The following is a 49,186-nucleotide window of genomic DNA, read 5'->3' as shown; positions in this document are numbered from 1 at the left end:
GCTCTGCTCCATCCGTCTACGCCCCGTGATGCCGCTTGACAGGCGCGGCACGGAGGATTGGCATGACAAGCCACCGCGAGGATCGGGCTTTGCCGCAACTGTCGCTGCACACGCCGATCGGCGCGATCACCCTTTCCGAAGAGGATGGTGCCATCGTCGCGCTCGATTGGGGCTGGGGCAGAGACCAAACGGCAACGCCACTGCTGCTGACGGCGCGGGACTGGCTGCAGCGTTATTTCGATGGCGAAAGGCTCAAGATGAGCCTGCCGGTCGCGCCCCATGGCACGCCTTATCGCCGCCGCGTCTGGGAAGAGTTGCGCCGCCTCGCATGGGGTGAGACCTTGAGCTACCGGGAGTTGGCAATACGGTCCGGCGGCTCCGCGCGATCGATCGGTGGCGCCATGGCCAATAACCCTATCCCGATCCTCATCCCCTGCCACCGCGTGCTCTCGGCGGTCGCCGGCCGCGTCGCGATCGGTGGCTACAGTGCCGGCGAGGGGCTTGAGACGAAGCGCCATCTTCTGGCGCTGGAGGGGGTGGCGGTGCCGGCGCCGCGTATTTCCGCCCAGCTTGCGGCGGCTACTAGGATGCCTACATGAGCTATGCCATCCGTATGCACGAGGCCGGTGGCCCCGAAGTGCTGGTCTGGGAACAGGTGCCCACGCCGGAGGCGGGACCCGGCCAGGTTCTGATCAAACACGTCGCCATCGGTCTCAACTTCATCGACGTCTATTTTCGCAGCGGCCTCTACAAGATGCCCTTGCCTGCCACGCCCGGCATCGAGGCGGCTGGTACCGTTCTTGCGGTGGGCGCGGGCGTCACGTCTCTCGCCGCCGGGGATCGCGTCGCCTATTCGTCGCCCCCGCTTGGCGCCTACGCTGAGCGGCGGGTCATGCCGGCGGACCGCCTGGTTCGGCTACCGGACGACATCAGCTTCGACGATGGCGCAGCCATGATGATGGCGGGCATGACCTCCTACTACCTGATCCATCGCACCTTTCGCGTGACCCCGGGGGTCACGATCCTGGTGCATGCCGCGGCGGGCGGCGTCGGGCTCGTTCTTTGCGAATGGGCGCGCTATCTCGGCGCGAATGTCATCGGCGTCGTCTCGACGGCCGAGAAAGGCGAACTTGCTCGAGCGCATGGCGCGACCGATATCATCCTGACCACTGAGGACCTGCCCGCCCGCGTCAAGGCGATGACGGAAGGCGCGATGGTGCCCGTGGTCTATGACAGCGTGGGGCGGGACACCTTTCTCGCGAGCCTCGACTGTCTGGCGCCGCTCGGCATGATGGTGAGCTATGGCAGCGCCTCCGGCCCGGTTCCGCCGCTGGAAATCGCGACTCTGGGCGCCAAGGGCAGCCTTTTTCTCACCCGACCGAGCCTGGCGACCTATACCGCGAAGCGGGAGGACCTCGACCAAGCCGCGACCGCCGTTTTCGGGGCGATCCGTAGTGGCGCGGTCAAGGTGCGGATCGGCCAGCGCTTCGCCCTTAAGGACGCGGCCGACGCCCATCGCGCCCTCGAATCCCGCAGCACGACAGGCAGCACCATCCTGCTGCCTTGAGCGGCCGCGCCGGCTTGCCCCTGAACAGCCAGCCACCGCCTGCCCCGGGGCGCGACACCGACAGCGATAGCTTAGTCTCAGGACCAGGGATGCGGATGGTGGCACTCATCGTCGCCAGCGCGCTGTTCATGCAGAACCTCGACTCGACGGTCGTAACGACGGCACTGCCGGCGATGGCGCGGTCTTTCGATGTCTCGCCCGTCAGCATGAATATCGTCGTGACTTCGTATCTCGTCAGCCTCGCCGCCTTCATCCCGGCAAGCGGGTGGATCGCCGACCGCCTCGGCGCGCGCGAGGTCTTCCGGGCGGCGATCGTCGTCTTCACCCTTGCCTCGGTTCTCTGCGGTGCCGCGAGCGGGCTCGGTGAGTTGGTGGCCGCGCGGGTGCTGCAAGGTATCGGCGGGGCGATGATGGTGCCGGTCGGCCGGCTGCTGCTGCTGCGATCGGTGCGGAAATCGGAGCTGCTACAGGCAATGTCCTGGCTGACGGTTCCGGCCTTGCTGGGTCCCGTGATCGGCCCTCCGCTAGGCGGGCTCCTCGTCACCACGCTGTCCTGGCATTGGATTTTCGGCATCAATGTGCCGATTGGAATTGCCGGCGTGACCATGGTGTCGCTGTTCATCCGAGCCGACGGTCCGGGCGCGCCGGGCCATTTCGACCTTTGGGGGCAGGTGCTGGCCAGCGCCACGATGGTCGGGCTGATCATCGGCGGTTCCTCGTTCGGGAAAGGCGCCCTGCCACCGCTGCCGGCCGCGGGCCTGATGGCGATGGGGCTGATCGCCGGCCTCGGCTATCTGCTGCATGCGCGGAGCCATCCGCATCCGTTGCTCGATCTCGGCCTGTTGCGGATTCCGACTTTCGCGCTCTCCGTGCTGTCCGGCTCGCTGTTCCGCATCGGGATCGGCGCGCTGCCCTTCCTGCTGCCGCTCATGCTGCAACTTGGCTTCGGGCTGTCGCCGCTGCGGAGCGGGCTGATCACCTTCGTCAGCGCGGCGGGCGCGCTGATCATGAAGCCGGTCGCGCGGCCACTGCTGCATCGCTACGGGTTTCGCACGGTTCTCGCGGCGAATGGCGGGATCGCGGTGGTCTTTGTGGCGCTGGTCGCGGCGTTCCGGCCGGCCTGGCCGGCGCCCGCACTCTATGCCGCGCTGCTGGCGGGTGGGTTTTTCCGGTCGTTGCAGTTCACCGCCTACAACACCATCGCCTATGCCGATATCCCGGCTGCCCGCATGAGCCAGGCGACCAGCCTCTATAGCACTCTGCAGCAGCTTTCCTTGACCCTGGGCGTTACGGTCGGCGCGGCGGTTCTTGCAGGGGCAGCAGCACTCGGCGGGCGCGCCCATCCCGGCCTCGCCGACTATTCGGTGGCGTTCCTCTTTGTTGCGGCCATCATGCTGCCGGCTGCGCCGCTGGCTTTGCGCCTGCCACGCTCAGCCGGCAGCGAGATGTCAGGCCATCATGCGACCGGGCCGCGGTAGCGCCGCGCGCTAACTCGCCGAAACGCCCAGAAGCTCATCCAGGCCGCCGCGACGGTCCAGGGCGACGAGATCGTCACAGCCGCCGATATGCCGGCCGTCGATGAAGATCTGCGGCATGGTGGTGCGGCCGCCGGAGCGACGGCTCGCCTCTTCACGCTCGCGGGTGCCGTGGGCTGCGTCAATCTCGCGGAACGAGACCTTCTTCGAGGTCAGGAGAGCCACGGCGCGACTGCAAAACGGGCAATAGGGCTGGGTGTAGATTTCGACGTCGGCCATGGTCGCCTCTCGCTGTGAGAGATGGACATCGGATAACCGGCGGAAATCGGCAAGAGGGACGCGTCGGCAACGGAAGCGGGTCAGCCCCCGCGCGGATCGGGGACCCGGGCCGCCACGAGAACATCAACCCGCGCCGCACCCGCCGCCAGCAGCGCCGTGGCGCAGGCGGACGCGGTCGCCCCGGAGGTCATGACATCGTCGATGAGGAGAACCTTTCGGCCGCCGAAGACCATTCGTCCAGGTGCGCCGGTGAAGGCGCCGGCCACCGCCTCGGCCCGCGCGGCCGCGCCCAATTCGCCGAGCGCGGGTGTCGGCCGCTGGCGCCTCAGGGCATCGGCGAGCCAGGGCCTGCCGCAGCGCCGCGCGAGGGCGACGGCGAGCAGGGCCGACTGGTTGTAGCGCCGATGGCGCAATCGGGTGCGGTGGAGCGGCACCGGCACCAGCACGTCGGTTTCGGCCAGCAGCTCCGCTCCCGCGCGCGCCATCATGGCGGCAAGGACGGGGGCGAGTTCTGTCCGATCCGCATGCTTGAACGGCAGGATGAGGCGGCGCGCCTGTTCGTCGTAACTCAGCGCCGCGCGGGCGCTGCGGAAAGCGGGGGGATGCGATAGGCAGCCTGGGCAGAGAGCGAGCGCGCCGCCTTCGCCGGCGGTCGCGAAGGGAACGCCGCAGCAACTGCAAAACGGCGCGGAAATAAAATGCGTCTGCCCGAAGCAGTTCGCGCATAGCCGGCCCATCCCATCGACGAGCTTGCCGCAGATCGGACATTGCGGCGGCAGCAAAAGGTCGAGCCCCGCGGTGGCCGCATGACGTAGGCCGCCTAGAACGCGGCTGGGGAGGTATTGCGACTGATTGATGCCCATCCGTACGGTATAATACGATCCCGCAACGAAATCACCGGCGATCTTAAGATTCTCTGATATATTCCTCAGATTTCGTATCGCGCTTACGCGGGGCGCCCGGCGGCGGCACGGCGTAGAGCAGAGCCGTCTCGAAAACGAAGGTCGCCACCAGGGTGCAGCCCAGGCTGATGAGCAACAGCTTGCCCATGCTCGCCGTTCCAGGGTGATGCGAAAAAGCGAGCGATCCGAAAGCCGTGCCGGTCGTGAGGGCCGAGAACAGGATCGCCCGCGCGGTGGAGGAGGCGAGGAAACTCCGGTCCCCACGCGCCCAGTTCATCACGAAATAAAGGTTGAAGGAAACACCGACGCCCTGCAGCAGAGGCAAGGCGATGACATTGGCGAAGTTCAGCGGCAGCGGCAGCAGCACGATGACGATCACCGTCATCAGCGACGACAGCACCAGCGGCGCCAGGATCATCAGCACGTCGACCGGGCGCCGCAGCATGATGAACAGGATCGCCGCGATCGCAAACAGCGCCAGCACTGCCGCCTCTCGGAAGGCGCCGACAATGGTTTGAGCGCTGCGGATCACCGTGACCGCAGCACCGCCGGCGCCCGGCGCCACGGCCGTCACTTGCTGGACGAAGGCACGCAGCCCGGCGCTGTTGCGCGCGTTAGGCTGCGGCAGAATCTGGATGCGCGCCTGGCCGTCCGGCGTCACCCAGTCCTGCTTGAGGTCCTGCGGCAGGGTCGCGAAGGTGACCGGCTGCGCCGAGAGCGCGGTGCGCAGGCTGTCGAGTTCGGTCGGCAGGAAGCGGATGAGAGCCGTATTCGTCGCCATGAGCTGGGCATCCGACTCGCCGGCGAGCTTGGTCAGGTCGTCGCCGATCCGCAGCAGCGGACTGGTCGGCGGCAGATGGCTGCGGGCCGCCTCGATTTCCTTCTGGGCGGTTCGCGCCGCGATGCGGATATCGCCCGGCGTCACCGGCGCGGCGGGACCGGGGCTCAGGGTGGGCGCCAGGATCTGCGCGGTGTCGGCGATGGTTTCGAGCTTGGCCTGCTGATCCGAGGGCACGAAGCTCGTCACGCTGATCGCCTCGTGAACCAGCGGGAGCTTGCCGAGCCGGTCGGTGAGCGGGGCGGCGGCGGCGACCGAGGGCGCGATGACGTCAATCGAATAAGGGTTGGTGACAGGGTTGTTGATGAGTTCCCGCAGCGTGCGCATCGCCTCGCTATGCGGGTCCTGGGTGTCGAGCGGATCGCTATCGAAGTTCAACCGCGGCAGCAGGATGACGGCGATCACCGCCAGGGCCGCGAAGACGCCGAGGACCACGCGATGGTGGCGCCGCAGCAGGGTGTCCGCTGGGGCGAGGGAGCCAAAACCGACCTCGCCGGATTCCGCGGGCAGGCGCAGCAGGGTGATCATCGCAGGCAGGAACGTCACCGAACAGGCGAAGGCGATCAGCATGCCGACGCCGGCGATGAGACCGAGTTCGGCGACGCCGATGAAATTGGTCGGCACGAAGGCGAGGAAGCCAGCCGAGGTCGCGAGTGCCGCGAGTAGCACCGAGGTTCCCGCCTTGGTCATGGTCACCGCGAGCGCGGTGGCGGTATCGACGTCGGTCCGGCGCTCATCGCGGTAGCGCACGCAAATCTGGATCGCGAAGTCGATCGCGAGGCCGACGAACAGCACGGCAAAGGCGACGGAGATCAGGTTGAGCGTGCCGATAGCTAGCGCCGCGAAGCCGGTGGTGACGAAAAGTCCCAGCACCAGCGTGAGCAGAATTGCCACGATGTAGCGGACGCGGCGCACCGCGAGCACCAACCACAGTATGATGAGGATGAGCGTCACCACGCTGTCGATGACGATGCCCTGGGTCAGGGAGGCGAATTGCTGGTCGGCGAGGGCGATCTGGCCGGTGAGCTGGAGGGAGGCGCGGCCGTCGCGGATATCGGGCACGGACGCGGCGATGCGGCGGAGCGCGTCGGTGGCGGCGGCGCCGGGCTCGATATTGTTATAATCCTGCACCGGCTGGATGAGCACGAAGCGATAGGGCCCGGCGCGATCACTGAGGCCGCCGCCGAGCAGCCGCTGCCAGGACAGCGGCTCCGGCTTGCCGCCTGAGGCCGCGACGAGGCCGTTATGGAAGCCATTCAAGGCGGTGTCATAGGGCGAGATATTGACCTGCCCCGCCGCCGCGCCCTGGCCGATCAGGCCAATCGCGGTGAGAAGGCCGCGCATCGAAGGGTCGGCCGCGAGTTGCCCGATGAAGGGCTGCGCCTGGATGAGATTGTTCAGCAAGGCGTTGAGGTCAGCGAGCGACAGAAACAGCAGCCCCTCGGTCTTGAAAAAGGGCAACGCATCCGGCCGGCGCACGGTCCTGAAATGTGCGGGGTCGGCGGCGGCCGCCTTGGCGATGGCGCTGGCGGCCGCATCCGCCTCCTCGGGGGTGGCACCCTGCACCACGCCGACGATCAGGTCGTTATATTGCGGGAAGAGCTTGTCCATCGCGATCTGCGCATGGCGCCACGGCAGGCGAGGCGAGAAGAGGTTATCCGTGTCGGTGTCGATCCTGAGGTGCCGCGCGGTGAACATCGCGCAGCCGATCGCCACGAGCAGGGCGAGGAGAACCACCAAAGGTGCGCGGCGGCTGCTGAATCGCGCGGTCGCCGCAAGCTTCGTCTGCACCCACATAATCGACCCAATCCTCGCCCGGCGTAGTGCCGGCGCCGATCACGCCGACGTCAATGGTAAGCGGCGCCCGCAATACTGGATCGCACCAGAGGCGTGAAGCCTTTAGAAATCGTTTCCAGTTGGACGCGCGGAATCGGCCTGGTTCGCTGCCGCTATCGTCATGCCCGGCTTTCGCGAAGATGACGTGACGCCGGTCTCTGCTCGCCAACTCAACCCGCCGGCGCAACGCGAATGCCAGCGGGAGCTGCTTCCCGCTCCGGAGCCGCTGGCGTCGCCTCGACCGGGCGGCGGGGGGCCGACATTTCTACGCCCATCGCGGCGAAGCGGATCTGGATGCGGCGGTTGAATTCGCGCGCCACGGCGCCTCGGCTGAACGGGCCGGTGCGGATGCGGCAGTTGATGGTGAGGCCGCGCTCGCCGAAATTATCGACGCCCTGCATCTCGATATCCGTGAGGATCAGCGGCTGCCAGGTCGGCTCGCGGCGCATCTCAGCCACGATGTCGCGCAGCGCGCCCATCACCTCGTCGGGGTCCTCGCTGTAGGACACCGTGAGCTTGGCGACCGCATAGGCGAAGTCCCGCGTCATGTTGGTGACGCTGCTGACGGCGCTGAAGGGCACCAGATGGACCGACCCGTCCTCCGACCGCAGCCGGATACTGCGGATCGAGAGATGCTCCACGACGCCGGTCAGCCCGGCGAGGGAGACGACATCCCCGACCTGCACCGCATCCTCAAGCAGCAGGAAGAGGCCGTTGATGAGGTCCTGCACCAGTTTCTGCGAACCGAAACCGACCGCGATGCCGATCACCCCGGCGCCGGCCAGCAGCGGCGCGATATTCACCCCGATCTCGCTGAGCGCCACAAGGAACAGGACGATGGCGAAGACCACGATGAGAGCGGTGCGCAGCATCGGCAGCAGGGTGCGGAGACGCGCCGCGCGGCTGCGCTTGCCCTCCCGCTCCAGCCGGTCGATGCGGTGGCCGAGACCCGCATTGGCCAGTTCCCAGGCGACCAGGGCGGCGATGAAAGTGGCGATAACATTGACCAAGGCGCTGACGATGCGGCCGCCGAGCGGCCCGCTGGTCAGCCAGCCCCAGGGGTCGAGGCCCCAGCCTTGCAACAAAGCAAAGACGGCGAAGACCAGGATGATGGCGGCGACACCGCCGCGCAGCAGCGCCTCGTAGCGGCGGAGCCGGATGCGGAAGGTGGAGCGCGGCGGCTCGTCCTCCTCCGCCGGGCTCGCCAGCCGTCCGACGAGACCTTGGCCGGATAAAGTGAGGAAGCGAGCGACGCCGAGCACGACGGCGGTCACGACAATGAAGCGAATCACTTCCTCGAAGGCATTTGGGATGTCTAGCACCCGGACGATCCAGACCGCGACGAGGTAGAAGACCGCGACGAGATACCAGCTCCGGGCGAAGGCACCGCGTAGCCTGGCGCCCTTTGCGCCCGGTAGAGGCCGCAGCCAGGCGGTGATGGCGGCGCGTTCCTGGATGATCATGGCAAGTGCCAGAAGATGCACCACCAGCACGACGAGCTTGACGAGCGCCGCCTGCGCCGAAAGCGACAGGCCGAAGACGAGGCAGACGCGAATGATGGCGTGGCCCACCGTCACCGTCGCTACCAGCCGCAGCAGCCATTGCAGCACGGAAACAGCCTGCGGGCTGGTGAGGCGGAAGGAGCGCAGCGCGTCGCTATCGGGCGTCAGCAGAACCCGGAGCCCGGACATGATGAGGCGCGTGACGAGATAGGCATTGGCGATTGCGCCGATTGTCAGGCGGTCGACCTGGTTATTCGGGATGATGAGGCTGAACAGAATGAAGACCACCAGGGCGAAAGCCTGGGTCGGCAGGAACTCCAGCACGAAATAGCCGGCGAGCGCCGGGAGGCGCCTGAGGAACAGCCGCTGAGCCACACGCTGCCGCCGGGTTTCGAGATCGACCCCGGCCTCGGCCCGCGACGCGCGGGCGATGCGCAGCCGGGCTTCCGCCCAGCTCAGCAGGGCACGGCGCGGACGGCGCAGCGCCCAGCCGAGGAGGTAATCGGCCGCTATGCCGCAGCCGAGAATGAGCGCGATTTCCCACAACAGGCGCGGGATCTGCGCCCGCACCCAGGAATCGCGCCAGGTGATCCCGACCCAGGCGCCAAGGGCGCGCGCTTGCTCCTGAAAATCTAGGCCGTGCCGCATGCCATTGGCGACGGCGGCAACCTTCGACGAGGCATCCGCCAGCAGCTCGGCCCCGAGGCTATCCGCTTGCAGGGGGATCTTGAGGTGGTCGGCGAGCGAGGTGTTCTTGGCGGGCGCCGGCGGCGCGGCGGCCGGTGGCGTGCCAGGCTTTGCCGGTGGTGCGGGGGTCGCCACATTGGCGGCAGGCGGCCCCGGCGCGGCCGAATTTGCAGCGGGCGGAGCCTCGGGTGGTTTCGCCGCAGCGGGAACCGGGGGAGCAGAGGCCACGGCAGCGCTTGGCGGCAAGCCAGCCGCGATCGCTTGCAGCGTATCGATGAAGTCACGCCGCCGCGCCGGATCCTGGAGCACGGAGAGAACGTGGCGGGCCTGGTCGGCGCTGATCGCAGGCGGTGCGGCGCTGTCAGCTGCCCCAGCGGACCGCCCCGGCAGTGCCGCTAGGCAGAGGATGAGGGACAGCAGCGCCAGACGCGGAACGAACGGGAGGCGGGGCGCGAAACGGGCAAGCGACAGGGTCAAGAGCGTAATGTTCCCAAGGACGATGGCGGACAGACGCGCCGCGACTGCGGCAGTATTTTGGCCGCGCGGGTGTGACGCTCGTTACGGCAGGCGTGACCGGGCTGCCAGCCCCCTGGCTTTATGCTTTAAGCTCCGGCCGTGAAGACATTTCTGACGGTCCTGCTGATCCTCACCATGATGGGCGTCGTCGCGACGCTGGTCGCGGGTGTCGGCGGCATGATCAAGGGCAGCGGCAATCCGCGCCGGTCCAACCGGCTCATGCAGCTCCGCGTTCTGCTGCAAGGCCTGGCGATCGCGATCGTCGCCATCCTCCTCATGATGCGCTGAACGGGAGCACGCGATGACGGCAAAGGCGATCGAGACCATCGGCGTCATTGGCGCGGGCCAGATGGGGCAGGGCATCGCGCAAGTCTCGGCGGTGGCCGGGCTCGGCGTCACGCTGCTGGATGTGGCACCGGAGGTGCTGGAGCGCGCCCTGGCGGCGATCGACCGCAATCTCGGGCGGCAGGAGCAGAAGGGCATACTGACGGCGGAGGCGCGGGGCGCGGCCCGCGCGCGCATCCGGACGGCGACGGAGAATGCCGGGCTCAGCGGCTGCGATCTGGTGATCGAGGCGGCGACGGAGCGCGAGGAGGTCAAGCTCGCGATCCTCAAGGGGCTCGTGCCGCATCTCAAGCCGGCGGCGCTGATCGCGTCCAACACCTCCTCGATCTCGATCACCCGGCTGGCCGCCGCGACGGACCGGCCCGAGCGGGTGATCGGCATGCATTTCATGAACCCCGTGCCGGTGATGAAGCTGGTCGAGGTCATCCGGGGCATCGCCACCAGCGACGCGACCTTCGAGACGGTGAAGGCGCTGGCCGAACGCATGGGCAAAACGGTGGCGGTGGCGCAGGACCACCCGGCTTTCCTGGTCAACCGCATCCTGGTGCCGATGATCAACGAGGCGGTGTTCGCGCTGGCGGATGGTGTGGGATCCGTGGCGGCGATCGACACGGCGATGAAGCTCGGCACCAATCAGCCGATGGGGCCGCTGGAACTAGGCGATTTCATCGGGCTCGACACCTGCCTCTCGATCATGCGGGTGCTGCATAGCGAGCTAGGGGAGGATAAGTATCGCCCCTGCCCGCTGCTGGTGAAATATGTCGAGGCGGGCTGGGTCGGCCGTAAAGCGAAGCGCGGCTTCTATGATTACGCCGAGAATCCGCCCCGCCCGACGCGCTGACGATCCGTCATGGCACGCCTTCGCCGAGCATGACGTGGTGGGGCGAGCATAGTTCAGATTGAATACGTGCTGATCTACGCGGAAAGGTTAAAACCCGATCGCCCTGTAGAGACCGGCAAGCGCCGGGAGCGCGGTCACGATCTGTTCCTTGCACAGGATGACGGCGGCGAAGGCCGCGAGGATGACGGCAAGTAGCAAAACCACCGGCACCCAGCCGCCGCTCGACCGGCTCGGAGAACGATAGTCCAGTTCGGCGGAGAGCAGGCGCTCCTCGGCGTCCGGGCCGCGCGGGTTCCCGCTTTCAGCCACCTCCGAGAAAAGCCGCCGCGTCGAGGGTCCTGCCGCCGGGGTGGCCAAGCGAGGTGCCGCGGCTGCCGCGCGGAGGCCGGAGGGCGCGGGTTCTCGCCGATCCGTCACCACCCGCTCGGGCGACCCCTCAGCAATCTGCGGCCGAAGCGAGGGGCCGGCGGTTCGCTGATCGGCCTTCGCGGAGGATTTGCGCGCCCGTTCGCGCGCCAGATCCTCGGGGCGCATCTTGGCGATCTCGATCTGCGCAAGCGCCACCCCACCGCCCGTAATATCTCCGGTCTTGATGTCCCCGGCTTTGATGACGCCGGCCTTGATGACGCCGCTCCTCACCGGCTCGGTCTTTGCGGGCTCCGTCCTGACCGGTTCGGCCTTGACGAGATCGGCACTAACAGGCGCGGCCTCGACCCGAACGGGGGCGGGCGGAACGACAACGCGTTCAACCTGTGCGGGTGCCGGTTCGGTCGCCTGCTTGGGCGGGGCGACCTCGGATGTTAGTTCCATGACCGCCGGGGCCGCAGCTGGAGAAGCCATCACGGTCCATTGAAAACCGCAGCGGTTGCACCGGACGTCCCGTGACTGGCTGAACAGCGTGTCCGGCGCGTCATAGGCTGCGCTGCATTCCGGGCAGACAAGGCGCATCAGCTGCGACACATCTTCATTATAAGGCGCTCCCTGGGCGAGGGGGCGGATTGTGGCCAAGTGACGCTCCGCGTGCAATCCTGATCGCAACCTGGGTTACCGGGTCGTTCTGCAACCTTTCGCTGAAAGTGGCCGCGCCGCGCCATGCCTAGGCCGCCCCGATGATACGGCTCGAAGACGTTGGGCTGCGATACGGGCGCGGGCAAACCCCGGTCGAGGTTCTGCACGACCTCACCTTTCAGGTGCCCGAAGGGGGCTTTCGCTGGTTGATGGGACCTTCCGGCGCGGGCAAGACCAGCCTGCTCCGGCTGATCTACCTGGCCGTGCGGCCAAGCCGTGGCCGGCTCTTTGTCCAGGGTGTCGATATCGGCCGGGCGGAGCGTCGCGTGCTGCCGCGCCTGCGCCGCCGCATCGGTGTGGTCTTTCAGGATTTCCGCTTGCTGCCCCATCTCACCGCCTTCGAGAATGTCGCCCTGCCATTGCGCATCGCCGGCCGGCCCGAGGGCCAGATCCGGGCCGATGTCACGGAGATGCTGCGCTGGGTGGGGCTTGCCGGCAAGCTCGATTCGAGGCCGCATCAATTATCGGGCGGCGAGCAGCAGCGCGTAGCGATCGCCCGTGCGGTGATCGGCCGGCCCCGGCTTCTGCTGGCCGACGAACCGACCGGCAACCTTGACGACGCGCAGGCGGAGCGGCTGATGCAGCTCTTCCATGAGCTCAACCGCCTCGGCACCACGGCAATCGTCGCGACCCATAATGATGCGCTGGTCGCCCGGCATCCCGAGCGGGCCCTGCGGCTCGATCACGGCCGGCTGGTCTCGGATGGCTAAGGCGCCGCGCGGTTCCGCCAGGCGCCAAGCGGCGCAGGATCGCCGGCTGCGGCCTTCGGGCTTCGACGATCTCGGGCTCCGCCGCGCGATCTCGGACCGGCTGCTGCCGCTGCTGGTCGCCGCCATGGCCTTCCTGGCCGCCCTCGCCTTCGCCGGCGCCCTGGCGACGGCAACGCTCGCCGAGCATTGGCGCCAGGGTGCCGCCGCCGAACTCACGGTGCAGGTACCCAGCCCGACGGAACCGGCCCAAGGCGGCAAGGGCACGCGGCTAGACGCCGTCCTCGCCATTCTCCGCGCGGATGCCGGGGTGAGCAACGCCACGCCGATGAGCGCTTCGGATCTCGGCGATTTGCTGCGGCCATGGCTCGGCGCGCAGGGCGATAGCCTGGCGCTGCCCTTGCCGGCGGTGGTCACTGTGCAGCTGGTCGCGGCGGGCGCGACGCCGCCCGCCTTGAACGAGCGCCTCGCCGCCGTCGCGCCCGATACGGCGGTGGAAAGCGCCGATGTCTGGGCGACGCGGCTTTCCGCCCTGGCGCGCAGCCTCCAGGCTTGCGCGGCGGTGGCTCTGATGGTGGTGGTGGCCGTCGCCATCGCGGTCGTCGCGGTCGCGACGCGGGCGGGGCTGTCGGCGCGGCGGGAGGCGATCGAGATCGTCCATGGCCTCGGCGCCACCGATTCCTATATCGCGCGCAGCTTTGCCCGGCGGGCGATGCGGCTGGCGGGACTGGGAGGCGCGGGCGGCGCCGCCGCCGCGCTGCCCGTTCTGCTGTGGCTCGCCTTCCTCGCGGCACCCTTCGCGGAGGGCGGCAGCGTGCCGACGGCCGACCAGCCGCTGATTGCCTTGCCTTTGCCGCTCTGGATCGCGCTGCCGGCCCTGCCTTTCGCCGCGGCGGCGATCGGATTCGTGACGGCCGAGGGCACGGTGCGGCGCTGGTTGAGGCGGCTGCCTTGACGATGCCACACCGTCAGGCAGCCACGCGTGCCTCGGCCAAACCGCCCAGCCGCGCGAAGGCCGCCAGGCCGCCACCCGTAAAGCCCGCGAAACCCGCGACCCCCCGGCGGCGGAACCTGCTGTGGCGGGCGATCGGCGTTCTGCTCGGCGCCATCGTGCTGTGCTGGTGCGGCGGCTTCCTGTGGTTCCTGCTCAATACCTACTCGCCCTCGGTGCCGCCGGTGCATGCCGACGGCATCGTCGTGCTGACCGGCGGCGGGGAGCGGCTGAAGACCGCGTTTCAGCTTCTGTCGGAGCAACGCGCGGACCGGCTGCTGATTTCCGGCGTGCCGGAGGGCGTCGGTTTGAACGATGTCGCGCGGTCCACCCATCTGGCGCCGCCGCCCGAGGGAACCCACGTCACGGTCGGCCATCAGGCGCTGACGACACTCGGCAATGCCGAGGAAACGGCGGCCTGGGCTCAGCGCCACAGCATCCATTCGTTGATCGTGGTGACCGCCGGCTATCACATGCCGCGCGCGCTGCTCGAGTTGTCACGCGTCATGCCGGGGGTCAGGCTCTACCCGATGCGCGTGCAGCCGCCGGCGATCTATGACGGCGCGAAAGTCCAGATCTGGCGGCTGCTGCTCGGCGAATACACCAAGTGGCTGCTGGCGCAGCTCGATGCGTCGCGCGGGGTTGAGATCCTGCGGCAGGCCGGAAACGCATGAGGCAGGTGCGCCTCTGGGCGGCGTCGTTGCTGTTCAACTTCCTGTTCTTCCTGGTCACCGCCGCCTTCACGGTGCAGGGCATCTGGCTGCTAAGGCGCGGGCATCCCGACCGGCTGGTCGGCGTCGGCGCCGCCTGGGCGCGCAGTGTCCTGCTGCTGCTCCGCGGTCTCTGCGACATCCGCGTTGTGGTCTCCGGCATCGAGCACATCCCGAAGGACGGCCCGGCGGTCATCGCATCAATCCACCAATCCGCCTTCGATACCTGTGTCTGGATGCTGTTGCCGCGCCCGAGCTACGTGCTGAAGCGCGAGTTGCTGAGCCTGCCCGGTTTCGGCGCCCTTATGGCACCAGCCGGCATGATCGTGGTGGACCGCACGGGCGGCGGCGCCGCCATCCGGCATCTCATGCGCGCCGGCGCCGCGGCAGCAGCCGAGGGACGGCGGATCATCATCTTCCCGGAAGGCACGCGGGGCCGTCCGGGCGAAGCAAGGGTGCTGCATCCGGGCGTGGCCGCGCTGGCCGCGGCGACGAAAGCGCCGATCATTCCGGTCGCGACCAACTCGGGCAGCCATTGGGGCCGCCGGTCTTTCCTCAAGCGCCCTGGCGTGATCCGGCTCGAGATCGGCGCGCCGATTGCCCCGGATCTGGGTCGCTCCGCCCTTCTCACTGCCATCGAAGAGGCTTGGGAGAGGCTGGAAACGAAACTCGCCGAAGCTGTGGATAAGCCTGTGGAGCACAGCCGCGAGATTTTCTGATTCGAGTCTAGGCTGGCACGCTACATAGCTGATTTGTTTGAGGAAATTTCCTCCCCAATGTGGTCCATTTCACTGCTTGAGACGATGGGGATGAAACGCGGTGCGAACGCCAAGTCTTTGGCAGTCCGGGCTTTTCACTTCACAACCGAAGCCGAAGCCGTCACATTCAGTAACTAATGCTGATGCATGCCAGTTGTGCCGGGCGCGAGGATAAGGGGATCTTGCTCACAGGACCCTCTGGCTCGGGCAAGTCGGACCTCCTCCTCCGTCTCCTCGACCGTGGATTCATGCTCGTTGCTGACGATCAGGTTGATATTGGTGCTGATGGTCTGGCCCGCGCACCCGATACACTTGCGGGACTTCTCGAGGTCGCGGGGCTTGGCCTGATGCGCCTGCCCTTTCTCAAGGAAATTCGCCCGGTTCTGGTCGCTGAACTCGGGCCGTCTGTCCCCCGGCTGCCCGGACCGGAACGCGACACTATGCTCGGCCTGCCGCGCCTCCGGCTCGATCCGCGCGGCGCTTCGGCAGCGGCCCGGCTCGCGCTCGCCTTCGATTGCCTGCTCGGCCGTGCGAGCATGACAGTCGGCGCCTTCGCCGCATGACCGGACGTCGCATCGTCGTGGTGACCGGTCTTTCGGGCGCCGGCAAATCCTCGATCCTCCATGCCTTTGAGGACCTTGGCTACGAGACGATCGACAATCCCCCGGTTTCGCTGCTCGACGAACTGCTGTCCCAGACCGACCGGCCGCTGGCCATCGGCATCGACGCCCGCACCAGGGGTTTCGTGGCGGAAACGATCCTCGCCGCGCTCGACCGGCTGCGGGCGAATCCCGAGCTTGCCCCCGAACTGGTATTCGCTACCGCCAACGAGGGCGCGCTGCTGCGCCGCTATACCGAGACGCGGCGGCGGCATCCGCTGGCCCCACGCGGCCAGGTCCGAGATGGCATCGCGGCGGAAAGTGCGCTGACCGAGCCGTTGCGGATCGGCGCGGACCTGATGCTGGACACCTCCAACCTGGCGCCGCAGGCGTTGCGGCAGATCATCGGCGAGCGTTTCGGGGTGGCTGCCTCCGAGGGCCTTAACCTGACGTTGATGTCCTTCGCCTATCGTGGCGGCTTGCCGGCCGAGGCCGATATGGTCTTCGACGCCCGCTTCCTGCGCAATCCTCACTATGACCCGACGCTGCGCGCTTCCACTGGTCTTGAGGCAGCGGTCGGAGCATATGTAGCCTCGGATCCTGACTGTGCAGCCTTTCAGGAAGCGATTAACGGCATGGCTTCACTGCTGCTGCCGCGTTTTGTGCAGGAAGGCAAAAAATACGTGACTTTGGCCATTGGCTGCTCCGGCGGCCGCCATCGTTCCGTATTCCTTATAGAAGCGCTTGCTAGGGTTCTGAGGGAGAGCGGCTGGAAGCCCATCATTGTGCATCGCGAGCTTGATCGCCTTGAACAAAAGTCAGAGATGGCCGGATCAGCCGCCGCATGACCGCCGCTGGAGAAGCATTCGCTTATCCATTTCGCATTTACGGAGAGCATGACCATATTGGTCACGCTCTAGGGGCCAAGGGAGGCCACTGAAACCATCATGATCGGGCTCGTGCTCGTCACTCACGGCCATCTTGCCGAGGAGTTGCGTTTGGCCATGGAGCATGTCGTCGGCCCCCAAAGGGGCGTGGAGACCGTGTGTATCGGTCCCGACGACAACATGGAGGACCGGCGCCGCGACATAAGGGCGTCGATCGACAGGGTGGATGCCGGGGATGGCGTCGTGTTGCTGACCGACATGTTCGGCGGCACTCCGAGTAACCTTGCGATCTCTCTTATGGACCGCCGAGATGTCGAAGTTATTGCAGGCGTGAATCTGCCGATGTTGGTCAAGCTCGCCAAGGTTCGCGGTGAGCGGAACCTCGCCAGCGCCGTCGTCTGTGCCCAGGACGCGGGACGAAAATACATCGCTTGCGCCTCGAATGTGCTGCAGGGCTTGCGGGCCGGCAGCGGCAAATGAGCGAGGCCGGCGCGCCGGAGACGAGCCCAAGTGGCGAGCCGATCCTGCGCCGCCAGATACGCATTCCCAACCGCCGTGGACTACATGCCCGAGCCGCCGCCAAGCTGGTGACGACGGCCGAGCAGTTCGGCGCCGTGGTCGAGGTGTCGCGCGACGGCCAGACTGTCGCGGCCCGCTCGATCATGGGTCTCATGATGCTCGGTGCCGGACATGGCAGCATCATCGAGGTGACCGCCGAGGGTTGGGACGCCAAGGAAGCACTGGATGCCGTGGCCTCGTTGATCGAGGCCGGCTTCCATGAGCAAGACTGACAGCCGGCGCCCGGCCGGTTCCGGGACCGCCGAACCCAGCCCCCCTCATCATGGCGCGCCTCATAGCGAGCGGTCGTCGGTCGAGCATCGCCTGACCGGCATCGCGGTCGGATCAGGCATCGCCATCGGCCCCGCTTATCTCTTCGAGGATCACACCCCCGACCTGCCGCCCCGGATGGTGGCGGAGGATGAGACAGCCGGCGAAATCGCGCGGCTGGACGATGCGGTCAGCCGGTCGCGCCGCCAGCTCGGCAAGCTTCGCGCTCAGCTTACGGTCTTGCCCGATGAGGGCAGGACGGAGCTGGAGCCGCTGATCGACGCCTATCTCCGCATGATCGGCCCCTCCCGCCTGCTGCGGGCCGTGCGCCGCCTGATCCAGGAACATCTCTTTTCCGCGGAAACCGCCGTCGCCGCCGAGACTGAGTCATTGGCGGAGGCCGTGCTGCAAGGCACCGACGAAGACCGCGACGGGCTGCGGCGCCGGGCGGACGAAATTCGCGAAATCGGTCGCCGCCTCATCCGCAACCTCACCGAGACGCCCTTCCAGAGTTTCGCGAAACTCGCCCAGGGCACGGTTCTGGTGGTGGACCACCTGCGCCCCGCCGATGCCGCTCTGCTCAGCCCGGCCCGGATGGCGGGAGTGGTGACGGCGGAGGGCGGTGCTGACGGCCATACGGGGGTGATGCTGCGAGCGCTTGGTATTCCCGCGGTGCTCGGCGCGGCCGGTGTCACGGCGATGGTGCATATCGGCGATACCCTCGTGGTAGACGGCAATAACGGGGAGGTGGTGATCCATCCGTCGGCCGCGACGATGGCGGCGGCGCGGCGGACCTCGGCGGCTTTCGCGCGGGAACGGCAGAAGCTGGCACAACTGCGCCGCCTGCCGGCCGAGACCACGGACGGCCAGATCATCGACCTGCACGCCAATCTCGAAGTGCCGCTGGAACTGCCGCTCATCGCCCAAGCGGGAGTCGATGGCATCGGGCTGCTGCGGACCGAGTTCCTGTTCATGAACCGGCAGAAGATCCCCAGCGAGGACGAGCAGACCGAAGCCTATGTCGCGGTAATCGAGGCGATGGGTGGCGATCCGGTGACCATCCGTGTGCTCGACTGGGGTGGCGAGAAGGAGATCGAGGCGCTGGCCGCCATCGGCATTGGCGACGGGCCGCCTCGGCTGAACCCGGCGCTGGGCCTGCGCGGGTTGCGCATGCTGCTGCGCCATCCTGAGCTGCTGGAGACCCAACTCGCCGCCATCATCCGCGCGGCGGCTGTCGGACCGGTACGTATACTGTTGCCGATGGTCACCAATATCGCCGAGGTCCGCGCGACCCGCGAAATCTATACGCGCGTGCTGAAGCGGCTGCGGCGCCGCAAGGTTGATCTGCCGGAGCGGCAGCCGCCCCTCGGGATTATGATCGAGACGCCGGCGGCGGCGCTTTCGGCCGATGCCCTGGCGCTGGAGGCGGATTTCTTCGCGATCGGCACCAACGACCTTACCATGTATGCGATGGCGGCCGACCGCGCCGGGGCGGAGGTGGCGTCGCTCTACGATCCGCTGCATCCGGGCGTATTGCGCCTGGTGCAGTTCACCGCGGAGGCAGGGCTGCGGCTGCGCAAGCCGGTCTCGGTCTGCGGCGAGATGGCGGGGAACCCCAAGCTCGCACCGCTGCTCATGGGCCTGGGTCTCCGCTGCCTCAGCATGAATGCGAGTTCGGTGCCGAAGGTGAAGCTGGTCGTGCGCACGGTCTCGATCGACGATTGTGTCCGCCTGGCGCGGAAGGTGATGGAGCAGACCGAGGCCGCCGAGATCCGCGCGCTGGTGGAGGCTTTTGCGGAGCGTTCGGCTTAGCGGGCCTCAGCCTAGCTGCCCGGCGCCCCCGAGCGCCTCGTCATGCTCGGCGAAGGCGGGATTGCGGTGGAACGTGCATGGCTGCTCACCTGCGTTCGTCAAGAGGTGTCGCTGGACTCGCGCGGGGCGATCCTCTATCAGCCGCGTCTCATCGGAACGCGGGAGAAGCTCGGGCGACCGGCTTCGCATGTACCGCGGTCCTTAATCCGTCCCACAGACAGGATCGAGGGTCATGGCGAAAAAAGTCGTCGGCTACGTCAAGCTGCAGATACCGGCCGGGAAGGCCAATCCGTCTCCGCCCGTCGGCCCAGCGCTCGGTCAGCGCGGCCTGAACATTATGCAGTTCTGCAAGGAATTCAACGCCGCGACGCAGGGCATGGAGCCCGGCATGCCGATCCCCGTCGTCATCACGGCCTATGGCGACCGCACCTTCACCTTCATCCTCAAGACCCCGCCCAATACCTATTTCCTGATGAAGGCTGCGGGCATCAAGAAGGGCTCGACGACCACCGGCAAGGGCGCGACCGTCGGCCGCGTGACCATGAGCCAGCTGCGCGAGATCGCGGCCACGAAGATGATCCATATGAATGCCAACGATGTGGAAGGCGCCGTGAGCATGCTCGCCGGTTCCGCCCGATCGATGGGCCTTGCGGTGGTGGAGGGCTGATCCGATGGCCAAGAACAAGCGCCTCGCCGCCGGTTACGCCGCTTTCGACCGCGAGAAGACCTATTCCCTCGCCGAGGCCGTCAAGCTGGTGAAGGGCAATGCCCGCGCCAAGTTCGACGAGACGGTTGAATTCTCGATGAACCTCGGCATCGATCCGCGCCATGCGGACCAGATGGTGCGCGGTCTCATCAGCCTGCCGAACGGCACCGGCAAAACCCTGCGCATCGGCGTCTTCGCGCGCGGCCCCAAGGCCGAGGAAGCACTGGCCGCTGGTGCCGATGTCGTCGGCGCCGAGGATCTGGCCGAGAAGGTCCAGGCCGGCGAGATCGCCTTCGATCGCTGCATCGCGACGCCGGACATGATGGCCCTCGTCGGCCGCCTCGGTAAGATCCTCGGGCCGCGTGGCCTGATGCCGAACCCGAAGCTCGGCACCGTGACGATGGACGTTAAGGGCGCCGTTTCAGCCGCCAAGGCTGGCCAGGTTGAGTTCCGCGCCGAGAAGGCGGGCATCATCCATGCCGGCATCGGCAAGGCGAGCTTCGACGAGCAAAAGCTGCTGGAGAATATCCGGGCGCTGGCCGATGCCGTGACGCGCGCGAAGCCTGCGGGCGCCAAGGGCACCTATGTCCAGAAGGCCGCGCTGAGCTCCTCGATGGGGCCCGGCATAAGCGTGGACGTGGCAAGCCTCACCGCCAGCTAGCGGCAAGAAATTCGTCCGGGTCGCGAGGCCCGGACGGGCAGGAGGGGGGGACCCCTCCGAACCTGTCCAAGACCAGACGTGCTCGCTGCCCGGTGACGGGACGGCGCGCTTAAGGAGCCGCCAGGGCTCGCGGATGGGAGACGGGGAAGCCAGGGATCACAACGGGCGGCGCGAGGCGCGGCGCCCGAGGCGAGGCTTTGGCGGTTCCGGCTGATCGGACAGGCGAACCGGGCAGGTGCGGAGTTTCGGCTCCGTCTGCCCATGGGTAACCCGGCCCTCGGGAAGTTCCTGAGGGATTTTGTGGCGGAGTTAGTATGGACCGTACGGAGAAGCAGGAGTTCGTCGCTTCCCTCGCGGCGGTCTTCGCGGAAACGTCGATGGTGGTCGTTACCCGGAATAATGGGCTGACGGTTGCTGAAGTGACGGATCTGCGTCGGCGCATGCGGGCGGAAGGGGTGACCTTCAGGGTAACCAAAAACCGTCTGGCCAACCTCGCCCTGGATGGGACCCGATTCGATAGCATCAAGACCCTGCTGAAGGGACCGATCGCGCTTGCGTGGTCAAAGGACCCTGTGGCGGCGGCGAAGGTGTCTGTCGAGTTCGCCAAGACCAACGAGAAGTTCGTCGTCATCGGCGGCGCGCTCGGAACCCAGGCGCTTGATGCGACTGGGGTGAAGGCGCTCGCTGAACTGCCGTCGCTTGATGCGCTACGTGCTTCGCTGGTGGGTCTGATTCAGACCCCTGCCACGCGGATCGCGAGCGTCGTTCAGGCGCCGGCCGGCAATCTCGCGCGGGTCTTCGGGGCCTATGCCAGGAAGGACGAGGCGGCCTGACAACAGGCGTGCCGATCCTCTGGAATGCCAGGCCGGTAAAGAACCGGCTTGCATTGAACCGACCGAAGTTTACATAATAGGAACACATAAACATGGCCGATCTGACCAAGCTGGTGGACGAGCTCTCCAGCCTCACTGTGCTTGAGGCTGCCGAACTGTCGAAGCTGCTCGAGGAGAAGTGGGGCGTTTCCGCCGCCGCGCCGGTGGCCGCCGCCGCCGCTGCCCCTGCCGCCGCTGCCGCGGTGGTCGAGGAGCAGACCGAGTTCACCGTGATCCTCGCCAAGGTCGGCGAGAAGAAGATCAACGTGATTAAGGAAGTTCGCACCATCACGGGCCTTGGCCTGAAGGAGGCGAAGGATCTCGTCGAGGCCGCGCCGAAGCCCGTCAAGGAAGGCGTGACCAAGGACGAAGCCGAGAAGATCCGCAAGGTTCTGGAAGAGAATGGGGCTTCTGTCGAGGTCAAGTAATCGACCCATCCGGGGTCCTCACGGGCGCCGGGTGGCACAAGACTGAGCGTGAGGGGTGGGAATCAACGTGATTTCCACCCCGTCCGCGGTTCTAGGACCGCGTAGCTGAGAGAGAGACGGCAGGGTGCGCCAGGCGATGGGGCACGCGGCCGGTCGTGGCGCCCGCGAGACCGAAACTGGGCGCCGCAGGACTACGGACACCGCACGGCACTTGTCCGGGGCGGTTGGGAAATCGAGGGCTAAGGGCAGGCATGAACGCGATTTCAGGTGGCTTGAACAACTCCTTCACCGGACGCAAGCGGATTCGCAAGAGCTTCGGGCGGATTCCCGAAGTCGCTCCGATGCCGAATCTCATCGACGTGCAGCGTTCGAGCTACGAAGCTTTTCTCCAGATGAACGTGCCGCCCGACAGCCGCACCCTGACCGGGTTGCAGGAGGTCTTCAAGTCCGTCTTTCCGATAGACGACTTCGCGGGGCGCGGCCGGCTGGAATTCGTCTATTACGAGCTGGAAGAGCCGAAATACGACGTCGAGGAATGCATTCAGCGCGGCATGACCTTTGCCGCGCCGCTGAAGGTGGTGCTGCGCCTCATCGTCTGGGATGTGGACGAGGACACCGGCAGCCGCTCGATCCGCGATATCAAGGAGCAGCCCGTCTATATGGGCGACCTGCCCCTGATGACGGATAACGGCACCTTCGTGATCAACGGCACGGAGCGCGTCATCGTCAGCCAGATGCATCGCAGCCCGGGCGTGTTCTTCGACCACGACAAGGGTAAGACGCATTCCAGCGGCAAGTTCCTGTTCGCCTCGCGCGTCATCCCCTATCGCGGCTCCTGGCTCGACTTCGAGTTCGACAGCAAGGACCTCGTCTACGTCCGCATCGACCGCAAGCGGAAGCTGCCGGTCAGCACGCTGCTCTATGCGCTCGACAGCGAGAAGACCGTGGCGCTGCGCGCCGCCCGCGCCGCCAAGGGCGAGACCGTGGATATCGGCGAGATCGAGGGCATGGGCGCCGAGGAGATCCTCAGCACCTTCTACGGCCAGGTCGTCTATACGCATGGCGCCAAGGGCTGGGCGCGTCCCTTCGACCCCGATGCGTTTCGCGGCATGAAGCTGTTCGAGAACCTGGTCGATGCCGAGACCGGCGAGATCGTCGCCAAGCCTGAAGAGAAGATGACGCAGCGGCTCGCCCGCCGTATCGGCGAGAAGACCAAGGAGGTTCTGGCCAGCCGGCTCGACCTGCTCGGCCGCTACATGGCGATCGACCTGGTGAATGACGACACCGGCGAGATTTTCGTCGAGGCCGGCGAGGAGCTGACCGAGGCGAAGCTTACGGCGCTCGAGGAGGCCGGGGTCAAAAGCCTGCCGACCCTCGCGATCGATCAGAGCAAGGGTCCCTGGATCCGCAACACGCTCTCGGTGGACAAGAACAGCAACCGCGACGACGCGCTGATCGACATCTACCGCGTCATGCGCCCCGGTGAGCCGCCGACCAGCGAGACGGCGGAAGCGCTGTTCCGTGGCTTGTTCTTCGATCCCGACCGCTACGACCTATCGGCCGTCGGCCGCGTGAAGATGAACATGCGTCTCGGCGTGCATGCCGAAGACACCGTCCGCATTCTGCGCAAGGAGGACGTGCTCAAGACCGTCCAGATCCTCTGCGAGCTGAAGGACGGCCGCGGCTCGATCGACGACATCGACAATCTCGGCAATCGCCGGGTGCGTTCCGTCGGCGAGCTGATGGAGAACCAGTATCGCGTCGGCCTGCTCCGCATGGAGCGCGCCATCCGCGAGCGCATGGGTTCGGTCGATATCGACACGGTGATGCCGCACGATCTGATCAACGCCAAGCCGGCGGCGGCCGCCGTGCGGGAGTTCTTCGGCTCCTCGCAGCTCAGCCAATTCATGGACCAGACCAACCCGCTCTCGGAAGTGACGCATAAGCGCCGCCTCTCCGCGCTCGGGCCGGGGGGTCTGACCCGCGAGCGCGCCGGCTTCGAGGTGCGCGACGTGCATCCGACGCACTACGGCCGCATCTGCCCGATCGAGACGCCGGAAGGCCCGAATATCGGCTTGATCAACTCGCTGGCGACCTACGCCAAGGTGAATAAATACGGCTTCATCGAGACGCCGTATCGCCTGGTGAAGGACGGCGAGATCAGCGAAGGCTGGAAATACCTCTCTGCCATGGAGGAGGAGAAGCTGATCGTCGCCCAGGCGGATGTGCCGGTGAATGGCAACCGCTTCGCCGAGGATCTGGTTTCCGTTCGTCATCAGGGCGACTTCCGCCTGGTTCCGCCGGATCATGTGACGGCGGTGGACGTATCACCGCGCCAGCTCGTGTCCGTGGCCGCCGCGCTCATTCCGTTCCTTGAGAATGATGACGCGAACCGCGCGCTGATGGGCTCGAACATGCAGCGGCAGGCCGTGCCCCTCATCCGCGCCGATGCTCCGCTCGTGGGCACTGGCATGGAAGCGGCGGTGGCGCGGGATTCGGGTGCGACCATCATCGCGCGGCGTGGCGGCGTGATCGACCAGATCGACGGCGCGCGTATCGTGGTGCGGGCGGCTTCCGTGGATGGCACGACCGGCGGCGTCGATATCTACCGGCTGCGCAAGTTCATGCGCTCCAACCAATCGACCTGCATCAATCAGCGGCCGCTGGTGCGCGTGGGCGACCGCGTGCAGGAAGGCGACATCATCGCGGACGGTCCCTCGACCGAACTCGGTGAGCTCGCACTGGGCCGCAACGTGCTCTGCGCCTTCATGCCGTGGAATGGTTACAACTTCGAAGACAGCATCCTGATCTCGGAGCGCATCGCGCGCGACGACGTGTTCACCTCCATCCACATCGAAGAGTTCGAAGTGATGGCGCGCGACACGAAGCTCGGCCAGGAAGAGATCACGCGCGACATCCCGAATGTCGGCGAGGAAGCGCTGCGGAACATGGATGAGGCCGGCATCGTTTATGTCGGCGCGGAAGTGAACCCGGGCGATATCCTGGTCGGCAAGGTCACGCCGAAGGGCGAGAGCCCGATGACGCCGGAGGAGAAGCTGCTTCGCGCCATCTTCGGCGAGAAAGCTTCCGACGTGCGCGACACCTCGCTGCGCCTGCCGCCGGGCGTTTCCGGCACCATCGTTGATGTCCGCGTCTTCAGCCGCCGTGGCGTGGACAAGGACGAGCGTTCGATGGCGATCGAGCGCGCCGAGGTCGAGCGTCTGGCCAAGGATCGCGACGACGAGAAGGCGATTCAGGAGCGCAGCTTCCTCAACCGCATGAAGGAGAAGCTGCTGGAGCGTAAGGCGTCCGGCGGCTTCAAGGGCATCAAGGCCGGCACCGTGCTGACCGAGGAAGTCCTGGCCGAACACCCGCGCGGCACGATGCGCCACATGGGTGTGCAGGACGACGCCGTGATGGCCGAGATCGAGACGCTGAAGCGGGAGTTCGATGCCAGCGTGCATCGCCTGCAGCAGCGCTTCGAGAATAAGGTCGACAAGCTGCAGCGCGGCGACGAGCTGCTGCCCGGCGTGATGAAGATGGTCAAGGTCTTCGTGGCCGTGAAGCGCAAGCTTCAGCCCGGCGACAAGATGGCCGGCCGCCATGGCAATAAGGGCGTGGTCAGCCGCGTGACGCCGATCGAGGACATGCCGTTCCTCGAGGACGGCACGCATGTCGATCTCGTGCTCAATCCGCTGGGCGTGCCGAGCCGCATGAACGTCGGCCAGATTCTGGAGACGCATCTGGGCTGGGCCTGCGCGGCGCTGGGCAAGCAGGTCGGTGATCTCGTTGAGCAGTATCGCCGCACGGGCGCGCATCAGCAGGAGCTGCTGGATCGCCTCAAGGACATCTATGGCGACAAGGTGTTCCGCGACGACATCGCGAATATGTCCTCGGCGCAGCTGACGGAGCTTGGCGACAACCTCAAGAAGGGCATTCCGATCGCGACGCCGGTTTTCGACGGCGCGCGGATGGCCGACATCGAGGACATGCTGCGCCTCGCGGGTCTCGAATCCTCCGGCCAGGTGGTTCTCACCGACGGCCGCACGGGCGAGCCCTTCGAGCGCAAGGTCACTGTCGGCTACATCTACATGCTCAAGCTTCACCACTTGGTGGACGACAAGATCCACGCGCGTTCCATCGGCCCGTACAGCCTCGTGACCCAGCAGCCGCTGGGCGGCAAGGCGCAATTCGGCGGGCAGCGCTTCGGCGAGATGGAGGTCTGGGCGCTCGAGGCTTACGGCGCCGCCTATACGCTGCAGGAGATGCTGACGGTGAAGTCGGACGACGTGTCCGGGCGCACCAAGGTCTACGAGGCGATTGTCCGCGATCAGGACAACTTCGAGGCCGGTGTGCCAGAGAGCTTCAACGTGCTGACCAAGGAGCTGAAATCCCTTGTTCTGAACGTCGAACTCGACACCGAAGAGCATCGCACCCGCACGGGGCAACTGACCAATTGATGACGGGACGCGGCTTCGGCCGCGATTCCGTGACGACTGGATGCGTGGACTCCGCCTGCCGCCGGCTCATCCCGGCGTGCGGCGCGGCCTGAAGGTAGGATCTGCATGAACGAACTTATGAAGATTCTCGGTCAAACCGGTCAGCCGATGACCTTTGACGAGATCAAGATCCAGATCGCTTCGCCCGAGCAGGTGCGGAGCTGGTCTTATGGCGAGATCAAGAAGCCCGAGACCATCAACTACCGCACCTTCAAGCCGGAGCGGGACGGGCTTTTCTGCGCGCGGATTTTCGGACCGATCAAGGACTACGAGTGCCTGTGCGGCAAGTACAAGCGCATGAAGTTCCGCGGCATCATCTGCGAGAAATGCGGCGTGGAAGTCACGCTCGCCAAGGTCCGGCGCGAGCGCATGGGCCATATCGAGCTTGCCTCGCCCGTCGCCCATATCTGGTTCCTGAAGTCTCTGCCCTCGCGCATCGGGCTGATGGTCGACCTGACGCTGAAGGACCTAGAAAAGGTTCTGTATTTCGAGAGCTATATCGTTCTTGAACCTGGCCTGACCGATCTCAAGCTGCACCAGATGCTGAACGAAGATCAGCTGATGTCGAAGCAGGACGAGTTTGGCGAGGACGCTTTCCGTGCCGGCATCGGTGCCGAGGCGGTGAAGCGCATTCTCAACGACATCGACTTGGATGCCGAGAAGACGCGGCTGCGCGTCGATCTCAAGACCACGACGAGCGAGGCCAAGCGCAAGAAGCTGGTCAAGCGTCTTAAGCTCATCGAGGCTTTCGCCGAGAGCGGCAGCAAGCCCGGCTGGATGATCCTCGACGTGGTGCCGGTGATTCCGCCCGAGCTGCGGCCTCTGGTGCCGCTGGATGGCGGCCGCTTCGCAACCTCGGATCTCAATGATCTCTACCGCCGCGTCATCAACCGCAACAACCGGTTGAAGCGCCTCATCGAGCTGCGCGCGCCCGATATCATCGTGCGCAACGAGAAGCGCATGTTGCAGGAAAGCGTTGACGCGCTGTTTGACAACGGCCGCCGTGGCCGCGCCATTACCGGCGCCAATAAGCGTCCGCTGAAGTCGCTGTCCGACATGCTGAAGGGCAAGCAAGGCCGTTTCCGCCAGAACCTGCTCGGCAAGCGCGTCGATTACTCGGGCCGCTCGGTCATCGTGGTGGGTCCGGAGCTGAAGCTGCACCAGTGCGGCCTGCCGAAGAAGATGGCGCTGGAGCTGTTCAAGCCCTTCATCTACGCCAAGCTCGAAAAATACGGTCACGCGACGACCATCAAGGCCGCCAAGCGGATGGTCGAGAAAGAGCGTCCCGAGGTCTGGGACATTCTGGAAGAGGTGATCCGCGAGCATCCCGTGATGCTCAACCGCGCGCCGACCTTGCATCGCCTCGGCATCCAGGCTTTCGAGCCGGTGCTGATCGAAGGCAAGGCGATCCAGCTTCACCCGCTGGTCTGCACCGCCTTCAACGCGGATTTCGACGGCGACCAGATGGCGGTCCATGTGCCGCTGAGCGTGGAAGCGCAGCTCGAAGCCCGCGTGCTTATGATGTCGACGAACAACATCCTGAGCCCCGCGAACGGCAAGCCGATCATCGTGCCGAGCCAGGACATCGTGCTCGGCCTGTACTATCTGTCGCTGGAGACGCCGGAATTCCGCGTCGCGGTGGACAACGACGCCCCGGCTTTCGGGACGATCGGCGAGATCGAGCATGCGCTGGCCGCCAAGCGCGTGCAGATGCATGACAAGATCCGCGCGCGGATCCTGGTGCAGGAAGGTCCCGGCGAGCCGGTGCGCCGCGTTGTCGTGACCACGCCGGGCCGTATGCTGATCCAGCAGATCCTGCCGCTGCATCAGAACGTGCCCTTCACGCTGATCAACAAGCAGCTGACGAAGAAGAACGTGTCGGACGTGATCGACGCGGTCTACCGCCACTGCGGCCAGAAAGAATGCGTGATCTTCGCCGACCGCATGATGGGCCTGGGCTTCAGCAACGCCGCCAAGGCGGGCCTGTCCTTCGGCAAGGATGACCTGATCATCCCGAAGGAGAAGCCGGAACTGATCCTGAGCACCCAGGGCGAGGTGAAGGAATTCGAGCAGCAGTATCAGGACGGTCTGATCACCGCCGGCGAGCGCTACAACAAGGTGGTGGACGCCTGGTCGCGCTGCACCGACCTCGTCGCCAGCGCCATGATGAAGGAGATCTCCAAGCAGGAGATCGGCACGCCGACCAACTCGGTCTGGATGATGAGCCATTCCGGCGCGCGTGGATCGCCGGCGCAGATGCGCCAGCTCGCGGGCATGCGCGGCTTGATGGCGAAGCCCTCGGGCGAAATCATCGAGCAGCCGATTATCGCCAACTTCAAGGAAGGCCTGTCGGTTCTCGAATACTTCAACTCGACCCACGGCGCCCGTAAGGGTCTCGCGGATACCGCGTTGAAGACGGCGAACTCCGGCTATCTCACGCGCCGTCTGGTGGACGTCGCGCAGGACAGCATCATCGTCGAGGAAGACTGCGGTACCGATAAGGGCCTCACCGTGCGCGCCGTCATGGATGGCGGCGAGGTGGTGTCGTCGCTTTCCGAACGTATCCTCGGCCGCTTCTCCTGCGAGGATGTGCTGGACCCTGTGACGGCGAAGGTGCTGCTGGCGAACAATACGCTGATCGAGGAAGAGGAAGCCGACCTCATCGAAAAGTCGGGTGTCGAGGCGGTGAAGATCCGCTCGGTGCTGACCTGCGAGGCCGAGATCGGCTGTTGCGGCCATTGCTACGGGCGCGATCTTGCGCGTGGCACCCGGGTCAATGCCGGTGAGGCGGTGGGCGTCATCGCCGCGCAGTCCATCGGCGAGCCTGGCACGCAGCTCACGATGCGCACTTTCCACATCGGCGGTGCCGCGCAGCGTGGCGCGGAGCAGTCGAGCGTGGAGGCGAGCCATGAAGGCTCGGTTGTGGTGCGTAACCGCAACGTGGTTATCAACAGCTCGGGCGTGCCCGTGGTGATGAGCCGCAATTGCGAAATCGTGCTGGCCGACAGCAACGGACGGGAGCGTGCGCGCTTCCGCGTGCCTTACGGCGCGCGGCTGCTCACGGACGATACCCAGCCGGTGGTGCGCGGCCAGAAGCTGGCGGAGTGGGACCCCTACACCCTGCCGATCATCACCGAGAAGAACGGCGTGGTTGAGTTCGCCGATCTGATCGAGGGTATCACGCTGGTCGAGCGGATGGACGAAGTCACCGGCCTGACCTCGAAGATCGTGGTCGATTACAAGCAGGCGGCGAAGAACGTCGATCTGCGGCCGCGCCTCCAGCTGAAGGATGCCAAGGGCGAGGTCATCAAGCTGCCGAATGGTGGCGAGGCGCGCTACTTCCTGCAGCCGGACTCCATTCTCTCGATCGAGAATGGCGCGACGGTCGCGGCCGGTGACGTGCTGGCGCGTATCCCGCGCGAAGGCAGCAAGACGCGCGACATCACGGGCGGCCTGCCGCGCGTGGCGGAGCTGTTCGAGGCGCGGCGCCCGAAGGATCACGCGATCATCGCCGAGAACGACGGCCGCGTGGAATTCGGCAAGGACTACAAGGCGAAGCGCCGGGTCATCGTGAAGAACGACGAGACCGGGGAAGAGAGCGAGTATCTCATTCCCAAGGGCAAGCACGTCTCGGTGCAGGAAGGCGACTTCGTGCGTCTCGGCGACCCGCTGGTCGACGGTCCGCGCGTGCCGCATGACATCCTGCGCGTGCTGGGTGTCGAGGCACTGTCCGACTATCTCGTCAACGAGATCCAGGACGTGTACCGGCTCCAGGGCGTGAAGATCAACGACAAGCACATCGAGGTGATCGTTCGCCAGATGCTGCAGAAGGTTGAGATCACCGAGCCGGGCGACACGACCTTCCTCACGGGAGAGCAGGTCGACCGGACGGAGTTCGATGCCGAGAACAACAAGCGGATCGCCGCGGGCGAGCGCGTGGCTTCGGCGATGCCTGTGCTTCAGGGCATCACCAAGGCCAGCCTGCAGACCCACAGCTTCATCAGCGCCGCGTCCTTCCAGGAGACCACGCGCGTGCTGACCGAGGCGGCGACCGCCGGCAAGATCGACAGCTTGCAGGGCCTCAAGGAGAACGTGATCGTGGGCCGCCTGATCCCGGCGGGCACGGGCAGCGTGATGAACCGGCTGCGCGCGATCGCGACCGGACGTGCCGATGGCCGCAGTCTGCGGTCCGACACGGGCGCGCTCACCGGCGAGGAAATCGCCGCGGAGTAGCGGCGGAGACACGACCAGACCAGCGCCGGGAGAATGGCTTGCCCATTAACCCTGCGCTGGCGCGGTCGGCCGGCAGTAGAATAAGCGTGAGGCGAGTCGACGCGCTCGCCAAAACGGGGCATTCTCACCCTCGAAACTTGCCTGTTGACCCGGGACGCCGATCTGCGCGCGTTGTCCCGCTTCCTGGTGCAGCTGCACGGAATGAGAGAGAGTGGCAGCCTTTCAGAGACCCAAACGCTCGGTTCCAGACGATCGGGGCAGATCTGAGGACGATTTCCGTGGCCCCGGCGCCGGCACCTCCCGTATCGGGACAGAGCTGAGAGAAGCCCGCGAACGCCTTGGCTATGAGGTGGAGTGGGTCGCCAACGCGCTGCGGATCAAGCCCGCCTTCATCCACGCGATCGAACGTGGCGATTTGCAGGACCTGCCGGGGACGGCCTATGCGGTCGGCTTCGTGCGGACCTACGCGATCGCGCTGGGCCTCGACGCCAACGAGGCGATCCGGCGGTTCAAGGCCGAGCGGGAGGAGGTCACTCATAAGACCGACCTGGTTTTCCCGGCTCCCGCGCCACAGCGCGGAGTCCCTGCTGGGGCGCTCGTCTTGGTGGGTGCCGTGATCGTGATCGCGGGGTATATTGGCTGGTATCACTACTCCGGCCGCAGCGAACGCATGGCTTCCTCAATCGACTCCCTGCCCGCCCATCTGGAGCCTCTGGCGCCACCGCCGGCGCCGAAGTTCGCTCTGGTCAAGCCGGCACCGGTACGTCCGAAGCCCGTTGTCACGCCGGATCCTGGGCCGCCTCTGCCGAATGACGCGGATGTGTCGCCCTCCTCGGCCGCCGCCGCGGTGCCTATGCCAGCGCCACCACCGGCGGCTCGGCTTTCAACGCCACCGACCGCGCTTGGCGCGTTGGCGGAGGCGACACCGCCGCCCGCCGCCCCTGATGGTTCGGCGGCGCTCTCGGCCTCGGCGGGGCAACTGGTCATCGAGGCCAGCGGCGATGCCTGGATCGAAATCAAGAACGGCACGGGGCGAGTGATCTATCAGCATGTGCTGCACTCCGGCGAAAGCTACACGGTGCCGGATCAGCCGGAGCTGACCCTCACCACCGGCAATGCGACCGTCACGACGATCGCGCTGGGCGGCACGCCGCTTGGCCCATTGAAGGGTCATGTCGTCCGCAATCTGCCGCTGGATGCCGCAAGCCTGAAGACCAAGCTCGGCCCTGCGGCTGCCGCGCCGGACGTCACGCCAGCGAAACCTGACGCTAATCCTTCGGTTACCAATTCAGCGGGACATACGAACGGATGACTATCGCGGTCATCGTCTCGCAAAGCCCGCAACGGAGCGCATTATGAGCTACCGCCCCTATCAGCAAATTCAGCGTCGTAAGTCCCGGCAAATCAGCGTTGGGCGCGTGAAGGTGGGGGGCGATGCGCCCATCACCGTGCAAACCATGACGAATACGCTGACGACGGATGTCGATGGCACCGTCGCCCAGATCCGGCTTTCCGAGAAGGCCGGCGTGGACATCGTGCGCGTGTCCTGCCCGGATCAGGAAAGCACCAAGGCGCTGCACGAGATTGTCCGGCAGGTCGATGTGCCGATCGTCGCAGACATCCATTTCCACTATCGCCGCGCTATCGAAGCCGCGGTCGCCGGCGCTGCCTGCCTGCGCATCAACCCCGGCAATATCGGCAGCGCCGAACGGGTGCGCGAGGTGGTGAAGGCGGCGCGGGACCATGGCTGCTCGATCCGCATCGGCGTCAATGCCGGCTCGCTGGAGCGCCATCTGCTCGAAAAATACGGCGAACCCAATCCGGAGGCGCTGGTCGAGAGCGCGCTGGAACACGCCAAGATTCTGCAAGACCACGACTTCCACGAGTTCAAGATCAGCGTGAAGGCGTCGGACGTCTTCCTGGCGGTCGCGGCCTATCAGCAACTCTCGGAAGTCTGTGACCATCCGCTGCATATCGGCATCACCGAAGCGGGCGGAAAGCGCACCGGCACGGTGAAATCCTCGATCGGCCTTGGCTCGCTGCTTTGGGCCGGGATCGGCGACACTTTGCGCGTCTCGCTTTCGGCTGAGCCCGAGGAAGAGGTGCATGTCGGCTGGGAGATGCTGAAGTCGCTCGGCATCCGGCATCGCGGCGTGCGCATCATTTCTTGCCCGTCCTGCGCGCGGCAGGGCTTCGATGTCATCCGCACGGTGGCGGCGCTGGAGGACCGGCTGGCGCATATCGAGACGCCGCTCACGCTCTCCATCATCGGCTGCGTGGTGAACGGGCCGGGCGAGGCGACGATGACCGATCTCGGCATCACCGGCGGCGGCGCCGGGCGGCACATGGTCTATGCCGCCGGCAAGCAGAGCCATACGATCGACAAGGATGCGATGATCGACCACGTGGTCGAGATGGTCGAGGCCAAAGCCGCCGCGATCCGCGCCGCCGAACCCGCCGCCATCGCGGCAGAGTAGCGACGCCGCTGCTCCCCTCTCTGTAAGGGAGGGGCCGGGGGTGGGTTCGCTTGGGTTACACTCGCCAAGCCCACGCCGAACAACCCACCCCAACCCCTCCCTTCCAGGGAGGGGCTATTTCTTTTCTCTCTCCTCCACCCCAGGCCCAATCCCATGCAGCTCCAACCCGTCCGCGGCACGCGCGATCTCATCGGCGAGGAGCAACAGCGCCACCGGCATGTCATGGACACCGCGCGCCGGATTTCCGCCCTCTATGGCTTCGAGGAATGGGTAACGCCGATCTTCGAGGACACGCGCATCTTCGCCCGCACGCTGGGCGAGACTTCCGATGTCGTGACGAAGGAAATGTACACCTTCACCGATCGCGGCGGTGACAGCGTAACACTGCGGCCGGAGAATACCGCCGCCGTGTGTCGCGCGCTGGTCAGCAACGGACTCACGCAATCCCTGCCGCAAAAGGTATTCTACGCCGGCCCGATGTTTCGCTACGAGCGGCCGCAAAAAGGCCGCTACCGGCAGTTCAGTCAAATCGGACTAGAGCTGATCGGCCCAGCTGAGCCGCTGGCCGATGCCGAAGTCATTGCCTGCGGCTGGGACATTCTGACCGCGCTCGGCATTGCTGAGGATGTGGTGGTCGAGGTGAATACCCTCGGTGACATCGCAAGCCGCAACGCTTATCGCCAGGCATTGGTGGATTACTTCACCATCCACGAGGCGTCGCTTTCAGCCGACAGCAAACAGCGGCTGGAGCGTAACCCGCTGCGCATCCTCGACAGCAAGGATGAAGGTGACCGCCGCATCGTTGCTGACGCGCCGACCATCATACCGCATCTGACCGTCGAGGCCGCGCGCTTCTATGACCGTCTGCGCGAGCATCTGACGACGCTCGGCACGCCGTTCATCGAGAACCCGCGCATCGTTCGTGGTCTGGATTACTACAATCACACGGCTTTCGAATTCGTCACGCAGAGCCTTGGCGCTCAGGGAACCGTTCTGGGCGGCGGCCGCTATGACGGCCTCATCGAGGAAATGGGCGGGCCGCCCACGCCCGCTGTCGGCTGGGCGGCTGGTGTCGATCGCATGGCAATGCTCATCGCGGAACCGCCCGCCGCCGCGGCACCGGTCTCGGTGATTCCGGTCGGCGAGGAAAACGAAGGTGCCGCCTTCGCATTGGTTCAGCGTCTGCGCGCGGCGGGGATTCGCGCGGATATCGGCTATCGCGGCAATCTCAAGCGCCGGCTGGAACGCGCGAACCGAATCGGGGCGCGCGCCGCCGTCATTTTGGGCTCGGATGAGGTTGCGCGCGGTGTTGTGCAATTGCGGGATCTCGCGGCGGGCGCGCAAAGCGAAGTGGCGCTCGACGGCGTGGTGGACGCGCTGAGATGAGTCTCGCCGAAAAGCTCGACCGTATTCTTTTGCGCGCGGATGAGTTGCGCGACCGGTTATCCTCGGGTGTGGTCGGTGAGGAATTCGTCCGCGCGTCTCGTGAGCTTTCGGAGATCGAACCGGTCGTCACGCTCATCAGCGAGCTGCGGCAAACCGAGCGCGGGGTCACCGAAGCCGAGGCCATGCTTGCCGACCCCGAAATGCGCGAGATGGCGGAAGCGGAAAGCGAAACGCTCCGCACACAAATCCCGCGATTGGAAAGCGAGATCCGCCTCGCCTTGCTGCCGAAAGATGAAGCCGATGCGCGCTCGGCCATCCTGGAAATTCGGCCGGCGGCCGGCGGCGACGAGGCGGCGCTTTTCGCCTCGCAGCTTTTCGGCATGTATCAGCGCTATGCCGAGTTGCAGGGCTGGCGCTTCGAGATCCTGGAATATGCCGATACGGAACTGGGCGGGCTGAAGGAAGGCATCGCGAATATCACCGGCCGCAATGTCTTCGCGCGGCTGAAGTTCGAATCAGGCGTGCATCGCGTGCAGCGTGTTCCGGCAACCGAGAATCAGGGGCGCATCCACACGTCCACAGTCACAGTCGCGGTTCTGCCGGAAGCCGAGGAAGTTGATGTCGAGATCAACGAAAGCGATCTGCGCATCGATGTATATCGGGCCTCCGGTGCCGGCGGCCAGCACGTCAACAAGACGGAAAGCGCGGTCCGGATCACGCATGTTCCGAGCGGCGTCGTGGTCGCGATGCAGGAAGAGAGAAGCCAGCACAAGAACCGCGCCAAGGCCATGAAGATCCTGCGTGCCCGGCTTTACGAGCAGCAGCGCACCAGCCTGCATGCGTCGCGCGCGGCCGATCGCCGCAGCCAGGTCGGCACGGGGGATCGCAGCGAGCGCATCCGCACCTTCAATTTTCCGCAGGGCCGTGTCACCGATCACCGCATCAATCTTACGCTTTACAAGATCGACCGCGTGCTGCTCGGCGAGATGGATGAAATCATCAGTGCTTTGACCGAGGAAGATCAGGCGGCCCGCCTCGCGGCCTTCGCCGATTCGGATCAGTGACCGCGACACTCGGCGAGACTTGGCGGAACGCGACGCCGCTTCTCGCCGAAGCCGGTATCGAGGCGCCCCACCGGGAGGCGCGTATCCTTCTGGCACATGCATTGGGGGGTGACCTCGCCACGCTGTTGCGCCGTCAGGACGAGGCGGTCACGCCTGAAGTCGCGGCGCGGTTTGCCGGTTTCATCGCGCGTCGGGCCGCGCGCGAATCTTCCGCCACAATCCTCGGGCATCGCGAATTCTGGAGCCTCGATTTTCTGGTCTCGGCGGACACGCTGATCCCACGCCCGGATTCGGAAACGGTGATCGAGGCGGCTCTCGGCTGCTTTCCTGGTCGAAGCGCGGTGAGCCGTATTCTCGATCTCGGCACCGGCAGCGGCTGTCTGCTGCTCGCGGCGCTTTCGGAGTTCCGCGCGGCCTGGGGGCTTGGCGTGGATCGCGCCGAGGGCGCGGCGCTGGTGGCGGCACGGAACGCCGAGCGGCTGGGTTTGAACGGCCGCGCCGCTTTCCTGGTGGGCGACTGGGCGGGGGCCCTGAGCGGGCGCTTCGATCTTGTGCTGAGCAACCCGCCCTATATCCCGGCCGCCGACATCGCGGGGCTGGAACCTGAGGTGGCGCGGCACGAGCCTGTGCTGGCGCTGGATGGCGGGGCGGATGGTTTGGACGCCTATCGCCGCCTGTTCGCCGACCTCGCCAGGCTCCTCACGCCTGTAGGAAAGGCGGTCTTCGAGTTCGGGCTCGGCCAGGAAACGGCTTTGGCGCGGCTCGCGAAGGGTTACGGTTTGGCTGTCGAGGGAACGCGCCCGGATCTTGCGGGTCATCCCCGCGTGACGATCTTGGGTCGCCTGCAAAAAGAAGTTGGCTTATCGGGGGGCGCAGTCTAGCTTGTTTGTGCATGGCGCCGGGGTTGAGCAACTCCCGCCGTGATTTGGCATCCGGTGCAGGGCTTTCGGCTAACGAGCCATAGCGCCAGATCCAGAAACCCTTGTTCGAAGCGTAAAGTCGATTGGGCGGACTGGCCCTCCCGGGCGCTGCCCGAGCGGTTTGCGAATAGGAAAGCGACATGTCGTACTCATGAATATCAAGCGGATGCGTGGCCGTGGCCATCGCGGAACTGGCGGCGGCGGAGGCGGCGGCAACGGAGGCCCGATACGGCATCACTCCGGCGGCAGCGGCGGCGGCGTCCCCCTCAACCGCAATCACGTCTTCGACAGCAATGGGCCTGATCTTCGCATTCGGGGAACGGCTCAACAGTTGTTCGAGAAGTATTTGCAACTCGGCCGGGACGCGACAAGCTCCGGCGACCGGGTGATGGGCGAAGGCTACTTTCAGTATGCCGAGCATTACTTCCGCATCGTGAGCGCCATCAACCAGCAGGCGCAGCAGAATCAGCCGGCCGGCTACCAGAATGGACAGCCCCGGCGCCAGGCGAATGGCGAGGAGCAGCCGCCGACGGACGAGCAGGAATTTGGCTCACCCGAAGAGCAGCTTTCGAGCGAGCAGCGCGAAAGCCATAGTGAGAGCCGCGAAATACCGATCGTCGCCGCAGCGCCGGAAGCCTGAGAGCGCGACCAAGAGAGATCCGTCATGGCACGCGAAGGCGTGCCATCCACGCCTTTTTTGTGAAGCAAGCAAGGCGTGGATGCTGGGCCTTCGCCGAGCATGACATGGTGGAATGAGCGCGGCTCGAACGAAAGACATCCCGCTCTCACGGACCACGCGTGTCCAGTGGTTCTGACCTCATAACCGCTACCGTGATGGCCGGGAAAAGAAGCCCGGCTCCTGCGGCGGTTCCGCCTTCTCTTCCGTGATGCTGGTGACTTGAGCGAGGCGTGGCCCCCGCCGGCAGGCGCGGGCCAATTCCTCGACCGCGTCCGTGGTGCCGCTGACGAGCGCCTCGACGGTGCCGTCGGCGCGGTTGCGGACCCAGCCGTCAATGCCCAAGGCGTGCGCCTGGTTCACCATCCAGTCCCTGTAGCCGATCCCTTGCACGCGGCCGGCGATGATCAAGCGCTTGCTGCTCATAACGGGGGGACTTCCGGAAGAGGACGCGTCAGAGCGACATAGCGCGCAGCGGCCAGCATGTCCCGCTCCGCTACGGCGCGGCGATGGCTGGCCTCACGGTCCTCACCCCATTTCTCTTCCTGAAACAGCTCTTCGAGACAGGACAGGCGATAGGCCTCCGCCGCCGCCAAACCGCCTTCCAGCGTAGCAAGACCCAGCACGAGACTGCCCAGGATCGGCACCATGACGCCGAGCGCGGCAAGGGCATCGGCGTCCTGCCGGTGCGCCGCGCGGGACAAGGCCGAGAGGGCGGCGGGATCCTGATCGAGCAGGGCAATGCCCTCCGTCACGCGCAGCCAGGCGTCCAGGCTACGGCCAGCCCAGTCGAGCCAGGGCTGCCACTCCGCCGCCTGCCGCTGCCGCAGCTCCGGCTGGCTGGCGCGATAGCAGAGCAGGTCGCTTGTCGCATAGCGTGCGACGGCCTCGGCGACCGGTTTCGGATCGGGCGCGACGCGCAGCAGCGCCGTGGCGGCGAGCTGGGTCAGTGGGAGATCGGCGGGGGAAAAGCTGGGCTTGCCTTGGCCAACCCCGTCCCATTCCTCGGCGATGGCGCGGGCCAGGGGCTCGTGGCGCAGCGGCAGGGTTTCGCCGCTCGGCAGGCGCATCGGGCGGCCGTCGAGCAGGATCGCGAAGCCGTATTCGCTCGCGCCGTAGCTTGCCCGCTGCCAGAGGCGTTTCATGGCCTAGCCGCCTTGGCCATGCAGCAATTGCTCGAACAGATTGATCGGCTTGTTGAGGATGCCGCCACCGGGATTGTTGTCCGGCATCGGACCCGGCTGACCGTTACGCGCGAGGGCGAGCGCCGGGGCGCAGGCGCTGGAGGTCGGCGGGGCGGAATGCGCACCGCTCAGCAGAGACTGGAGCAACCCGTTCAGACCAGCGGTATGCTGATCGTTGACGCTCACATCGCCGCCCGAGATGCGCGGCTGAGCGAAGGTCCCGGCAAGCGTCAGCGGAACCTTAAGGTTGCTGCGGCCGAGGTGCAGCTCGGGGTTCAGCGCAATAGCGAGGGTCTCGGAACCCAGGTCGATCGTGCCGGTTCCCTGGAGCAGGAGCAGACTACTGTCGAAGACCAAGGCGGCAACGTTGGCGTGGCCGGCGGTGGAGTCGAGCCGCAGGGCGAGGCACCGCAGCGGCAGCGAACCGGCGGCGGCGAGCAGCGCCGGCGGCAGAACGCGCGCGGCCTTGAACGCCGGGGCGAAGACGCGGGCGAGCATCTGCCCATCGACCACACCATTGACGACGGAGATGCCGAGCGGACCGCTGAGGCTGGCGGCCAGCGCGCGAGTGGTGGCACCGCTCGCGTTGAGGCTGGCGAAGACCTGGCCGAAGCCCTGCCCGGCTCCACCCAGCCCGAGGGCCGCCAGCACCGGGGCCAATGCAATGTTCGGCGCCTGGGCCGAGAGCGAAACCTGCGGCACCGCGCCCGAGGCATCGAGGCTTCCGGCTGCCACCATGGCACCGCCGGGAACCACCACGGAGGATGGCATCAGCGCGAGCTTCCCATGGTCCAGGGTCACCCGGGTGACGAGCGCACGGTATTCGGCTCCCCCGAGCCTCAGGCTGACGAAGCCAAGCCGCAGATCGCCATCGAAACTACGGAGCGCGGCGACCGGAAGCGGCAGGTCCGGGATCACGCGCCGCGGCTCGGCATGCGCGGGAGCCGGCGCTGCCGGTGGCGGAGGTGGCGGGGCTGCCGGCATGGCGGACAGCGGGACAAGCGGCTGACCCATGGCGCGCAACGCGTCGAGGTCGAGACGGGTGGAGCGTAGCGTCGCGTTGACGGCGGTCCGGCCGCCATAGGTGACGGCGACTTCGCCGCCTAGATCTCCCTCGGGCCCGTTGAGGCTCAGGCGGGTAAGCGCAAGACCATGCGCGAAACCCTCGGGCGCATCGGCGAGATTAGCGGAGCCAGTCAGGGCCGTGGCGGCTGGTAAGGGCGCCTCGAAGAGTGGGGACAGCGTCGCGAGGTTGGCGACCTGGGCGGAGAGCGCGACATTTGCGCCCTTCAGGACGAGCGGCTGGGCCAGCGTGCCCTGGGCATGCAGGTTGGACTGCCCGGCGCTCAGGACGAGATCGAGCGGATAGGCGGTCTGTGCCGGACCGCGCAGCGCGGCGATGGCGCCGAGCGTGCCGGAGACTGTGAAGGCGAAGTCGTGACGTTCGCCGAGGATATTGACCGTTACCGGCTGATCCATCGCGGGTGCGATGAGGGAAAGACTGTCGAGCTTGAGACCGGGGAGCAGCGTTCCGAGGTCGGAGGCCTGGGCCTGAGCCGCGATCCGGCTGATGCGCGGGGCACCCTTCGCATCCTGGTCGAGCATGGCGGAGACGGTGACCCCATGCAGCGGCGGCAGCGTCGTGCCTGCTGGGAGCAGGCCCGGCGGCAGAAGCGGCCCCAGGGTTTCGAGCGCGGCGATCTCCCCACGTAGCGTCAGAATATAGCCGGTGGCGTGCATTGGGTCGGCGACGCTGCCCTGAAGGTTCGCTTTCGAGCCGGCGGCGCTCAGCGTCAGGTCGAGGGGCCAGTTGCCGGTGGCGCTACCGGCGAGCAGATCGTCGATCGGTCCGGTGGTTCCTTCGAGGGTGACCGGCACGTCCCGCCACCGTATCGCGCCGTGCAGCGTGATCGGACCATCATCCGCATTCGACGTGACGGAGGCATCCGCCACATCGATACTCTCATCACCGCCAGCACCACGCCAGACCAGGCCGGCGTCGATCAGCCGAAAAGACCGCAGCGAGAGGTGCCAGGGCTGGGCGGCGCCTGAGCTGTTAGCCGAAACAGCCGATGCCGCCGGCGGATTGGGATGGAAGATCCAGTTGGGCTGACCGCCGACGCGCTCCAGCAAGATACGCGGCTGATGGAGGACGAGCCGCGTCAGCGCTATGCGGTGGCTCAGCAGCGGCCAAAGCGAGATCGAGGCTTCGATTTCCGCGACCTGGACCATTTCGGCGGCGGAGCCGCCCGGCAGGTTCGCCAGCCTCAGGTCTTGTGCCCTCAGGCTGGGCACTGGCGTCAGCGCCAGGGAGAGCGGCCCGGCAAGCGTCACCTGCCGCCCGGTCGCCTGGGAGAGTGCCGCGGCGATACGGCCTCGATAGGCGTTGGGATCGAAACTCGCGATGAAGATCCCGGCGGCCGCCAATGGCACCAGGATGATCAGGAGAAGAATCCAGGTCAGGATTCTGAAACGGCGGCGCGGCCGGCGGGACGGGGAAGGCGGAGGAGCATCACTCATGCGGGCTCTTTACCATGCCCGCTGGCGGGATCACGCCCCCTCGCCTCGCTTGACCTCCTGCCAATGCGCTTCGAGCACGTCTAGGGGCTCATCCGTCATTACACGACCGGTAGCGGCAAGACGGGCCTCGATACCCTGGAAGCGGCGGGTGAACTTGGCATTCGCGCCGCGCAGGCTGGCCTCAGCGTCGAGGCCTAGCTTGCGGCAGAGATTAGCCACCACGAAGAGCAAGTCGCCAATTTCGTCGGCCAGCCGGTCCTGCCGCGCCCCGGCGATTTCCGCCTTAAGCTCCGCCACTTCCTCGTCGAGCTTGGCGAAAAGCTGGTCGAGATCAGGCCAGTCGAAGCCCACGCGGGCGGCGCGGGCCGAGAGCTTCTCGGCGCGGGTGAGCGCGGGCAGATTGACGGCTACGCCGGAGAGCGCGCTGGGGGCGCCGGGCTTTGCGGCGCGCTCGGCGGCCTTCTGGGCTTCCCAGGCGGCGTTTTGCGTTGTGGCATCTCGCGGGCCTGCATCGCCGAAGACATGCGGATGGCGGCGACGCATCTTGGCGGTGATGCCGCTTGCGACATCGGCGAAGGAGAACAGCCCCTGCTCCTCCGCCATGCGGGCGTGGAAGACGACCTGGAACAGCAGATCGCCGAGTTCGTCGCGCAGCGCGGATGGCTCGCCGCCCTCGATCGCCTCGGCGACTTCGTAGGCTTCCTCGATCGTATAGGGCGCGATGGTGGCGAAGCTTTGCGCGCGGTCCCAGGGGCAGCCGTGCTCGGGGTCACGCAGGCGGGCCATGAGGTCGAGCAGATCGCGCAGCGCGGTTTCGGCACCGGCTGCCGCCTCGCCGGCCAGCGCGGCGTCGTCCCTCATGCGGCGAATTGTTCCGCGAGGATGCGCTCGGAGAGGCCGTGGTCGGGGTCGAACAGGACGGTCACGGACATCGAGCGTTCCTCGCTGACCGCGACGGAGACGACGTTCCGCACCTCGGTGCTGTCGGCCACCGCCGCCACCGGGCGCTTCTCCACTTCCAGCACCTCGAACAGCACATCGGCGGAACTGGGCAGCAACGCGCCTTGCCATCGGCGTGGGCGGAAGGCGCTGATCGGTGTGAGCGGCAGAAGATTGGCGGAAAGCGGCACGATGGGCCCGTGCGCCGATAGATTGTAGGCGGTTGAACCGGCGGGGGTGGAGATCAGGATCCCGTCGCAGATGAGTTCCGGCAGCCGCACCCGGCCATCCACCGAGACGCGAAGCTTAGCCGTCTGGCGCAGCTGGCGGAGCAGGCTGACCTCGTTGAGGGCCAGCGCCTCCTCGACTGAGCCGGTTTGCGTCACCGTATGCATCCGCAGCGGATGAAGGACGGCGGCCTGGGAGCAAGTGAGGCGCTCGACCAGCCCCTCCTCGGAGAAGCTGTTCATCAGAAAGCCTACGGAGCCGCAATTCATGCCGTAGACCGGGATTGGCCGCCCCAAGACGCGATGCAGCGTTTCGAGCATGAAGCCGTCGCCACCCAGCGCCACCACAACCTGCGCGTCGAGCACCGGAACATTGCCGTAGAGATTGATCAGGCGTTCGCCGGCTTCCTGCGCCAGGAGTGTCGGTGCCGCGACGATGGCTATGCGTTCGAGCCGCTGCTCGCCGAGGATCTGTTCGCGCTGAAGGGCCGAACGGTTGAGCGCCTGGGTCGCGCTCACGCAAGCTTCCGGTGGTCGAGCACCGGCATGTCGCGCCGGACCTTATCGGTGATGGTGCGCTCGGCGCGGCCGGTAACCCAGCCGACCCCGTCAGACGCCAAGGCAACCACCTGGCCCCATGGGTCGCAGAGCAGCGAATGGCCATAGGTGAAGCGCGGTTCGCCGGAGCCGTCGAAATGGCGGCCCCAACAGGCGGCGGCGGCGATCCAGCACTGGGTTTCGATCGCGCGCGCCCGCAGCAAGACCTCCCAGTGATCCTTGCCGGTCTGCAAGGTGAAGGCGGCGGGCAGCATGATGATGTCGGCGCCGGCGCGACGCAGCTTCAGGAAAAGCTCGGGGAAGCGGAGGTCGTAGCAGATGGCGAGCCCGACCGTGACATCCTGCAGCTTGAAGGTGACGATATCGCTGCCGCCACGGAAGACGGCGCTTTCGCGGTAGCCCTGCCCGTCCGGCGTCGTGATGTCGAAGAGGTGAATCTTGCGGTAGCGGGCGATTTCGCTGCCGTCCGTGTCGAAGACCAGGGTGGTGTTGTAGAGGCGGTCGCCCGCGCGTTCGGCGATCGAGCCGCCATGCACATGGATGCCGTTGGCGCGCGCCACTTCCCGCAGGAACTCGTAGGCCTCACCGCCGGGCTCGTTCGAGCCGGGGGGCGGAAGATCCTCGGCCTCGCGAAACTTGGTTTCCCGGTCGCCGCCGAGGCAGGACCACATCTCGGGCAGCGAGATCATACGCGGGCGGCCATCCGCCAGCGCGCCCTGAATCAGGTCGCGGGCCTGCGCGATATTGGCGGCCTTCTCCGCGCCGGGACTCATCTGGATGACGCTGATACGCAAACTAGCCTCCTGGGCGCGCGTTTCTGGGCTCAGTCGAAGCGGGGCTCCGTGCGCGAGGTCCGCCCCGGCTGATCCCGAGCGGGGCGGCTCGCGCGCGACGAGCGATCCCGGCCGTTGCCGTTGTCGTTGTCGTCGTAGGTATAGGGGTCGCTGTCGGCGGCGGGCGGTACCGGAGGCCGCGAATAGGCGACCGGCGCGTAGGACGGGTTGGGCGCACGGGAGGGCACGGGCGTGAGGTCGTAGGCGTCCTCGTCCGGACGGTAGCCACCTCGCACCGGCTCGCCGAGGCGTAGCGACAGGGTGCGGATCTCACCCTGAAGCTCATCCAGCCGCGCCTCGATGACATCGAGCCGCCCCTTCACGCCGATGACGCTGAAGGGCATCAGGAGGAACAGCAGGGCGTAGAGAATCGCCGGGACGAGGACCAGGATCGGCACCCACCACGGCAGCCAGGACGGCAGAGTGAACGGCATCGACATATTTCCCCTCTACCAGCAATCGCACGGAACTGCGATGCCCGGACTCGCCTGATCGATGCCCGGAAACCCTGCCCTATTTCGCACCTCCGGCTATCATGCCCGGCAGGGGAGAACGATACGCTTATGCTGCTGCTGATACCTGGCCCAGTCATGACCCATCCCAGCGTGAGAGCGGCAGCCAATGCTGATATCGCGCCTTGGGACAGTGAGGAACGCGCACGCATTGCGCATTTGCTGGAGCGTTTGCGCGACCTGGCGGGCGGTGACGCCGGAACGCATGTGGCTCTACCCCTGCCCGGCTCAGGCCATTTCATCATCGAGGCGGCGATACGCAGCTTCGTGCGGCCGGAGGGCGGCATCCTCATCCCCGAGACCGGCCAATATGCCGACCGGATGATCCGCCTCGCGCGGGAGATCGGGCGGCGCGTCGTCACCCTCCCCGCGCCGCTCGACCGGCCCATCGTGCCGGAGGCCGTGGCCGAAGCCCTGGCCGCCGATCCGGGCCTCAGCCATGTCGGGCTCATCTATAGCGAGACCAGCACCGGCATTCTGCATGATCCGGAGGCGATCGGCGCGGTGGTTCGCGCGGCTGGGCGCCGGATGATTCTCGACGCGGTTTCCGCCTTCGGCGCGCTGCCGATCAGGGTCGCGGATCATCCGGAGATCGATGCGCTGGTGTTCACGCCGAACAAATGCCTGGAGGCGCTGCCGGGTTTCTCGGTCTCAGTTTCGCCCACCGCGCGGCTGGAGGAGGCGCGCGGCAAGGCGGGTAGCTGGTCCTTCGACCTTGGCGACCTTTACGACAACGGGCGCGTCAACGGCTTTGGTTCGAGCCGCTTCACGCCCTCGGCGCAGTCGATGGCGGCGTTGGCGGTGGCGCTGGATCGATTGGAAGCTGAGGGCGGCCCACCTGCGCGGCTCGCGCGATACCGCGCCAATATGACCGCGCTGCGCGGTGGGCTGGAGGAAATCGGCATGGGCTTCTTCCTCCCACCGGCGCTGCAGGGGCCGATCGTGCTGAATGTGCGGGCGCCTGATACGCCCGAGTGGGATCTGCAGCGTTTCGTCGATGCGCTGAAGGCGCGCGGCGTGCTGATCAGCAATTTCCGGAATACCGAGGCGCCGAGCTTTCGGGTCGGCGCCATCGGCGCGATCACCCCGGCGGATATGCGGATGGCCGTGGCCGCGATGTCCGGGGCTTTGCATGACCTCGGCCTCGCCCCTTTCCTTGGAGACAGACGATGACAGCTACCCGCATCGCCATCACGGGCCTCGGCAAAATCGCGCTCGACCAGCATGTCCCGGCCATCACGGGCAATTCGGATTTCGAGTTGGTCGCCATCGTCAGCGGCCGAGGGGCGACGGTGAATGGGCTGCCGAGTTTCCCTGATCTCGGCACACTCCTCGCCGCGCTGCCTGAGGTCGAGGCGGTCGCCTTGTGCACGCCGCCGACCGGGCGGCTGGCGCTTGCCATAACGGCGCTGCGGGCGGGCAAGCATGTGCTGCTGGAGAAGCCGCCCTCGGCCACGCTCGCCGAGGCCGATGTTCTGGCGGCTGTGGCGGCGGAGACCGGGCAGGTGGTGTTCGCGACGTGGCACTCGCGGTTCAACCCGGCGCTGGAGGAGGCGCGGCGGCTCCTCAAGGGTCGGCGGCTGCGGCGGCTGCATATCGATTGGCGCGAGGATGTGCGGCGCTGGCACCCCGGACAGGCCTGGATCTGGCAGCCGGGCGGATTCGGGGTTTTCGATCCGGGCATCAATGCTTTGTCGATTGCGACCGCGATCACGCCCTCGCCGCTGCATGTTTCGGCGTCGCGGTTGGAGATTGCTGGCAACCATCAGACGCCGATCGGCGCAGAGCTGACCTTCGACACGCCCGACGCTTTGCCCGGCAGCCGCCTCACCGCGGTCTTCGACTGGCGAAAGGAGGGCGAGCAGAGCTGGACCATCGAGGCAGAGACCGAGAGCGGGGTGCATCTCACGCTTACCGAGGGTGGGCGGTGTCTGGCGGTGGATGGGGTTCCGACAATCGAGGCGCCGTCGCGGGAATATCCGGCGATTTACGAGCGGTTCGCGGCGCTGCTGGCGGCGGGGGCCTCCGATTATGATCTCCGGCCACTGCAATTGGTGGCGGATGCGTTTCTGCTGGGTGAGCGGCGCGGGGTGGCGGATTTCGACGCGGGTTAGGTGGCGGCTCGGACTGCGCCTTCTCGTCATGACGGGTTAGTCGTTCCAATTTTTGCGATGGTGCTTTAGCGTTCTGGCCATTCCAAACGCCGATTAGCGAGATACCGTAATGGGCACTTTGCTCTATCGCCTCTTTACCCTGGCCGCCTTTTTCTTCGTCGCCTCGGGGATTATCGCGGTGCTTTTGACCGAGTTCGGCAATGACAATGGCGTGGGGCTCGTCGCCGGGCTGCCGATCGTGCTGCCGTTCATCCTGGCCTCGCCGCTGATCTATCTGACGGGCTGGTCGATCCGCTGGATTTCCGGCGCGCCGGCAGGCAAGCGGGCGCGGTAGGCCGTTTGATGATCTATGATTGAACTGCGACCCGAAGGTTCGTCATGGCACGCGAAGGCGGGGCGGCCCCCCGCGTGCCATCCACGCCTTACCTTCGTCATGCGAGAAGCCGTGGATGCCCCGCCTTCGCCGAGCATGACGTGAGGACGTTGAGAACGGTTCAAACCAGAGACATGCCGCCCCAAACTCTCAACGGGCGCGCATCCTTGCCGCGCGGCGGGCGATGGCGAGGATGGCGGCGTGGGCGACTGCCTCCGCAGGTAGGCCCGTGCGTTTGCATTGGAGTTCGGCTTCGCGGAGGGCCTGCTGGATCGCCGCGATCGCGGGCAAGCGCCACAGCTCCGCCGCCTCCAGCATTGCCCTTTCGCGGCGGAAGAAGAGCGGCGGCCGCAGCATCTTGACCGCCTCGGCGGCGGTTCGGCCGGACTCCCGGGCGGCGGCGACGCGGGCCAGGCGATCCATGTGCCCATGGGCCGCGCGCACCAGCCCGACCGCCGAGCCACCCTCGGCGAGTGCCGTGGCCGCCGCGCGATCAGCCTCGGCGACCGCGCCCCGGGTCGCGGCGAAAAGCGCGTCTTCCGCTGACAGCTCGGCCTGGTCGCCGACGATGGCCTGGACCGCCGCGAGATCGACCGTTCCGGCTTCGCCGGCATAGAGCGTGAGTTTTTCGACCTCGCCCCGCACGGACCCCCGGTCGGCCCCGGCGTGATCGGTGAGCCAATCGAGTGCGTCGGGGGCCACCGGAACATTCTGGGCGTCGAAGAGCTTGCGTAGCGTCGTCTTGAGCGCCGTGCCCTCTTCCACGTAGCAGGCGAGCGCGGCGACGTTGCGCTCCTTCTCCGCCCAGGCGCGCAGCTTGGAGCGGGGCGGCAACTCGCCCGCTTCGAGGATGAGGAGCGAGCCGTCCTTCGCCGCGCAGGCACGGGCGAGCGCCGGCGCCAGGTTGTCCCCGGTCTCCCGCACGCGCACCACGCGGCGGCCACCTGTGAAGGAAAGCGCCGCGGCTTCGCCTTCGAGCGTGGAACCGTCCGGCCGCATGAGTTCAGCGAAGCGGAAAGGATCGTCGAGACTGCCCAGCACCGATTTCGCCAACCCCTCCGCCCGTTCGCGCACGAGGCCGGAATCGGGGCCGTAGAGCAGCAGGGCGCGGAGGCCGGAGGAGTCACGAAGCAACCCGGCGAAGTCGCGGGCGTCGAGTTTCATCGGTGGGCGGCCGAGCCGTCCGCCGTCACGCCGGCTTGCCCTGCTCCTGCGCGCGGCCGGTCGCGGTGAAGTAATGCGCGAGGCGGAGGGTGATCTGGTCGGCCAGCGCATTGGCGAGGCGCTTGTGGACGGTCTCGACTTCGAGATCCTGCGCGAAGGGCTGGTTGTCGAAGCTGTTGAGGCCATCGACCGCCTGGGACACGGATTTCGTCAGCAGCGTGTGGTCGGTATCCTGGGCGTTCAGGCTCCAGGCGGCGACGGCGATGATGCGGGCATAGGTCGTCGTGTTGTCGTTAAGCAGGCCGAGACCAATGCTGCTGATGTTGTAGCGGATCACGAGGTCATAGCGCGTAATCTCCGCCGTCTGGCCGGCCTCAAGCCGGTCCTGCAGGGCGTAGCGGAGAAGCTGGCCGTCCCGGTCCGGGATAAAGCCGACCTGCACCTCGCGCAGATGCTGCTGCACCGCGGCATTCGCACCGTCGCCACCGAAGGCGTTCGGCGCGTAGAGGGGATGGATACCGCAGCCCGCGAGGCTCGCGGTGGTGGCCGCCAGGCCGCCGAGCCGCAGGAAGCCCCGGCGCCCCGCCAATCCGACCATTTTTCGCGGCTGTGCCATCCGTCTCACCCTGCGACGACGAAATTGACGATGCGGTCCGGCACATGGATGCGCTTGACGACACGCTTCCCCTCGAGCAGCCGGGCGACATTGGGCTCGCGCTCTGCTGCCGCCAGCACCTGGTCAGCGGGGCTGCCAGGCGCCATCGTGACGGTGCCGCGCAGCTTGCCCATCACCTGCACACCGATCGTGACCTCGGCCACCGCCGCGAGCGCGGCATCGGCCTCGGGCCAGGGCATCTGGGCGACGAGGGTTTCGCCATCCGGCCGCAGCAGCGCGTTCATGGCTTCCGCGAGATGCGGCATCATCGGCGCGGAGAGGCGGATGGCGGCATCCAGCGCCTCGGCGCGAGCTGCCGCGAGGCTGGCATCGGCGGGATTGGCGGCGGCCGACTTCTCGGCGTCCGCCAGCGCGGCCGCCAGTTCGTAGAGACGCGCCACCGCGACGTTGAAGCTGAAGGAGTCCAGCGCCGCCGTGACGCTCGCGATGGCCTGGTGGGTGGCCCGGCGCAGCGTGCGTGTGGCATCGGTGGGCGGCTCATCCGGGAAGACCGGCGAGAGCGCGCCGATGCCTTCGGCGAGGCGGTAGAGGCGTTGGGTGAAGCGATAGGCGCCGGCGACGCCGGCTTCGGTCCACTCCATGTCCCGCTCAGGCGGATTATCGGAGAGGATGAACCAGCGCGCGGTGTCGGCGCCGTAGCGGTCGATGATGGCGCCGGGATCGACCGTGTTGCGCTTGGATTTCGACATCGCCTCGACCCGGCCGACGGTCACCGGCTCGCGCGTGTCGGTCAGCACCATCCCGCCATCGGGGCCGCGCGTGATCTCGTCGGGGTAGAGCCAACGGCCATCGGGGGCGCGGTAGCTCTCATGCGTCACCATGCCCTGGGTGAAGAGGCCGGCGAAGGGTTCGGTAACGGCAAGGCGGCCGGTCTCGCGCATCGCGCGGGTGAAGAAGCGAGCGTAGAGCAGGTGCAGGATCGCATGCTCGATGCCGCCGATATACTGATCGACGGGCAGCCAATAGTCGGTGGCGGCGCGATCGGTGGGCTCGGGCGCTTCGGGGCTGCAGAAGCG

At 66.6% G+C, this 49,186-nt stretch carries 44 protein-coding genes; 29 read left to right on the top strand and 15 right to left on the bottom strand.

What is annotated here, in order from left to right:
- Positions 1-89 precede the first annotated feature (89 nt).
- The 3 genes from GSQ83_RS15745 (at position 90) to GSQ83_RS15735 (ending at position 3,045) form a co-directional block, all read left to right on the top strand.
- Entirely contained in the window at positions 90-599 is a 510-nt protein-coding gene (locus GSQ83_RS15745) for a methylated-DNA--[protein]-cysteine S-methyltransferase (protein WP_174246670.1), read from the top strand.
- Positions 596-1,567, top strand: a complete 972-nt coding sequence (locus GSQ83_RS15740; protein ID WP_158803824.1) for a quinone oxidoreductase — start codon at positions 596-598, stop codon at positions 1,565-1,567. The genes GSQ83_RS15745 and GSQ83_RS15740 overlap by 4 nt, the downstream gene beginning before the upstream one ends.
- 89 nt (positions 1,568-1,656) lie before the next feature.
- Positions 1,657-3,045: an MFS transporter gene (locus GSQ83_RS15735; RefSeq protein WP_158803823.1), complete on the top strand. Its 1,389-nt coding sequence runs from the start codon at positions 1,657-1,659 to the stop codon at positions 3,043-3,045.
- 9 nt (positions 3,046-3,054) lie between these two features.
- Here GSQ83_RS15735 and grxC read toward each other — a convergent pair whose 3' ends face one another.
- From grxC to GSQ83_RS30955, 4 genes are all read right to left on the bottom strand, one after another.
- On the bottom strand, positions 3,055-3,321 hold the full coding sequence (gene grxC / locus GSQ83_RS15730) for a glutaredoxin 3 (protein ID WP_158803822.1): 267 nt from the start codon (positions 3,319-3,321) through the stop codon (positions 3,055-3,057).
- 80 nt (positions 3,322-3,401) lie between these two features.
- Positions 3,402-4,184, bottom strand: coding sequence for a double zinc ribbon domain-containing protein (locus GSQ83_RS15725; protein WP_158803821.1), 783 nt, complete (start codon positions 4,182-4,184; stop codon positions 3,402-3,404).
- A 43-nt stretch (positions 4,185-4,227) separates the two neighbouring features.
- Positions 4,228-6,858, bottom strand: coding sequence for an MMPL family transporter (locus GSQ83_RS15720; protein ID WP_158803820.1), 2,631 nt, complete (start codon positions 6,856-6,858; stop codon positions 4,228-4,230).
- Between the two features lie 209 nt (positions 6,859-7,067).
- Positions 7,068-9,563 carry a mechanosensitive ion channel domain-containing protein gene (locus GSQ83_RS30955; RefSeq protein ID WP_158803819.1) on the bottom strand — a complete coding sequence of 832 codons (2,496 nt, stop codon included), beginning with the start codon at positions 9,561-9,563 and terminating at the stop codon, positions 7,068-7,070.
- Between the two features lie 138 nt (positions 9,564-9,701).
- On the opposite strand from GSQ83_RS30955, the gene GSQ83_RS15710 reads away from it, so the two are divergent.
- Together GSQ83_RS15710 and GSQ83_RS15705 are read left to right on the top strand one after the other, a co-directional pair.
- Positions 9,702-9,890, top strand: a complete 189-nt coding sequence (locus GSQ83_RS15710; protein ID WP_158803818.1) for a twin transmembrane helix small protein — start codon at positions 9,702-9,704, stop codon at positions 9,888-9,890.
- A 13-nt stretch (positions 9,891-9,903) separates the two neighbouring features.
- Positions 9,904-10,788 carry a 3-hydroxybutyryl-CoA dehydrogenase gene (locus GSQ83_RS15705; RefSeq protein ID WP_158803817.1) on the top strand — a complete coding sequence of 295 codons (885 nt, stop codon included), beginning with the start codon at positions 9,904-9,906 and terminating at the stop codon, positions 10,786-10,788.
- Positions 10,789-10,875: 87 nt separating this feature from the next.
- Here the strand turns inward: GSQ83_RS15705 and GSQ83_RS15700 are convergent, their stop codons facing one another.
- On the bottom strand, positions 10,876-11,796 hold the full coding sequence (locus GSQ83_RS15700) for an MJ0042-type zinc finger domain-containing protein (RefSeq protein ID WP_158803816.1): 921 nt from the start codon (positions 11,794-11,796) through the stop codon (positions 10,876-10,878).
- A 101-nt stretch (positions 11,797-11,897) separates the two neighbouring features.
- On the opposite strand from GSQ83_RS15700, the gene ftsE reads away from it, so the two are divergent.
- From ftsE to GSQ83_RS15595, 21 genes are all read left to right on the top strand, one after another.
- The gene (gene ftsE, locus GSQ83_RS15695) at positions 11,898-12,566 is read left to right on the top strand and encodes a cell division ATP-binding protein FtsE (RefSeq protein ID WP_158803815.1); all 669 of its coding nucleotides are present in this window, start codon (positions 11,898-11,900) and stop codon (positions 12,564-12,566) included.
- The gene (locus GSQ83_RS15690; protein WP_254065722.1) at positions 12,559-13,518 is read left to right on the top strand and encodes an FtsX-like permease family protein; all 960 of its coding nucleotides are present in this window, start codon (positions 12,559-12,561) and stop codon (positions 13,516-13,518) included. The genes ftsE and GSQ83_RS15690 overlap by 8 nt, the downstream gene beginning before the upstream one ends.
- 2 nt (positions 13,519-13,520) lie before the next feature.
- A complete protein-coding gene (locus tag GSQ83_RS15685) occupies positions 13,521-14,228 on the top strand; it encodes a YdcF family protein (protein ID WP_254065724.1) in 708 nt (235 codons plus the stop codon).
- Positions 14,225-14,983 (top strand): 1-acyl-sn-glycerol-3-phosphate acyltransferase, encoded by a 759-nt coding sequence (locus GSQ83_RS15680; RefSeq protein WP_158803813.1) that lies wholly within the window; start codon positions 14,225-14,227, stop codon positions 14,981-14,983. Before GSQ83_RS15685 ends, GSQ83_RS15680 begins: the two co-directional genes overlap by 4 nt.
- Before the next feature lie 176 nt (positions 14,984-15,159).
- A complete protein-coding gene (locus GSQ83_RS15675) occupies positions 15,160-15,585 on the top strand; it encodes a hypothetical protein (RefSeq protein WP_158803812.1) in 426 nt (141 codons plus the stop codon).
- On the top strand, positions 15,582-16,469 hold the full coding sequence (rapZ, locus tag GSQ83_RS15670) for an RNase adapter RapZ (RefSeq protein ID WP_158803811.1): 888 nt from the start codon (positions 15,582-15,584) through the stop codon (positions 16,467-16,469). Before GSQ83_RS15675 ends, rapZ begins: the two co-directional genes overlap by 4 nt.
- 99 nt (positions 16,470-16,568) lie before the next feature.
- Positions 16,569-16,988, top strand: coding sequence for a PTS sugar transporter subunit IIA (locus GSQ83_RS15665; protein WP_158803810.1), 420 nt, complete (start codon positions 16,569-16,571; stop codon positions 16,986-16,988).
- Positions 16,985-17,299, top strand: coding sequence for an HPr family phosphocarrier protein (locus tag GSQ83_RS15660; protein WP_158803809.1), 315 nt, complete (start codon positions 16,985-16,987; stop codon positions 17,297-17,299). The genes GSQ83_RS15665 and GSQ83_RS15660 overlap by 4 nt, the downstream gene beginning before the upstream one ends.
- A complete protein-coding gene (ptsP, locus tag GSQ83_RS15655) occupies positions 17,286-19,148 on the top strand; it encodes a phosphoenolpyruvate--protein phosphotransferase (protein WP_158803808.1) in 1,863 nt (620 codons plus the stop codon). The genes GSQ83_RS15660 and ptsP overlap by 14 nt, the downstream gene beginning before the upstream one ends.
- Positions 19,149-19,380: 232 nt before the next feature.
- Complete coding sequence (gene rplK / locus GSQ83_RS15650; RefSeq protein ID WP_158803807.1) at positions 19,381-19,815, top strand: 50S ribosomal protein L11; 435 nt, start codon at positions 19,381-19,383, stop codon at positions 19,813-19,815.
- A gap of 4 nt (positions 19,816-19,819) precedes the next feature.
- The gene (gene rplA / locus GSQ83_RS15645; RefSeq protein ID WP_158803806.1) at positions 19,820-20,515 is read left to right on the top strand and encodes a 50S ribosomal protein L1; all 696 of its coding nucleotides are present in this window, start codon (positions 19,820-19,822) and stop codon (positions 20,513-20,515) included.
- Between the two features lie 314 nt (positions 20,516-20,829).
- Positions 20,830-21,348 carry a 50S ribosomal protein L10 gene (gene rplJ / locus GSQ83_RS15640; RefSeq protein ID WP_158803805.1) on the top strand — a complete coding sequence of 173 codons (519 nt, stop codon included), beginning with the start codon at positions 20,830-20,832 and terminating at the stop codon, positions 21,346-21,348.
- A gap of 92 nt (positions 21,349-21,440) precedes the next feature.
- Entirely contained in the window at positions 21,441-21,815 is a 375-nt protein-coding gene (gene rplL, locus GSQ83_RS15635) for a 50S ribosomal protein L7/L12 (RefSeq protein ID WP_158803804.1), read from the top strand.
- Positions 21,816-22,066: 251 nt separating this feature from the next.
- A complete protein-coding gene (gene rpoB / locus GSQ83_RS15630) occupies positions 22,067-26,275 on the top strand; it encodes a DNA-directed RNA polymerase subunit beta (RefSeq protein WP_158803803.1) in 4,209 nt (1,402 codons plus the stop codon).
- Positions 26,276-26,380: 105 nt separating this feature from the next.
- The gene (gene rpoC, locus GSQ83_RS15625; protein WP_158803802.1) at positions 26,381-30,547 is read left to right on the top strand and encodes a DNA-directed RNA polymerase subunit beta'; all 4,167 of its coding nucleotides are present in this window, start codon (positions 26,381-26,383) and stop codon (positions 30,545-30,547) included.
- Positions 30,548-30,758: 211 nt separating this feature from the next.
- A complete protein-coding gene (locus GSQ83_RS15620; RefSeq protein WP_158803801.1) occupies positions 30,759-31,859 on the top strand; it encodes a RodZ domain-containing protein in 1,101 nt (366 codons plus the stop codon).
- A gap of 40 nt (positions 31,860-31,899) precedes the next feature.
- Positions 31,900-33,024 carry a flavodoxin-dependent (E)-4-hydroxy-3-methylbut-2-enyl-diphosphate synthase gene (gene ispG, locus GSQ83_RS15615; protein ID WP_158803846.1) on the top strand — a complete coding sequence of 375 codons (1,125 nt, stop codon included), beginning with the start codon at positions 31,900-31,902 and terminating at the stop codon, positions 33,022-33,024.
- Positions 33,025-33,177: 153 nt separating this feature from the next.
- Positions 33,178-34,410 (top strand): histidine--tRNA ligase, encoded by a 1,233-nt coding sequence (gene hisS, locus GSQ83_RS15610; RefSeq protein ID WP_158803800.1) that lies wholly within the window; start codon positions 33,178-33,180, stop codon positions 34,408-34,410.
- Complete coding sequence (gene prfA, locus GSQ83_RS15605) at positions 34,407-35,474, top strand: peptide chain release factor 1 (RefSeq protein WP_158803799.1); 1,068 nt, start codon at positions 34,407-34,409, stop codon at positions 35,472-35,474. Before hisS ends, prfA begins: the two co-directional genes overlap by 4 nt.
- Entirely contained in the window at positions 35,471-36,355 is an 885-nt protein-coding gene (gene prmC / locus GSQ83_RS15600; protein WP_158803798.1) for a peptide chain release factor N(5)-glutamine methyltransferase, read from the top strand. Before prfA ends, prmC begins: the two co-directional genes overlap by 4 nt.
- Before the next feature lie 190 nt (positions 36,356-36,545).
- A complete protein-coding gene (locus GSQ83_RS15595; RefSeq protein WP_158803797.1) occupies positions 36,546-37,034 on the top strand; it encodes a DUF4167 domain-containing protein in 489 nt (162 codons plus the stop codon).
- A gap of 186 nt (positions 37,035-37,220) precedes the next feature.
- Here the strand turns inward: GSQ83_RS15595 and GSQ83_RS15590 are convergent, their stop codons facing one another.
- From GSQ83_RS15590 to GSQ83_RS15560, 7 genes are read right to left on the bottom strand one after another with little or no spacing between them, the layout of a single operon-like run.
- Positions 37,221-37,496, bottom strand: coding sequence for an acylphosphatase (locus GSQ83_RS15590; protein WP_158803796.1), 276 nt, complete (start codon positions 37,494-37,496; stop codon positions 37,221-37,223).
- Positions 37,493-38,215, bottom strand: coding sequence for an ATP12 family chaperone protein (locus GSQ83_RS15585; protein WP_158803795.1), 723 nt, complete (start codon positions 38,213-38,215; stop codon positions 37,493-37,495). Before GSQ83_RS15585 ends, GSQ83_RS15590 begins: the two co-directional genes overlap by 4 nt.
- 3 nt (positions 38,216-38,218) lie before the next feature.
- A complete protein-coding gene (locus GSQ83_RS15580) occupies positions 38,219-40,774 on the bottom strand; it encodes an AsmA family protein (RefSeq protein ID WP_158803794.1) in 2,556 nt (851 codons plus the stop codon).
- Between the two features lie 30 nt (positions 40,775-40,804).
- Positions 40,805-41,635, bottom strand: a complete 831-nt coding sequence (mazG, locus tag GSQ83_RS15575; protein ID WP_158803793.1) for a nucleoside triphosphate pyrophosphohydrolase — start codon at positions 41,633-41,635, stop codon at positions 40,805-40,807.
- Positions 41,632-42,411 (bottom strand): NAD kinase, encoded by a 780-nt coding sequence (locus tag GSQ83_RS15570; RefSeq protein WP_158803845.1) that lies wholly within the window; start codon positions 42,409-42,411, stop codon positions 41,632-41,634. The genes mazG and GSQ83_RS15570 overlap by 4 nt, the downstream gene beginning before the upstream one ends.
- A gap of 44 nt (positions 42,412-42,455) precedes the next feature.
- Positions 42,456-43,292 carry a carbon-nitrogen hydrolase family protein gene (locus GSQ83_RS15565; protein WP_158803792.1) on the bottom strand — a complete coding sequence of 279 codons (837 nt, stop codon included), beginning with the start codon at positions 43,290-43,292 and terminating at the stop codon, positions 42,456-42,458.
- 29 nt (positions 43,293-43,321) lie between these two features.
- Entirely contained in the window at positions 43,322-43,765 is a 444-nt protein-coding gene (locus tag GSQ83_RS15560; RefSeq protein WP_158803791.1) for a hypothetical protein, read from the bottom strand.
- Between the two features lie 129 nt (positions 43,766-43,894).
- Between GSQ83_RS15560 and GSQ83_RS15555 the strand changes: the two genes are divergently transcribed.
- The 3 genes from GSQ83_RS15555 to GSQ83_RS15545 all read left to right on the top strand — a co-directional run bounded on the left by GSQ83_RS15555 (position 43,895) and on the right by GSQ83_RS15545 (position 46,291).
- Positions 43,895-45,016 carry an aminotransferase class V-fold PLP-dependent enzyme gene (locus GSQ83_RS15555; protein ID WP_158803790.1) on the top strand — a complete coding sequence of 374 codons (1,122 nt, stop codon included), beginning with the start codon at positions 43,895-43,897 and terminating at the stop codon, positions 45,014-45,016.
- The gene (locus GSQ83_RS15550) at positions 45,013-45,957 is read left to right on the top strand and encodes a Gfo/Idh/MocA family protein (protein ID WP_158803789.1); all 945 of its coding nucleotides are present in this window, start codon (positions 45,013-45,015) and stop codon (positions 45,955-45,957) included. Before GSQ83_RS15555 ends, GSQ83_RS15550 begins: the two co-directional genes overlap by 4 nt.
- Positions 45,958-46,066: 109 nt before the next feature.
- Positions 46,067-46,291, top strand: a complete 225-nt coding sequence (locus tag GSQ83_RS15545; protein ID WP_158803788.1) for a hypothetical protein — start codon at positions 46,067-46,069, stop codon at positions 46,289-46,291.
- Between the two features lie 189 nt (positions 46,292-46,480).
- Here the strand turns inward: GSQ83_RS15545 and holA are convergent, their stop codons facing one another.
- From holA to GSQ83_RS15530, 3 genes are all read right to left on the bottom strand, one after another.
- The gene (gene holA / locus GSQ83_RS15540; protein WP_158803787.1) at positions 46,481-47,494 is read right to left on the bottom strand and encodes a DNA polymerase III subunit delta; all 1,014 of its coding nucleotides are present in this window, start codon (positions 47,492-47,494) and stop codon (positions 46,481-46,483) included.
- A gap of 25 nt (positions 47,495-47,519) precedes the next feature.
- Positions 47,520-48,110: an LPS assembly lipoprotein LptE gene (lptE, locus tag GSQ83_RS15535; protein WP_158803786.1), complete on the bottom strand. Its 591-nt coding sequence runs from the start codon at positions 48,108-48,110 to the stop codon at positions 47,520-47,522.
- 5 nt (positions 48,111-48,115) lie between these two features.
- Positions 48,116-49,186, bottom strand: a 1,071-nt coding sequence (locus GSQ83_RS15530) for a class I tRNA ligase family protein (RefSeq protein WP_158803785.1), incomplete at its 5' end; no start/stop codon positions are given.

This window comes from Acidisoma sp. L85 (assembly GCF_009765865.1).
Lineage (GTDB): Bacteria > Pseudomonadota > Alphaproteobacteria > Acetobacterales > Acetobacteraceae > Acidisoma.
The sequence above is the reverse complement of the archived record's forward strand: the minus strand, read 5'-3'. Positions and strand labels throughout refer to the sequence as shown.

What these genes read in the sequence shown, in the direction of transcription:
- GSQ83_RS15585 (WP_158803795.1), bottom strand. Translation starts at nt 38,215, where the DNA reads ATGAAACGCCTCTGGCAGCGGGCAAGCTACGGCGCGAGCGAATACGGC.
- GSQ83_RS15735 (WP_158803823.1), top strand. Translation starts at nt 1,657, where the DNA reads ATGCGGATGGTGGCACTCATCGTCGCCAGCGCGCTGTTCATGCAGAAC.
- GSQ83_RS15725 (WP_158803821.1), bottom strand. Translation starts at nt 4,184, where the DNA reads ATGGGCATCAATCAGTCGCAATACCTCCCCAGCCGCGTTCTAGGCGGC.
- lptE (WP_158803786.1), bottom strand. Translation starts at nt 48,110, where the DNA reads ATGGCACAGCCGCGAAAAATGGTCGGATTGGCGGGGCGCCGGGGCTTC.
- rplJ (WP_158803805.1), top strand. Translation starts at nt 20,830, where the DNA reads ATGGACCGTACGGAGAAGCAGGAGTTCGTCGCTTCCCTCGCGGCGGTC.
- prfA (WP_158803799.1), top strand. Translation starts at nt 34,407, where the DNA reads ATGAGTCTCGCCGAAAAGCTCGACCGTATTCTTTTGCGCGCGGATGAG.
- GSQ83_RS15595 (WP_158803797.1), top strand. Translation starts at nt 36,546, where the DNA reads ATGAATATCAAGCGGATGCGTGGCCGTGGCCATCGCGGAACTGGCGGC.
- GSQ83_RS15580 (WP_158803794.1), bottom strand. Translation starts at nt 40,774, where the DNA reads ATGAGTGATGCTCCTCCGCCTTCCCCGTCCCGCCGGCCGCGCCGCCGT.
- rplK (WP_158803807.1), top strand. Translation starts at nt 19,381, where the DNA reads ATGGCGAAAAAAGTCGTCGGCTACGTCAAGCTGCAGATACCGGCCGGG.
- rplL (WP_158803804.1), top strand. Translation starts at nt 21,441, where the DNA reads ATGGCCGATCTGACCAAGCTGGTGGACGAGCTCTCCAGCCTCACTGTG.
- ftsE (WP_158803815.1), top strand. Translation starts at nt 11,898, where the DNA reads ATGATACGGCTCGAAGACGTTGGGCTGCGATACGGGCGCGGGCAAACC.
- mazG (WP_158803793.1), bottom strand. Translation starts at nt 41,635, where the DNA reads ATGAGGGACGACGCCGCGCTGGCCGGCGAGGCGGCAGCCGGTGCCGAA.
- rplA (WP_158803806.1), top strand. Translation starts at nt 19,820, where the DNA reads ATGGCCAAGAACAAGCGCCTCGCCGCCGGTTACGCCGCTTTCGACCGC.
- GSQ83_RS15680 (WP_158803813.1), top strand. Translation starts at nt 14,225, where the DNA reads ATGAGGCAGGTGCGCCTCTGGGCGGCGTCGTTGCTGTTCAACTTCCTG.
- GSQ83_RS15545 (WP_158803788.1), top strand. Translation starts at nt 46,067, where the DNA reads ATGGGCACTTTGCTCTATCGCCTCTTTACCCTGGCCGCCTTTTTCTTC.
- GSQ83_RS15740 (WP_158803824.1), top strand. Translation starts at nt 596, where the DNA reads ATGAGCTATGCCATCCGTATGCACGAGGCCGGTGGCCCCGAAGTGCTG.
- GSQ83_RS15560 (WP_158803791.1), bottom strand. Translation starts at nt 43,765, where the DNA reads ATGCCGTTCACTCTGCCGTCCTGGCTGCCGTGGTGGGTGCCGATCCTG.
- GSQ83_RS15675 (WP_158803812.1), top strand. Translation starts at nt 15,160, where the DNA reads ATGCTGATGCATGCCAGTTGTGCCGGGCGCGAGGATAAGGGGATCTTG.
- GSQ83_RS15720 (WP_158803820.1), bottom strand. Translation starts at nt 6,858, where the DNA reads ATGTGGGTGCAGACGAAGCTTGCGGCGACCGCGCGATTCAGCAGCCGC.
- hisS (WP_158803800.1), top strand. Translation starts at nt 33,178, where the DNA reads ATGCAGCTCCAACCCGTCCGCGGCACGCGCGATCTCATCGGCGAGGAG.
- holA (WP_158803787.1), bottom strand. Translation starts at nt 47,494, where the DNA reads ATGAAACTCGACGCCCGCGACTTCGCCGGGTTGCTTCGTGACTCCTCC.
- rpoC (WP_158803802.1), top strand. Translation starts at nt 26,381, where the DNA reads ATGAACGAACTTATGAAGATTCTCGGTCAAACCGGTCAGCCGATGACC.
- GSQ83_RS15660 (WP_158803809.1), top strand. Translation starts at nt 16,985, where the DNA reads ATGAGCGAGGCCGGCGCGCCGGAGACGAGCCCAAGTGGCGAGCCGATC.
- GSQ83_RS15555 (WP_158803790.1), top strand. Translation starts at nt 43,895, where the DNA reads ATGCTGCTGCTGATACCTGGCCCAGTCATGACCCATCCCAGCGTGAGA.
- rpoB (WP_158803803.1), top strand. Translation starts at nt 22,067, where the DNA reads ATGAACGCGATTTCAGGTGGCTTGAACAACTCCTTCACCGGACGCAAG.
- grxC (WP_158803822.1), bottom strand. Translation starts at nt 3,321, where the DNA reads ATGGCCGACGTCGAAATCTACACCCAGCCCTATTGCCCGTTTTGCAGT.
- GSQ83_RS15690 (WP_254065722.1), top strand. Translation starts at nt 12,559, where the DNA reads ATGGCTAAGGCGCCGCGCGGTTCCGCCAGGCGCCAAGCGGCGCAGGAT.
- rapZ (WP_158803811.1), top strand. Translation starts at nt 15,582, where the DNA reads ATGACCGGACGTCGCATCGTCGTGGTGACCGGTCTTTCGGGCGCCGGC.
- ptsP (WP_158803808.1), top strand. Translation starts at nt 17,286, where the DNA reads ATGAGCAAGACTGACAGCCGGCGCCCGGCCGGTTCCGGGACCGCCGAA.
- GSQ83_RS15590 (WP_158803796.1), bottom strand. Translation starts at nt 37,496, where the DNA reads ATGAGCAGCAAGCGCTTGATCATCGCCGGCCGCGTGCAAGGGATCGGC.
- GSQ83_RS15705 (WP_158803817.1), top strand. Translation starts at nt 9,904, where the DNA reads ATGACGGCAAAGGCGATCGAGACCATCGGCGTCATTGGCGCGGGCCAG.
- GSQ83_RS15665 (WP_158803810.1), top strand. Translation starts at nt 16,569, where the DNA reads ATGATCGGGCTCGTGCTCGTCACTCACGGCCATCTTGCCGAGGAGTTG.
- GSQ83_RS15550 (WP_158803789.1), top strand. Translation starts at nt 45,013, where the DNA reads ATGACAGCTACCCGCATCGCCATCACGGGCCTCGGCAAAATCGCGCTC.
- GSQ83_RS15685 (WP_254065724.1), top strand. Translation starts at nt 13,521, where the DNA reads ATGCCACACCGTCAGGCAGCCACGCGTGCCTCGGCCAAACCGCCCAGC.